The 47,337-nt window shown below is 68.6% G+C and carries 33 protein-coding genes and 1 pseudogene; 13 read left to right on the plus strand and 21 right to left on the minus strand.

Features of this window, described 5'->3' with window-relative positions:
* From msrA to D7V88_RS06005, 4 genes are all read left to right on the plus strand, one after another.
* The coding region (msrA, locus tag D7V88_RS05990) for a peptide-methionine (S)-S-oxide reductase MsrA (RefSeq protein WP_158625012.1) at nt 1-596 on the plus strand (596 nt) is incomplete at its 5' end.
* Between the two features lie 112 nt (nt 597-708).
* The gene (locus D7V88_RS05995; protein WP_120539638.1) at nt 709-3,024 is read left to right on the plus strand and encodes a M20/M25/M40 family metallo-hydrolase; all 2,316 of its coding nucleotides are present in this window, start codon (nt 709-711) and stop codon (nt 3,022-3,024) included.
* Nucleotides 3,025-3,377: 353 nt separating this feature from the next.
* The gene (locus D7V88_RS06000; RefSeq protein WP_120539639.1) at nt 3,378-5,882 is read left to right on the plus strand and encodes an AAA family ATPase; all 2,505 of its coding nucleotides are present in this window, start codon (nt 3,378-3,380) and stop codon (nt 5,880-5,882) included.
* Between the two features lie 109 nt (nt 5,883-5,991).
* A complete protein-coding gene (locus D7V88_RS06005; RefSeq protein ID WP_120539640.1) occupies nt 5,992-6,312 on the plus strand; it encodes a hypothetical protein in 321 nt (106 codons plus the stop codon).
* Nucleotides 6,313-6,693: 381 nt separating this feature from the next.
* Here D7V88_RS06005 and D7V88_RS06015 read toward each other — a convergent pair whose 3' ends face one another.
* Nucleotides 6,694-7,068 (minus strand): Mpo1-like protein, encoded by a 375-nt coding sequence (locus tag D7V88_RS06015; RefSeq protein WP_120539641.1) that lies wholly within the window; start codon nt 7,066-7,068, stop codon nt 6,694-6,696.
* Nucleotides 7,069-7,315: 247 nt separating this feature from the next.
* Between D7V88_RS06015 and D7V88_RS06020 the strand changes: the two genes are divergently transcribed.
* Nucleotides 7,316-8,506: a hypothetical protein gene (locus D7V88_RS06020; protein WP_208726137.1), complete on the plus strand. Its 1,191-nt coding sequence runs from the start codon at nt 7,316-7,318 to the stop codon at nt 8,504-8,506.
* Between the two features lie 19 nt (nt 8,507-8,525).
* Here D7V88_RS06020 and D7V88_RS06025 read toward each other — a convergent pair whose 3' ends face one another.
* The gene (locus tag D7V88_RS06025; protein WP_147448633.1) at nt 8,526-9,047 is read right to left on the minus strand and encodes a hypothetical protein; all 522 of its coding nucleotides are present in this window, start codon (nt 9,045-9,047) and stop codon (nt 8,526-8,528) included.
* Nucleotides 9,048-9,136: 89 nt separating this feature from the next.
* Here D7V88_RS06025 and D7V88_RS06030 point away from each other — a divergent pair, with 89 nt between their 5' ends.
* On the plus strand, nt 9,137-10,279 hold the full coding sequence (locus tag D7V88_RS06030; RefSeq protein WP_120539643.1) for a hypothetical protein: 1,143 nt from the start codon (nt 9,137-9,139) through the stop codon (nt 10,277-10,279).
* Nucleotides 10,280-10,337: 58 nt separating this feature from the next.
* On the plus strand, nt 10,338-10,616 hold the full coding sequence (locus tag D7V88_RS06035; protein ID WP_147448634.1) for a hypothetical protein: 279 nt from the start codon (nt 10,338-10,340) through the stop codon (nt 10,614-10,616).
* On the opposite strand, the gene D7V88_RS06040 is transcribed toward D7V88_RS06035, so the two are convergent.
* Nucleotides 10,597-11,367, minus strand: a complete 771-nt coding sequence (locus D7V88_RS06040; RefSeq protein WP_120539645.1) for a class I SAM-dependent methyltransferase — start codon at nt 11,365-11,367, stop codon at nt 10,597-10,599. The genes D7V88_RS06035 and D7V88_RS06040 overlap by 20 nt on opposite strands.
* 229 nt (nt 11,368-11,596) lie before the next feature.
* On the opposite strand from D7V88_RS06040, the gene ptsP reads away from it, so the two are divergent.
* Genes ptsP through D7V88_RS06060 form a run of 3 tightly spaced genes read left to right on the plus strand, consistent with a single transcriptional unit; the run spans nt 11,597 to nt 17,231 of the window.
* A complete protein-coding gene (ptsP, locus tag D7V88_RS06045; protein ID WP_120539646.1) occupies nt 11,597-14,098 on the plus strand; it encodes a phosphoenolpyruvate--protein phosphotransferase in 2,502 nt (833 codons plus the stop codon).
* Nucleotides 14,095-15,051, plus strand: coding sequence for a 1-phosphofructokinase (gene pfkB, locus D7V88_RS06050; protein ID WP_120539647.1), 957 nt, complete (start codon nt 14,095-14,097; stop codon nt 15,049-15,051). The genes ptsP and pfkB overlap by 4 nt, the downstream gene beginning before the upstream one ends.
* Nucleotides 15,052-15,080: 29 nt before the next feature.
* Nucleotides 15,081-17,231, plus strand: a complete 2,151-nt coding sequence (locus D7V88_RS06060; RefSeq protein ID WP_208726139.1) for a PTS fructose-like transporter subunit IIB — start codon at nt 15,081-15,083, stop codon at nt 17,229-17,231.
* A gap of 9 nt (nt 17,232-17,240) precedes the next feature.
* On the opposite strand, the gene D7V88_RS06065 is transcribed toward D7V88_RS06060, so the two are convergent.
* Complete coding sequence (locus D7V88_RS06065; protein WP_120539666.1) at nt 17,241-18,458, minus strand: GAF domain-containing sensor histidine kinase; 1,218 nt, start codon at nt 18,456-18,458, stop codon at nt 17,241-17,243.
* Nucleotides 18,459-18,551: 93 nt separating this feature from the next.
* A complete protein-coding gene (locus D7V88_RS06070) occupies nt 18,552-19,013 on the minus strand; it encodes an acyl-CoA thioesterase (protein ID WP_120539648.1) in 462 nt (153 codons plus the stop codon).
* Nucleotides 19,014-19,179: 166 nt separating this feature from the next.
* Between D7V88_RS06070 and D7V88_RS06075 the strand changes: the two genes are divergently transcribed.
* Nucleotides 19,180-21,009: a metallophosphoesterase gene (locus tag D7V88_RS06075; protein ID WP_208726141.1), complete on the plus strand. Its 1,830-nt coding sequence runs from the start codon at nt 19,180-19,182 to the stop codon at nt 21,007-21,009.
* Between the two features lie 33 nt (nt 21,010-21,042).
* Here D7V88_RS06075 and D7V88_RS06080 read toward each other — a convergent pair whose 3' ends face one another.
* The 3 genes from D7V88_RS06080 to D7V88_RS06090 all read right to left on the minus strand — a co-directional run bounded on the left by D7V88_RS06080 (nt 21,043) and on the right by D7V88_RS06090 (nt 24,992).
* Complete coding sequence (locus D7V88_RS06080) at nt 21,043-21,882, minus strand: hypothetical protein (protein WP_120539649.1); 840 nt, start codon at nt 21,880-21,882, stop codon at nt 21,043-21,045.
* 159 nt (nt 21,883-22,041) lie between these two features.
* Nucleotides 22,042-23,469, minus strand: a complete 1,428-nt coding sequence (locus D7V88_RS06085; protein WP_167509811.1) for a di-heme oxidoreductase family protein — start codon at nt 23,467-23,469, stop codon at nt 22,042-22,044.
* Nucleotides 23,470-23,651: 182 nt separating this feature from the next.
* The gene (locus tag D7V88_RS06090; RefSeq protein ID WP_244238009.1) at nt 23,652-24,992 is read right to left on the minus strand and encodes a DUF4032 domain-containing protein; all 1,341 of its coding nucleotides are present in this window, start codon (nt 24,990-24,992) and stop codon (nt 23,652-23,654) included.
* Between the two features lie 90 nt (nt 24,993-25,082).
* On the opposite strand from D7V88_RS06090, the gene D7V88_RS06095 reads away from it, so the two are divergent.
* Nucleotides 25,083-26,750, plus strand: coding sequence for an alpha-amylase family glycosyl hydrolase (locus D7V88_RS06095; protein WP_120539651.1), 1,668 nt, complete (start codon nt 25,083-25,085; stop codon nt 26,748-26,750).
* A gap of 9 nt (nt 26,751-26,759) precedes the next feature.
* Here D7V88_RS06095 and D7V88_RS06100 read toward each other — a convergent pair whose 3' ends face one another.
* The 10 genes from D7V88_RS06100 to D7V88_RS06145 all read right to left on the minus strand — a co-directional run bounded on the left by D7V88_RS06100 (nt 26,760) and on the right by D7V88_RS06145 (nt 41,179).
* Nucleotides 26,760-28,016, minus strand: coding sequence for an imm11 family protein (locus D7V88_RS06100; protein WP_244238010.1), 1,257 nt, complete (start codon nt 28,014-28,016; stop codon nt 26,760-26,762).
* A gap of 9 nt (nt 28,017-28,025) precedes the next feature.
* Nucleotides 28,026-29,393 carry an AHH domain-containing protein gene (locus D7V88_RS06105; RefSeq protein ID WP_120539653.1) on the minus strand — a complete coding sequence of 456 codons (1,368 nt, stop codon included), beginning with the start codon at nt 29,391-29,393 and terminating at the stop codon, nt 28,026-28,028.
* 263 nt (nt 29,394-29,656) lie between these two features.
* Nucleotides 29,657-30,727 (minus strand): glucodextranase DOMON-like domain-containing protein, encoded by a 1,071-nt coding sequence (locus tag D7V88_RS06110; RefSeq protein WP_158625013.1) that lies wholly within the window; start codon nt 30,725-30,727, stop codon nt 29,657-29,659.
* Between the two features lie 150 nt (nt 30,728-30,877).
* Nucleotides 30,878-33,073, minus strand: a complete 2,196-nt coding sequence (locus D7V88_RS06115; protein ID WP_147448635.1) for a TonB-dependent receptor — start codon at nt 33,071-33,073, stop codon at nt 30,878-30,880.
* 138 nt (nt 33,074-33,211) lie between these two features.
* Nucleotides 33,212-34,198, minus strand: a complete 987-nt coding sequence (locus D7V88_RS06120) for a glucodextranase DOMON-like domain-containing protein (RefSeq protein ID WP_167509812.1) — start codon at nt 34,196-34,198, stop codon at nt 33,212-33,214.
* Nucleotides 34,199-34,249: 51 nt separating this feature from the next.
* Nucleotides 34,250-35,137 (minus strand): sugar ABC transporter permease, encoded by an 888-nt coding sequence (locus D7V88_RS06125; RefSeq protein WP_120539656.1) that lies wholly within the window; start codon nt 35,135-35,137, stop codon nt 34,250-34,252.
* Nucleotides 35,138-35,141: 4 nt separating this feature from the next.
* Nucleotides 35,142-37,181: a carbohydrate ABC transporter permease gene (locus D7V88_RS06130; protein WP_120539657.1), complete on the minus strand. Its 2,040-nt coding sequence runs from the start codon at nt 37,179-37,181 to the stop codon at nt 35,142-35,144.
* Between the two features lie 17 nt (nt 37,182-37,198).
* Complete coding sequence (locus tag D7V88_RS06135; protein ID WP_120539658.1) at nt 37,199-38,425, minus strand: extracellular solute-binding protein; 1,227 nt, start codon at nt 38,423-38,425, stop codon at nt 37,199-37,201.
* A 17-nt stretch (nt 38,426-38,442) separates the two neighbouring features.
* Entirely contained in the window at nt 38,443-39,537 is a 1,095-nt protein-coding gene (locus D7V88_RS06140; RefSeq protein WP_120539669.1) for an ABC transporter ATP-binding protein, read from the minus strand.
* Between the two features lie 82 nt (nt 39,538-39,619).
* On the minus strand, nt 39,620-41,179 hold the full coding sequence (locus D7V88_RS06145; protein WP_120539659.1) for an alpha-amylase family glycosyl hydrolase: 1,560 nt from the start codon (nt 41,177-41,179) through the stop codon (nt 39,620-39,622).
* Nucleotides 41,180-41,615: 436 nt separating this feature from the next.
* On the opposite strand from D7V88_RS06145, the gene pulA reads away from it, so the two are divergent.
* On the plus strand, nt 41,616-45,005 hold the full coding sequence (gene pulA / locus D7V88_RS06150; RefSeq protein WP_167509813.1) for a pullulanase-type alpha-1,6-glucosidase: 3,390 nt from the start codon (nt 41,616-41,618) through the stop codon (nt 45,003-45,005).
* A gap of 170 nt (nt 45,006-45,175) precedes the next feature.
* On the opposite strand, the gene D7V88_RS06155 is transcribed toward pulA, so the two are convergent.
* From D7V88_RS06155 to map, 3 genes and pseudogenes are all read right to left on the minus strand, one after another.
* On the minus strand, nt 45,176-45,547 hold the full coding sequence (locus tag D7V88_RS06155; RefSeq protein WP_120539660.1) for a DUSAM domain-containing protein: 372 nt from the start codon (nt 45,545-45,547) through the stop codon (nt 45,176-45,178).
* Between the two features lie 471 nt (nt 45,548-46,018).
* Nucleotides 46,019-46,174, minus strand: a pseudogene (locus D7V88_RS44265) (IS66 family transposase); the annotation flags it as partial.
* A 182-nt stretch (nt 46,175-46,356) separates the two neighbouring features.
* Nucleotides 46,357-47,319, minus strand: coding sequence for a type I methionyl aminopeptidase (map, locus tag D7V88_RS06165; RefSeq protein ID WP_120539662.1), 963 nt, complete (start codon nt 47,317-47,319; stop codon nt 46,357-46,359).
* Nucleotides 47,320-47,337: the final 18 nt, after the last annotated feature.

Raw genomic sequence — 47,337 nt, forward strand, 5'->3', positions numbered from 1 at the left:
GTCCGCAGGAGATGCAGGTTCCCCCGAAGCACACCGTGCTGGGCACCCCGTTGAAGGGGCCGGTGCCGGAAGGCTTCGAAGAGGCCGTCTTCGGCATGGGCTGCTTCTGGGGGGTGGAGCGCAAGTTCTGGCAGGTGCCGGGGGTGTACTCCACGGCGGTGGGCTACGCGGGCGGGCTGACGCCGAACCCCACGTACGAGGAGGTCTGCTCGGGCCTCACCGGCCACAACGAGGTGGTGCGCGTGGTGTACGACCCGAAGAAGGTCTCCTACGCGCAGCTCCTGAAGGTGTTCTGGGAGAACCACGACCCGACGCAGGGCATGCGCCAGGGCAATGACGCGGGCACCCAGTACCGCTCCGGCATCTACTACGCGAACGACGCCCAGAAGCGCGCTGCGGAGGAGACGCAGCGCACGTTCCAGGCGGCGCTGCACGCGAAGGGTTTGGGCGACATCACGACGGAGCTCCTGCCGGCGCCGGCCTTCTATTACGCCGAGGACTACCACCAGCAGTACCTGCAGAAGAACCCGGACGGCTACTGCGGCGTCGGGGGCACGGGCGTCAGTTGCCCCATTGGCGTCGGCGTCAGCGCCTGACGTGAAGCACGCACCGTGAAGCAGGGCAGCGGCGCGGATCCACCGTCACGGGTCCGCGCCCTCCCGCCACGCCGCGAGCAGCAAGGAAACCCGGTGATAGGGTCGCGTTCTCGTGAACACGCGCCTCGCCAGTCTGTCGGCAGTGGTCCTCGTCGGGCTCACCCTCGCGTTCGCCCTGCGCTTCGCCTCGGCACCCACGGCCCTGCCGGCCTCGGCGCCCGTGGAGGTGTTCTCCGCCGGGCGGGCCCGCGCGCACCTGGAGCACATCGCGGCGGTCCCGCACCCCGTCGGCTCGCGCGCACACCGCGAGGTGCGCGAGTACCTGCTGCGCGCCCTGCGCGAAGCGGGGGTGACGCCGGAAGTCCAGACGACCTCCGCCATCAACCCGAACCTGGGCACGGGCCGCTCCCTCCCGGGCGCCACGGTCCACAACGTGCTCGCCCACCTCAAAGGCGTGGAGGGAGGCAAGGCCGTCGCCATCGTCGCCCACTACGACTCCGTCCCCACCTCGCCCGGGGCCTCGGATGACGGGGCGGGCGTGGCGGCGATGCTCGAAACGCTGCGCGCGCTGCGCACCGGCCCCCCGCTTCGCAACGACATCCTCTTCGTCTTCACGGACGCGGAGGAGACGGGGCTCGTGGGCGCCAGGGCCTTCGCGCTCCAGCACCCGCTGGCGAAGCAGGTCGCCGTCGTCCTCAACTTCGAGGCTCGCGGTTCGCGCGGCCCGTCGCTGATGTTCCAGACGAGTCCCGACAACCGCTGGCTCATCGAACATCTGGCGCGCTCCGGGGCCCCCGTCCAGGCCAGCTCGCTCTTCGAAGAGACCTACCGGCAACTGCCCAACGACACGGACCTCAGCATCTTCCTGAGGGAGGGCACGCCGGGCCTCAACTTCGGCTTCATCGACGGGCTCATGCGCTACCACTCGAGCCTGGACGACCTGGCCCACCTGGACCCCGACAGCCTCCAGAATCACGGCGAGGTGATGCTCGCGCTCGCGCGACACCTGGGCCAGGACCCGCTGGAGCCCACCTCCACGGGGAGCGCCATCTACTTCAACGTCGGGCCCTTCCTCGTCCACCACGCGGCGTCCTGGGCGGTGCCCCTCGCGCTGCTGGCGCTCCTCGCCTGTGGGGCCGCCATCGCCGTGGGCCTGCGGCGGGGAGCGTTGCGCGCGCTCGGCGTCCTGAAGGGCCTGGGCGCGCTGCTCGCGACGACGGCGGGGAGCGCGGCGGTGATCCACGCCGCGTGGTGGCTCGTGCAGCTCATCGATGGGGGCTTGAGGGCCCTGCCCCAACGCGACGCCTACCAGGGCCCGCTCTTCATCGCGGGACTGCTGGCGCTGACGCTCGCGACGGTGGCGGGTCTCCAGGCCCTCTTCCTGCGCAAGGTGCGGCGGGCGGAGCTCGCGGCGGGCGCGCTCATCGCGTGGACGGTGCTGGGACTCGTCACCGCGTTCGTGGCGAGCGGCGTCAGCTACCTGTTCATCTGGCCCGTCGTCTTCGGCGCGCTGGGCCTCGGGTGGCGGTGGCGCGAACCGGGGGAGACGCTGACCTCGCGCACCCGCCTGATGCTGGCCGCGAGCGCCATCCCCGGTCTGTTGTTGTGGGTGCCGCTGGTGCCCAATTTCTACGTCGCCCTGACGCTCTGGCTGGTGGCGGTGGTGACGGCGGTGGTCGCGCCGTGGCTGGCATTGCTCCTGGCCCAGACGGTCGCGGAGCCCGTGCGCCTGGGCCGGACGGTGGCGCCGCTGTCCCTGGCGCTGGCCGGGGTGCTGCTGGGTGTGGGCGTGGTGCAGGAGCGCTTCGACGCGGATACTCCGCGCCCCAGCAGCGTCGCCTACGTCGCCGACGTCACGAGCGGCAAGGCGTACTGGCTCTCCAGCGACTCCGAGCCGGACGCCTGGGTCTCCCGCGTCCTCGGCGGCGAAGCCACGACACGCCGCATGGGCACCTACCTGCCCCTGTTGCCGAGGGACGTCCACGTGGCCCCCGCCCCGCTGCGGCCCCTCCTCGCGCCGGAGGTGCGGGTGGAGGACGACGAGACGCGGGACGGATTGCGCCGGCTCACGCTGCGGGTGACGTCGCGGCGGCAGGCGCCACAGCTCCAGCTCCAGCTTGGAGACGGCACGCCCCTGCGAGGCCTGTCCATCGCCGGCCACCGGCTGGAGCCCGAGGCCGTCACCCGCGTGCGCGAACGTGAGACGGCCACGGTCATTCAGTTCTGGGACCCACCGCCCGAAGGCCTCGTGTTGGAGGTCTCCGTCCCCGAGGGCACCCGCGTGCGGCTGCGCGCGTCGGACCTGCGCTTCGACCTCTCCGAAGCCCCCGGCGCGCCCGGCGACCAGCGCCCGGCCAACACCATTCCTGTGCCGTTCTACTTCGGCGTCACGGACGAGACCCTGGTGGGCGGCGTCGGCGAATACTGAAGCGGGACGCGGTCAGATGACGTTGCGCCCGTGACCCGTGCGGCGGCGCTGGATCAGCCTCTGACACCAGGGAGCACCGCGCTTGTTCATGGTGAAGGAACCGCAGCTTTCAGCTGCGGGCATCTCTTCCCATGGAAGACAGGAATAGCGCCCGGAAGGCGCAGGCAAAAGCTGCCCCTATAGGTTGCGCGCCTTCGGTTCACCATCCCCACCAAGAGGTATGGCCCTTACGGCGGCCCTGGGTAACCTCTGGCATCGCAGAGAAGAGTGCGGACAGACGTCGTCCGCGAAGCCGGGCATCTCGCTCACTCGCAAGAACGCTCAGTCACTCCGCGATTCAAAGGAACGACCTCATGAGGCTGGACCGGGTGGTCATCAGGAACTTCAAGTCCATCAAATCGATCGACCTCCAGGTTCCCCAGAAGGACGAGCACCGTCAGGGCTCCGCCGACTTCCTCTCGATCGTGGGGGAAAACAACGCAGGGAAGTCGTCCATCATGGAGGCCATACGCCTCGCTTGTACGGCCGCCTCGAAAGCAGGTCTGGATCAGTTTCCAGGCATCGACCCGGGAAACGGGCCCATCGAGATGGAGCTGGCGTTCGACCAACTCAACGAAAACGACCGGAACTCACCTGCCGTCGCGGGAAACACCTTCACGGAAGACGGACGGGAAAAGTACCGACTCAAGCGGATCTGGAAGACGCCTGGAGCCGCCTCTGAGAACTCGTCATACAATCCCAACCGCCCACCGACGGTTCATCTAACGGGCTGGACTGGCAAAAAAACCCTCAAAACGCTTCTTGAAGCGGACGAACGCTGGAAGCCCATCCTCGAGCTCGTCACCAAGGAGAACTCCGGCCCCAGACCGCCCATTGACATGCTCATCCAGGCGGCGAAGAAGCTCGACTCGCCACTGCTGGAGACCCATCCGCAAGAACCGTGGGCGCCCTATCAGGGAAGCAGCGCGTCCCATCTTGAAGCCATCCTGCCCAGCGTCATCTACGTTCCAGCGCTTCGTGAAACCAGCGAAGAAGCAGACGTAGGCATGAAACAATCTTCGATTCGAAAAATCGTGAACTCCCTCTTTGAACAGCAACTCGCAGGCCACGAGAGGGTCATCCGGTTCAGGTCCGCGGCAATCGAACTCCAGGATCTTTTCGCCACAGATGGCAAACATCGGATCGTGACTTCCATTGAGGAGCAGATCACGGCGAAGTTCAAGGAACTCATCAACATTGGTGCTGAGCTCAAGTTCAGCGCTCCGGATGTGATGTCGGATCTCGCGAACAGCACCGAGTTCAGGGTCCTGGATGGGGGCTTGTCCACCACGCCGGACAATCAAGGCCATGGAGCACAGCGCTCCATCGTGCTGGCACTTCTCCAGATGTACGCAGAGCAGCTCCGGAAGAGCACTGCGCGTGAGCAGCATCCCATGTTGTTCCTGATCGAAGAACCGGAAATCTACCTGCACCCTGCCATGTGCCGAAGGATGCGCGACACGCTGCTGAAAATCTCCCGAAGCGGCGCCGGTCAGGTCATCTGCACAACGCACTCCCCCGTCTTCCTGGACCTCGCCGACCGTCACGACGGCATCGTCATCTTGAGGAAGAAGGCGGCGGCTCCGGTCGCCACACAACGAACCCGTGACGTGTTCGACCAGACCGAAGGCGACAAGGAGCAGCGCGCGCGGCTCCGGATGCTCTTGACCTTCGATCCCGCAGTCAACGAAGCATTCTTCTCGGAGCAGGTCTGCCTTGTCGAAGGAGACTGCGAGATCGCCGCCGTCGAAGCGGTCGCCAGAAGGCTCGAAAAAGAAGGAAGCATCAGCTGGTCCAAATACCTTCTGGCCAGGCGCATGGTCACCCTTATCAACTGCCGGGGGAAATGGACCATCCCTGCCTTCCAGAAGGTGCTCAGGGCTTTCGACATCAACTATCGCGTCATCTACGACCTGGACGTGGGAGCCCAGGCCAACCAGGCCAACTCCCAGATCAACAACCTCTTGTCGGGAAATGACCAGAGCCTGCCGCATGACCCGAACTTCGAGGAGTTCATTTTCGGCAAGCACTGGCGGAGCGACAAGCCCTGGCTCGCCACGAAGACCATCAATGAGGCTCCGCAACTCAATCCGCGACTCATCGCATTCTTCGAGTTCGCAATCGGGCAATCCATTTCGGACCTGAAGCCGGACGCAGTGCCGCCAGCCCCTGAGCACACAGACGCTCCGCAACTTCGAAGGCCCCACCGGCGAAACCTCCGGGGAAAGCTCAAGGAACTCAAGGTTCCGGCGCAGGTCATCCAGTCAGCGCGACGTGTGGAGCAACTGTTCCGAGTCGCCGCAGGGCCAAATTTCGCCACACGCCCAGACTCCGATTCACCCTTGCAGCAACTGGAAGGAACGAAGATCGATGCATTCGCCATCGTTACAGGCACATCCATGGCGGACACCCTGCATGACAACGACATCGTCGCGCTCAAGTTCCTCGACAAGGTCTTCCTGGAGCCAGTGCACTCGACCGACCTTCCCTTCAATGCTGCGATCCCAAGCCTCATTGAGAACGACGGCATCTACGTGTTGGCGGCGAACGATGACATCGATCAAAAATCGTACACCATGAAACGCGTCAGGATTTCCACCCGCACAGGCGGAGCATGGCTCGGAAATATCTCCGCGGACAACCCGGACACGAACTGGGGTGACCGCGGTCATTTCGAGATCCGCAAGACGGATCGCGTCCACTTCGCGGCGCAAGTCATCGGAGTCGTTCGAAGAGACGAACTGGAAGGGTTCTCCCCGGAGGCCCTGGGGTTGACCACCATCTCAATGGAGCAGGAGACCGCCTTCGAAGAAGATTGAACCGTCCCAACAAGACCGGCACAGCGCCCGGAAGGCACGGAGCTGCATCGCAGCGATAGCCGGAACAGGTCCATGCTTCTTGACCCACGAGCACCGACTGGAGGCGAGCATGCTTTACTTGGTTGTCCATCACCACCAAGACCGGAGTCAGCCCTGGATCAACAAATGGATCGACGATGACAGGGTCAAGACCATCACCACGACGCGGGAGATTGGTCGCCACTGCGAAAAGGCCGCCCAATCGGGTGAGCGGATTCGATTCCACCGGTGTGGCTACGGCACGTCTGGGCCGCTGATCTGTGCCGAAGCGAGAGTCGCCTCCGTCGAAGCCGTGGACAAGACGATGTACCTCGTGCACTTCGATGAGCACATCGTGCTGCAGGTAGCGTCACAGGCCATTCCCCAAGGAACCAGCTGGTATCGATTATGAAAATTTCCGAAAGGACAGGCATGGATTTCAAAAAGGCCTGACGCGGGCATCTACTGCCTCAGTGCCGCGCGCTACCTGAGCGGCGAGGAGCCCATTGAGAGGCAGGGCTTCAGCCAGAGCACGCCCGGAGAAGAAGGTCTCGCCGACGTGCTCATCATCGAAGCGCTCTACCACTCCTCGCGCGAGGGCAAGGCCGTGAAGCTGGAGGCACCGAAGAAGCTGGATGCCTTCCGGGGCCCTCCTCCGAAGGAAGAGGGCTGAAACCTCACGCGGCGCGCGTCACGGGCGCGGAGGGATTGAGTGCCCCGCCCATCGCCCGGGGTCGCATGCCGGTTCGGCATGCGACCCCATTCCACACGGCGCGAGCAGAAGGAGAACCGACTACCGGACCTCGGCCTGGGCCGAAGCCACCGGGACCGGAACCGGACGGCCTGCCCAGGCGCGCTCCAAGTGCGGAGCGAGCTGGCCGGCGGCCATCAGCGCCGCCATGCGGAGGTCGGAGACGAACGACCAGAGCGGGTACTTGAAGCTCGCCGGACGGTTGTTCTCGATCTTGAAGTGGCTGAACCACGCGAAGCCATAGGCGGCCACCAGCGCGGCGGGAATCAGCGCCCCGCGTCCGGTGACAGCGGCCGTCACGCCCAGACACACGCCCAGGCTGGTCCCGGTGAAGTGCAGCCAGCGTGTCGACGGCTGCGAGTGCTCGCGCAGGTAGAACGGCCAGAACTCGGCATAGGTCTGGATGCGATCGGACATGAGGTGAAGTTGTGTCCAGACCCAGGCCTCCCGTCAACCCACACCGGCATTCAGGATGCCCGCACCGACACCGGTCGGCCCTCGGGTCCCGGCAACCCGAGCGGACCCGTTGGCTGGAAGGCAGCCGGGCAGGCCTCGACGCAGCCCGTCGTTTTCGGCCGGCTCCAGAACAATCCGGTGTCGACAGTCCAGGGGCGGGCTCGGAGAAGCGCGGGGTGCGCGTGTCGTGAAAGACTCGGGTCCGCGCATGAACGACTGGACGCCCAAGCTGAACCCCACGGTGGACCTGCGGCGCCTTCCCCTGAACGCGGAGGAGGGCTTCGTGTTGTCGCGCCTGGACGGGCACACGCGGGCCCGGGACCTGCCCGCGCTCACCGGGCTGCCCCTGGAGCGACTCCAGGACATCCTCGCGCGGCTCGTGACGCAGGGCGCGCTGCTCCCAGGCGCGGAGGCGCCCGCGAACACCGTGCGCCAGGACACGGCGTCAGCGTCCGGCCCCCTGGGCAGCGCCACCACCGCGCCGCAGCCCCGCGCCGCATCCACACCGAGCGCATCCACCGCGACGCCTGCGCAGGCCGCATCGATCCAGGGCACGTCACACACGCCCGAGGGAGCACTGCCTCCGGAAGGACACGACGGGCCTTCGCTCGACGTCCGCGACACGGAGCCCCTGCCGGACGCGGAAGCCGCCGAAGCCAGTGACGAAGACGCCGCGCCCGAGGAGGAGATCCCCGAGGCCGTGCTGGGCAACTACCGCAAGCTCTTCGAGACGCGTCTGCACGCGCTGCCCGAGGACCAGCGGGTCGCGCTGGCGCACGGGGCGGAGGACCCGGAGCTGTCCGCGCTGTGTTTCGACCCGGTGCCCGCCGTCATCAAGGCCGCGCTGGAGAACCCGCGCGTGGGCCTCGCGCACGCGCGCCTCATCGCCCGGCACCACCGCAACCCCGTGGGCCTGGAAGCCCTGGTGGCCCGAGCCGCCTTCGCGGCGGACACCGGCGTGCGCCGCTTCCTCGTGCGCAACCCGCAGCTCCCGGCGGCCCTCTTCCGCCGCATGTGGGCGCTGCGCCGGCTGATGGAGCACCACAAGCTCACCGTGGACCGCGACGTGCCGGAGTCCACCCGCCGCACCGCGCGCGAACTCTTGCGCCAGCGCTTCGCCACCGGCCCGTCCGAGGAGAAGGTGGAGCTCATCCTCAACACCGAAGGCCGCGCGCTGGGAGCGCTCGTGGGCATGCCGGTGGATGGCAAGACAACGTCGTTGCTGTGCGGCCGCACGTACCGTTCACCGCTGCTCGTGCAGAACCTGGCGCGCTGGAGCGCCGCGCCGCCCATGCTCGTCGCGCACCTGCTCAAGCAGGAGCTGGTGCGCCGTCAGCCGCAGCTTCGCGCGATGCTCGCGCGCCATCCCAATGCCCCCGCGGACGTGAAGCGCGCCTGAGCCGCGGCACCGCGTCCCCTCACCCCGGCGAAGGTGCCCGCAGCGCCGTGAAGGCCCTTCGCAGCTCGCCCCACACACAGCGGGCGGCCACCAGAAGCATGGGCAGGGCCATGGCCAGCATGAGCAGGGAAAAGCCCCAGAGGTCCATGAACCCGGTCACGGGCCTCACGTCGTGCCGGTATCCCCTGTCGTGCACCCGCAGGGCCACCGGATCCCCCTCATCGATGCGCTTGGGGGACTTCAGCTCGAACAGCTTGCGCGTGTATATCTTTTCATTGAGTACGTAGCGCACCTCGGGCGTGTAGCAGTCGTACTTCCTGAGGCGGGTGACTCCCCCCGAGCGGCTCCGGGTTTCTTGCACGCAGTACCCCGGCACCGACGCACTGCAAATCGCGTCTACCTCGACGGCGTGCTTGATGAAGTAGGCCGTGTCCCGCAGTTGCACCACGGAAATCGAAAGGAGGAGGGACCCCATCCCGCCGCAGAAGAGGATCACGATCCACAGGAAGACCCTGCTTCCCCCATCCAGTGATTTCGCCATGGCGGCGAGTCTCTTCGAGTCGTCATCCCGGCGGCAAGCCATGCACCCGCTGGAGTCCCGGCGGTCCAGTGCTGTAGACCCGAGCCTGCATGGTCAGCCCCGAGGCCAAGGTCGTCCGCTCCCTGAAGCACCACCTGCTGGAGCACGGGCTGCGCGACTCGCGCGTCCTCCACCTGCTGGTGGACGCGGATCCGTCCTACGTCCACAGCCCGTTCGCCCATGAGCTGGAGCCCATGACCCGGCTCACGCTGGAGGGCACCCGTCCGGACATCCTCTGCAGCGTCGCGCAGCCGGAGGGCATCCTCGTCGCGGGCATCGAGGTGAAGGCGTCGGACAGGGATTGGGTCAAGGGCATGGGACAGGCCCATCGCTACCGCTCGGGCGTCCACCACGCGTACCTCGCGCTGCCCACGCCCGCTTCGGACATCCACCGCTCCGCGTTGACCATGGCGCGCGACAACGGCGTCGGCATCCTCGCGATGGACGCGAAGCGCTGGGTGGAGGTCTCTCCTCCCGCCGACCCGACCCCGCTGCCCCGCGTCGTCAGCCAGGCCTCCGCGCTGCTCGAAGGCACTCCGGTCGCGCGCAGGCTCCAGCTCAACCATCCGCTCAACTACCTGGCGGCGACCTTCCTCGCGGATCGCAAGCCGTCCTCGCAGTCACTCCTGGAAGCGCTCGCGGGCCACTGGTCGGACTTGTCGAGCGAAGGCGCGCGGCGCCACGCGGCGACCGGCGCCAGCACGCTCGGGTTGCTGGACCTGGACTGGGAACCCACCCTGGAAGGCAGGGCCGTGGCGGAGCTCCTCGCCGCGCTCCAGTTCGACCCCGCCACGGGCTACGAGAAGCGCAAGCAGCTCGCCCAAGCACATGCGCCCCTCGCGGCCGTCGCGCGCTTCGTCCTCGTGCGACAGCCCGCCGTGCGCCTCATCCATCGGACGCTCGCGGACCATGGTGGTGCCCTCACGCTGCCCAAGCTCGCGGTGGCCGCGGGCCAGGAAGACCTCGCACTGGCCACGGCCCTCTTCCTCGCGGACCCTTCCGCGGACCTCAAGCCAGGGCTGAAGGGAGCGGACTTCAATCCCTCCACGGTCTTCAAGCTGAAGCAGAACCTCTGGCACGCGGGGCTGCTCGACACCAAGGCGCATGGCTCCTCCGGCAAACAGGCCATCGCCTATCGCCCGGATGAAGACGTCTGGGCCCTCCCTCCGCGCAAGCCCCGCACGACGTCTTGACTACTGCTGTAGTCATGGCGTATCCCTCCGTGACTACAACTGTAGCCAAGAGGGTGCCATGAACAGCTCGCCGAGCGGACGGATGGAGCGTGACGGACAGCCGCACTCATTGCTGCGGGACGGGCTGGGGTGGCTGGTGGCGCTCCAGCTCCTGTTGGCGCTGATCTGGGTGGGGCCGCTGCATCCGACAAGGCTCCCGGTCTCGCTAGAAGCGCTGCGTATCCGCGCACGTCAGGCGCAGGTGCTCTTCAAGGCCGCCGCCACCGTGCGCCACCACGCCCTGCCCTTCATGCGCCTGGAGCTGGAGGCCTGGTGGCTCAAGGCTTTCGGGCGGTGATGAGCGGCTGGTAGAAGCCGCTCTCCTCCGGCGAGTACCAGCGCGGATCCACCAGCCCCGCCTGCGTGAGCGCGCGCTCCAATTCCAGGCGCTCCAGCAGCCGGTAGACGCCGGTGTGTTCGGTGGTGTGCCAGATGCCGGACTCCTGGCGCAGGATGAACTGCCGCACCGTGTACTGCCGGTCGTCCACCGCCCAATCCCAGACCTGAAAGAGGACGCGGCGGCCCAGCGGCGTGTCCAGCACCCGCTCCGCCGTGAAGCGTGGCCGCTTCTCCAGGAGCGCGGCGTTGTCGCGCAGGCTCGCCACCAGCAGGCCGCCGGGCACCAGCCGTGACGCCATCGAGTTCGCCGCGTCCTGCAGGTCCGAGTCCTCCAGCAGGTGCGCGAGCGCGTTGTCACACGCCATCACCACGTCGAACGTCTCCGGCACCTGCCAGTCCAACATGCGCATGTCGGCCACGCCCGTGGTGATGCTCACGTGCATGGCGCGCGCTTCCCGCTCCGCGCGGGCCACCGCTGAAGGACTCAGGTCCGTGGCGTGCACCCCGAAGCCCCGCGCCGCGAGCCCCAGCGCCTGCGTCCCGATGCCGCACGCGCAGTCCAGCACCCGGCGCGGAGGCGGCGCATCCGAACGGCGCAACAGCGCGTCCAGCACCGCGCCCTGCCGCTCCACCGACTGCTCCCAGTCCGCGAAGAGCAGGTGGTACTCCTCGGCCAGCCCTTCGTAGAAGTCCAGGACGCTGTCAGGCATGACGGCCTCCTCCTTAACACCCTCCCACGTCCCGTCACGCTCGCGGACGCGGAGCGTTGGCTGGCGGGCGGGCCCACGCTCGCGGTGCGGGCGGGCGCACCGACTTCCACGGGTTTTCCCAGCGACGGGCTGTTGCCGGGAAGACGGGACCTGGAGGGCTGGACCGGTGGAGGTGCTATCCCGGGGCAGGATGGACCGTCGTCCCGCGCCACGCCGCCAAGGAGCCCCGATGCTGACGTTGACGCCCTCGCAGGTCCGACTGGGACGCTCCGCCGCCAACAAGGCGGAGGCGATCCGCATGGTCGGACAGGTGATGGTGGAGTCCGGGTTCATCGCGCCCGGCTACATCGACAGCATGCTCAAGCGCGAACAGGTGTCCGCGACGTACCTGGGCCACGGCATCGCGATTCCCCACGGCCTGCCCGAAGCGCGCGACCACGTGCGCCAGACGGGCGTCGTCGTGGTGCAGTTCCCCGCCGGCGTCCCGTGGAGTCCGGACGGATCCGCGCGCATCGTGGTGGGCATCGCGGCGAAATCCGACGAACACCTCCAGGTGCTCGCCAACCTCACCGGCGTGCTGGGCGACGAGGCCCAATCCGAAGCACTGGCCCACACGGAGGATCCATCCGTCATCGTCCAGGCACTCAACGGCGCCGCCGCCGCGCCCGAACCCACGGCTGCCGTCACGACCTTCGAAGGGCCGCACCTCCAGGTCGCCTCGCCCTCACCGCACGGCCTGCACGCGCGCCCGGCCACCGTGCTGGTGGAGGTGATCCGCCGCTTCCACGCCGACGTCACCGTGCACCACGAAGGACGGCAGGCGAATGCCCGGAGCCTCCTGTCGCTCCTGCAACTGGGGGCGCGGGCCGGCACATCGCTGACGCTCACCGCGACGGGCGATGACGCGGACGCGGTGCTCGCAGCGCTCCGCGACGCATTCCAGTCCGGCCTGGGTGAGGGGGAAGCCGTCGCGCCCACCGCGAACGAGGCCCCGACGGCCATCACCGTGACGCTCGACTACGAAGGCACGCTGGTGGCGGGCCTGTCCGCGTCGCCGGGCATCGCCGCCGGACCGGTGTGGGCCTTCCAGCGGGAGCGACTGGAGGTGGAGGAGCGCGCCCCCGACAGCGCATACGAGCACCGCCGGCTGGAGGAGTCCCTGGCGGGCGCCGCAGCGGAACTGCGTCAACTGTACGAAGGCTTCCTCCAGAAGGCCGGAGTGCAGCGGGCCGCCATCTTCAAGGCGCATCTGGAGCTGCTGGACGACCCCGGGATGCTGTCGGAGACGCACGGCCACATCGACACCGGAATGAGCGCGGGCGCGTCCTGGCGCCGCGTGTTCGAAAGCCGCGCCGACATGCTGGCGAAGCTGGAGGAACCGACGCTGGCCGCGCGGGCCGCCGACCTGCGCGACGTGGGACGGCGTGTGCTGCGACCGCTGGCGAAGGTGGTGGAGGGCGAGGCCACCTTCCCGGACCACCCGGTGGTGCTGCTGGCGGAGGACCTGGCCCCGTCGGACACCGCGAAGCTGGACCCCGCGATGGTGCTGGGCCTGTGCACGGTGGGCGGCGGCACCACGTCGCACACGGCCATCATCGCGCGCTCGCTCGACCTGCCGGCGGTGGTGGCGGTGGGGCCTTCGCTGCTGGACCTGCGCAATGGACAGCACTGCATCCTGGACGGCGACGCGGGTGTGCTCGTCGTGGGCCCGTCGGAGCGGGACCGCGCGAAGGCCGCGAACCAGCGCGAGCGCACCCAGGCCCGGCGCGAGGAGGAGAAGCTGGAGCGCTACCGGCCCGCCATCACGCTGGACGGCAAACGCGTGGAGGTGGCCGCGAACATCAGCGAGGCCGCGGAAGCGCAGAAGGCCGTGGACGCGGGCGGCGAGGGCGTGGGCCTGATGCGCACGGAGTTCCTCTTCCTCAAGCGCGACAATCCGCCCGACGAGGAGGAGCAGTTCCACGCGTACCGCACCATGGTGCGCGCGCTCAACGGCCTGCCGCTCATCCTGCGCACGCTGGACATCGGCGGTGACAAGCACGTGCCCTACCTGTCGCTGCCCGCGGAGGAGAACCCGTTCCTGGGCGTGCGCGGCATCCGGCTGTGCTTCGAACGCGAGGACCTGTTCCGCACGCAGTTGCGCGCCATCCTGCGAGCGTCGAAGGAGGGCCCGGTCCGCATCATGTATCCGATGGTCGCGATGCCCGAGGAGCTGACGAAGGCCCGCGCCATCACGGAGTCCGTGCGCCTGGAGGTCGGCGCGGATCCGGTGGAGGTGGGCATCATGATCGAAGTGCCCTCGGCGGTGATGATGGCGGACCGCCTGGCCAGGGACGTGTCGTTCTTCTCCATCGGCACGAACGACCTGACGCAGTACGTGCTGGCGATGGACCGGGAGCACCCGGTGCTGGCGCCGCAGGCGGACGGCCTGCATCCCGCGGTGCTGCGCATGGTGGACCTCACGGTGCGAGCGGCCCGGAAGGCAGGCATCTGGGTGGGGGCGTGCGGCGGCATCGCCGGGGACCCGTCGGGCGCGGTGGTGTTGTCCGGCCTGGGCATCACCGAGCTGAGCGTGGCCATTCCCAGCATCCCGTCGGTGAAGGCGCTCCTGCGAGGCCTGTCGATGGCGGACGCGGAGGCGGTGGCGCGCGAAGCCCTGGACAGTGGCAACGCGGCGGAGGTGCGGGCGTTGGTGCGCGACCTCCTGGCGAAGAAGGGAGCGAAGGCATGAGGGCGACGAAGCCGGGTGTGGTGACCGTCACGTTGAACGCGGCCATCGACCAGACCCTGGAGTGTCCGGGCTTCACGGCGGGCGCCGTCAACCGCGTGGTGGCGGAGACGCGTACGCCCGGGGGCAAGGGCATCAACGTGGCTGCGTTCCTCGCCGGAGGTTCCAGGCCGGTGACGGCGGCGGGCTTCCTGGGCGAGGACAACGTGGCGCTGTTCGAAGCGCTGTTCCGCGACCGCGACATCCAGGACCGCTGCCTGCGCCTGCCGGGCTCCAGCCGCGTGAACATCAAGGTCGTGGACCGCACGAGCGGCGCGGTGACGGACCTGAACCTGCCCGGGCTCCGCGTTCCAGAGGAGGCCCTGGAGGCACTGGGGGCCACGCTGGACGCGCTGACGGAGGACCACGGCTGCTTCGTCCTGTCGGGCAGCGTGCCGGCCGGAGTGCCCGCGACCATCTACGCCACGCTCACGGAGCGCCTGCGCGCGAAGGGCGCGGTGGTGGCGGTGGATACGAGCGGTGAGCCCCTGCGCCACGCCGTGGCCGCGCAGCCGGACTTCGTGAAGCCGAACGTGCACGAGTTGGGAGAGCTGCTCGGGCGTCCGTTGAAGACCCCGGGAGACGTGGGGCGGGCCGCGCGCGACCTGCACGCGAGCGGCATCGGGATGGTGGTGGTGTCACTGGGGGCGGAGGGCGCGCTGTTCGTGTCGCACGACGGCGCGTGGCGGGCACTGCCGCCTCCAGTGGAGGTGGCGAGCACGGTGGGCGCGGGCGATGCGCTGGTGGCGGGCGTGCTGGCGGCGCGGCTGGATGGGAGCGACCTGGAGACCTGCGCGCGGCGGGGCACGGCGTTCGCGGCGGGGAAGCTGGCGCGGGTGGGGCCGGTGCCTCCGACACCGGAGCGGGTGGCGGCATTGGTGGGCGCGGTGCGGATGCATCCATTGGGAAACGCCTGAGACGACGGCACGACAAGGACACGACGACGATGGCGAAACTGGTGGCGGTCACCGCGTGTCCCACGGGCATCGCGCACACCTTCATGGCGGCCGAGGCCCTGCGCCGGGTGGCGGATCTCAAGGGGCACGACCTCGCGGTGGAGACGCGCGGCGCGGAGGGCGTGCGAACGCCGCTCGACGAGGCGGCGGTGGCGCAGGCGGACGCGGTCATCCTCGCCACGGACATCACCGTGGACGAGTCGCGCTTCGTGGGCAAGCCGCTGGTCCGCACCTCCACGGCGGTGGCCATCCGGGACACCGAGCGAATCATCGACGAGGCCGTGGCCCGCGCCACGCTGCAACGCACGGCCACCGCGGAGGCCGCCGCGCACGGAGCCCCTTCCGCGGACCTGGGCCGAGCAGGCACCGAGGCCGCATCGCAAGGACAGGACGCCCCACTGCCCCTCGCGGGAGCACCGCGTCCGACCGAACAGGCTCCGGGCGCTTCGATACGCGCCTCGCAGCTCCCCACGGGAACGCCGAATCAGACTGAACAGGCTGCACGTGCCGCGCAGCCGCACATGGGAACGCTTCGCCAGACCGAACAGACCTCGGGTGCATCGACACGCACCGCCCAGCCCCACGGAGGAGCGCCACGCCCGACCGAGCCGTCCTCGGGAGTCTCCTTCCCGCGCCCCCACGGCCTGCTCACGTCCACGCCCTTGTCGCCGTCGGATGTGACGCTGCCCCTCGATGGAGCGTCGCGCCGTGTAGACCCCACGGGCCCACCGACGCGCACGCCTCCGTCCGGCACGCTCGCCGGCACGCTGGTCGCGGTGACGGCCTGTCCCACGGGCATCGCGCACACCTTCATGGCGGCGGAGGCCCTCACGCGCGCGGCCCGGGCGAAGGGCTATGCCATCCGGGTGGAGACCCAGGGCTCCGTGGGCGCGAAGAACACGCTGACGCCGGAGGAGATCGCGCAGGCGGACGCGGTCATCATCGGCGCGGACACGCACGTCTCCACGGAGCGCTTCGTCGGCAAGCGCCTGCTCCAGACCTCCGTGGGTGAAGCACTGAAGCAGGCGGACCGCGTGGTGGAGCAGGCGCTCGCGCTGCCCGAACCGATGAGCGCGACCCGCCCCGTGGCGGCGCCACCGCTCGGCGCGCCCGTGAAGGCCGAACCCGCGGGTGCGTACAAGCACCTGCTCACGGGCGTGTCCTTCATGCTGCCCTTCGTCGTCGCGGGGGGCCTGCTGCTGGCGCTGTCGTTCGTGTTCGGCATCGACGCGTACAAACAGCCCGGCACGCTGCCCGCGGCGCTGAAAGGCATTGGCGACGCGGCGTTCGCACTGATGGTGCCGGCGCTCGCGGGCTACCTCGCGTACTCCATCGCGGACCGTCCAGGGCTCGCGCCGGGGTTCATCGGGGGAATGCTGGCCAACCAGCTCAACGCGGGGTTCCTCGGAGGCATCGCGGCGGGGTTCCTCGCGGGATACGTGGCACGCACGCTGAAAGACCGCATCCGCCTGCCCGCGAACCTGGAGGGGCTCAAGCCGGTGCTGGTCATCCCGCTGCTCTCCGCGCTCATCGTGGGCCTGCTGATGACCTATGTGATTGGCGCCCCCGTGGCCGCGCTGATGGGGGCGCTCACGCGCTTCCTCACGGGCATGTCCGGGACGAACGCGGTGCTGCTGGGCCTGCTGTTGGGAGCCATGGTGGCCTTCGACACCGGAGGCCCGGTCAACAAGGCGGCCTATGCCTTCGCGGTGGGCCTGCTGGGCTCCAGCACCTTCACGCCGATGGCGGCGGTGATGGTCGCGGGCATGACGCCGCCCCTGGGGCTGGCGCTGGCCACGGTGGTGGCGAAGAGCCGCTTCACCTCCCAGGAGCGCGAAGCGGGCAAGGCCGCGGCGGTGCTGGGGCTCGCGTTCATCACGGAGGGCGCCATCCCCTACGCGGCGCGAGATCCGCTGCGCGTCATCCCGTCCATCGTCTTCGGCTCCGCCATCGCGGGAGCGGTGTCCATGGGCTTCGGCTGCGCGCTCCGGGCGCCCCATGGAGGCATCTTCGTGCTCGCCATTCCCAACGCCGTGCAGCCGCTGGGGTACTACGTGCTGGCACTCGTCGCGGGCACACTGGCCACCACGCTCGCGCTCATCGTGCTCAAGCGGCCCCTGACCGACACGCTGACACGGTGAACGTCAAGTTCAGCCCCCGCGCGGCAGGCGCACCCGGAAGGTGGTGCCCGCCTCCGCCGTGGACACCACGTCCACGTGCCCCCCGTGCGCGCGAGCAATCTGGTTCACGATGAACAGGCCCAGGCCCACGCTGCGGCGCTCGGTGCCCTCCGTGGTGCCCCGGGTCATCGGTTCGAAGAGCACGGGCAGCAGCTCCTTCGGGATGGGTGTGCCCGCGTTGGTCACGCTCAGGACCACCGCCTCCGCCTCACCCCGCGTCTCCACGAAGATGCGCGCGGAGGGGGCGCTGTACTGCACCGCATTGGTGAGCAGGTTCGTCAACACCTGCGCGATGCGATCCGGATCCCACATCCCCCGCGCATCCCCCTCACACACCACGTCCAGCGTGCGCCCAGGGGAGGTGAGCTGCACCTCATCCACCACCTGCTGGGTGATTTCATGCAGGTCCACGGCCTTGCGCTTCACCGTGAGCGCCAGGCCCGTGCGCACGTGGGTGAAGTCCAGCAGGTCCAGGATGAGCCGGTTCGCCCGGTCCGACGAGTCCAGGATGCGCCGCAACCCCCTGCGGGCCCGGTCGTCCAGGTCCGTGCGCCGCATCAACGTCGTCGCCGCCAGAGAGATGGCATTGAGCGGATTGCGCAGGTCGTGGCTGACGATGCCCATCAACTGCTCGCGCAGGAGCGCGGCCTCATGGGCGCTCAGCAACTGCGTGTCGCGCTCGTTCAGCGCCTCTTCCTGCTCCAACTGGTGGCCCACCAGATCCCCCAGGTGGCGGAAGACCTCCAGCTTGTCCTCGGTGAGGTCCGCGGGCTTCGCGTCCAGCGCGCACATCACGCCGAAGAAGTCCCCGTTGCGCCGATACAGCGGCACCGCGATGTAGCTCTCGATGCCGTACATCTTCGGCGCGGGATGGTCCTTGAAGCGCGGGTCCCGACTCGCGTGGTTGACGAGCAGCGGCGTCCCCAGGCCGCGCACCGTGTTGCAGAACGTCGTGGAGATGACCAGCGTGTCCCCGGTCTGCAACCCGAAGTTCATCTCGTCCAGCACCGCGCAACACGTCCACGACTCCGGCGTCACCCGCGCCACCACGGCGAGGCGCAGCCCCGTCGTCTGGGTCAGCACCCGCAACACTGTCTTCACAGCGTCGATGCGGCTTACGGCCTCCACGTCCGCCGACTGGGTCTTTACCGCCAGGATGTTGGGATTGGAGGGAGGGGAAGGGCTCATGATTTCCTCGGCGGCGAACACTACAAACGCGCCGGGAGCCACGCCCCACGGATTCAAGCGACGCGGCGCCCCACGCCTGCCCGGACGCTGCTCCTAGCCGCCAGCCGTGCGGCCTTCCAACGTCTCGATGGCCACACGAACCTCCGGGGGCACCGGGACCTTCTCGTTCGTCGCATAGCGCAGCGTCACGACGATGGACCCACCGCGCGTGTACACGACGCCGTCGTCCGCGCCCGCCACCACGTGCTCGAAGGTGATGGAGGAATTGCCCACGCGCGTGACGCGCGCCCCCGCCACCAGGTTCACCGGGAACACCACCGGCCGCACGTAGTCCGCGTGCGTGTTCGCCAGGATGGGGCCAATCCCGCCCACCGTCGTGTCCTTGCCCGCCGCGGACGGCCCCACCAGCCCCACCCGGGCCATGTAGGCGATGCGCGCGGATTCGAACCACGTGAACGTGCGGGCGTTGTTCACGTGCCCATACGCGTCCATCTCACTCCAGTGCACGGGGAAGGGTACGACGACGGGGAAGTCCTTCAGGGGCGCATCCGACATGCCCCCATGCTCGCAAAGGACCGTCCCACCAGGGAACGGAAACCATGCCCGCCTGCCCTCCAGGCATCCCGGGCAGACATGCTAAGCCAGGGGTGCATGGCTCTCCGGTCCGCCCTGGCGCCGCCCTTTATTCCGCAGTCCTCCTCCGCTCTCCCGGGTCCCCACCATGGCGGGTGAGCCCACGCGGCCCGGAGGGGCCCGCCGCGACGACACGCCCGCGCCCTGGGAGGACCCGGGGCCCCTGCCCTCGCCGCCGCACCTCGTGCGCGAGCGCGGCAGCGCCACCGCCACCAAGCCCCAGAAGCACGCGGACATGGTGCGCTGGCTGCATCCCACCCAGGTGCTGCGCACGGGCCTGGACGCGGTGGTGGCCACGGTGTTCGGCGCACGCGCGGACCACCGGCTCATCGAAGCGGTGGTGCGGCCCCAGGCGCCCTACTTCGACTATTCGGAGGAGGCCGGCGCGGACGGCGATCTGTGGCTCGACTACGTCTCCGACATCGGGGACGGCTGGGACTCCACCTACGCGGTGGCGCGCCTGCTGGCCCTGCCGGAATTGAAGCTCCCGGAGGAGGACGGCAAGACGGTGCACACCACGCCGCGCGGCCGGGTGCTGGTGTTCGGCGGCGACGAGGTCTACCCGGGCGCCAGCCGCGAAACCTACGAGGAGCGCACGGTGCAGCCCTACGAGGCCGCCATGCGCCGCTCCCAGGCACCCCACCCGGACCTGTTCGTCATCCCGGGCAACCACGACTGGTACGACGGGCTGTCCGCCTTCATGCGGCTGTTCTGCGCGCAGCGGTGGGTGGCGGGTCGCCGCACGCGCCAGAGCCGCAGCTACTTCGCGCTGAAGCTGCCGCACGACTGGTGGCTCATCGGCACGGACGTCCAGCTCAACAGCGACATCGACGTGCCCCAGGTGGAGTACTTCCGCAACGTGGCCGAGCAGATGGGCCCCAAGGACCGCGTCATCCTCTGCAACGCGGAGCCCGCATGGATTCTCGCGGCGGCCTCGCGGCGCAACAAGGGCAGCTACCTGGAGAACAACCTGGAGTACCTGGAGGAGAAGGTGCTCGGGCGGCGCATCTGCGTGTTCCTCGCGGGCGACCTGCACCACTACCGCCGGCACGAGGACGACACCGGCCAGCACCGCATCACCGCGGGCGGCGGCGGCGCGTTCATGCACCCCACGCACGCCCCCGCGGCCCCCGTGCTGCGCGACGGCTCCACGCTGCGCAAGAGCTTCCCGGACGAAGCCACCTCCCGGAAGCTCGCGCTCAAGAACCTGTGGCTCATCCGCTACAGCCCGCTGTTCGGCCTCATCACCGGCCTGTGGTACCTGCTGCTCGCGCTGGCGGCCTACGCGGAGGTGGGAGGCCTGGGCCTGTCCCAACTGCCGGAGGTGCTGACGGCGGTGGGCAACAGCATGGTCAACCGCCCGTGGACGCTCATCCTCGGGCTGGTGACGGTGGGCGGACTGACGGGGCTCGCGGACGCGGCGCTCGGCCGGTGGCGCGCGCTCTTGGGAGTCCTGCACGGCGCCGCGCACATCACGGCGGCGTTCTTCGTCGCGTGGGCAGGCACCTACCTCACCGTGAGCAAGCTGGGCATCTGTCCCACGCTGATGCCAGACGGCGCGCACTGCGTGGACGGGTGGACACACCTGGCCGGCAAGTTCCTCTTCTCCTGCGGCCTCACGTTCGTGGGCGGCTTCCTCGTGGGCCCGTTCATCACTGGCCTCTACCTCTGGGTGTGCGTGAACTTCTTCGGCGCGCACTCCAACGAGGCCTTCGGTTCGCTCGCGCTGCCGGACTGGAAGAACTTCCTGCGCATGCGCATCGGGAAGGACGGAGCGCTGACCATCTACCCGGTGGGCCTGGAGCGCGTGCCCCGGAAGTGGAAGCCCACGGGCGCCGGGCCCATGGCGCCCGCGTTCGACCCGGATGATCCGAAGGCCACCGAGCCGTTCCTCATCGAGCCGCCCATCCGCATCTGAGGCGCGGAGGGGCGGCCCGACCTGCGACGGTGACTACTTCGTGTTGCCGTTCGCCTGCACATCCGTGAGCGTCGTGACCTTCGCCGTGCTCTGGACGAGGATGCGGTCGAAGTTCACGTACGGGTAGCTGCCGCTCGGGTCGATCTCCTCGGTCAGCTCCACCATGTCACCCTCGACGACCTGCGCGGCGGCGCCCATCTGCGCCAGCTCGAAGGTCGCCCGCTGCACCTGCATGCTCCAGACACAGGCGCCGTTGAGCTCCAGGCGGTGGAAGGTGCGACGGCACGGGATGCTGCAGTAGTTGCAGTTGGGGTAACCCGCCGAGAGACACGACTGACGGCAGGCGTTGTAGGACTGGTTCGTGCATTCGGGCGTGTAGCCGTAGATGGGCCGGTTGGACACCTGCGTGACGCCCACGTCGCCGTAGCGCACGCCACTCACGGAGGCCACGCGCTGACCCTGCGAATACACCGTCGCCGTGTACGTGGACGCATCCGGCGTCGCCGCCGTGAAGGTGGCCGCGTAGGACGTCCGGCCGCCCTCGGTCCGGATGGTGGCGGTGCTGGCCGCCGCACCTTCGGACTCACCCGTCAGCACCGTCTGCTCCACACCCCGGCCCGAGGGCTCGCTGCGGAAGCCCGCGCTCCAGACCGTGGAGCCCTCCGTGAAGATGGCCACGCCGTCCTCGGCGGCCCCGTACGGAGACACGACCTGCAGCTCCTTCCCGTTCAGCTTCAACTGCGCCTTGCCCATCCCACAGTGATTGATGCCATTGAAGCTCACACACTCCTCGGCCTGGGCCTGGGCGAACGGGAGGGCGACGACGAACAGCGCGGCCAGGCTGGACTGGGCAAGACGGCGGAACAGACGCATGGGGGACTCCGGAGGCGCTCTCCACGGGAAATCCATGGGAGGGCGCACCCGGTGTCTCTTCATGTGCCGTGCCATCAATCCGCTTTCCAGGCCCTCCGAGGGAAGTGAGTCAAAACGGTGCAAGGCTTTGTAGCGCGTTCGGATACACAGCCCCGCGCGTCAGAGCGAGCGAAGGAAGGTCACGAGCGCCTCACGCTCCGCGCGCTCCAGCCGGGTGAAGCGCTCCTTCGCGCCCGCGGCCTCGCCGCCATGCCAGAGGATGGCCTCCTCGAAGGTGCGCGCGCGGCCGTCGTGGAGCATGCGCACCTGGCGGTTGACGGCCTCCAGCAGGCCCAGGCCCCACAGGGGCGGCGTGCGCCACTCGGAGCCGCTGGCCTCGGCGTCGGGCCGTCCGTCCGCGAGCCCCTCGCCCATGTCATGCAGCAGCAGGTCCGTGAACGGCTGGAGGTCCTGCCGCGACAGCTCCGGGAGGTCGGGCACGTCGCCGGTGCGCAGGCTCGGACGGTGGCACGTGGCGCAGCCCACCTGCTGGAACAGCGCCTGCCCGCGCAGCACCGTGGGGTCGGCCACGTCGCGGCGCGCGGGCACCGCCAGCACGCGCAGGTAGAGCGTCACGCTGTCCAGCGCCGCGTCGTCCAGCGAGGGCCCCTGGGGCGCCGCCTGCGCGCGGCAGCGGGCCTGCTTCGCGGTGCAGGTGCGCTCCGGGTACAGGGGGGATGTCAGCCCCAGGTCCTCCGAGAAGGCCCGGGCCGCCTGCTGCCGCACCGAGGGCTGGTTGGCCTTCCACCCGAAGCGGCCCAGGCGCGGCTCACCCGTGCGCGCGTCGACGACGCGGTTGGGTCGGCCGGAGACGCCATCTCCGTCGCGGTCGTCCGGATCCGCCAGCGCCAGGATGTCCTCTTCGGGAACGGCCTCCAGCAGGCCCAGGCCGAACACGGGCGACGAGATGCGCGCCGAGCGCTGCGTGTGCGCGGAGAGCTTGCCGTAGGCCAGCCGGGCCAGCCGCACGTCGGGCCGGCGCACGACATAGCCCGCGCCATCCGGGTACGTGCCGGGGACCTCCGCGTACGCCACCTCCAGCGCGCCCTCCGCGGGCACGCCCGGAATGGACCGGTCGTTGAACTGGCCGCCGTAGGTCGGCTCGGGGACGCCCCCCTGGACGCGGCGCGACGGCACGCTCAGGCGCACGAGCAGCGGCGCCTCCGTGCCCAGCTCCGCCAGCGGCCGTCCCCGGCCGTCCTTGAAATGACAGCCATTGCACCGGACCGCGTTCGACAGCGGGCCCGCGACCGCCTGGGGCCCCCGGCTCCAGTCCTTCATGAACAGCCGCTTGCCGTCGGCCATCGGCGTCCAGCGGCCCGGGTCCATGTTCGCCAGGGCCCGGCCAAAGGCGTTGTGCGAGGTGTCGTAGACCGTCGTCTCGCCTCCGGAGCGGGCAGCGGGCACCTTGCGGGGGTCCTCCACCGGGGGCGGAGCAGGAGCGGCCTCCGGGGCCTGGAGGTCCGGAGGAGGCGCCGCGGCCGACAGCAACAGGCCCAGGGCGGCTCCCAGCGACGTCATCCACCAGCGGTTTCGGGAAGAGGGCATGGTTCACGCGGTGGGCGAAAAGCCCCCTGCGGTGTCACTCTTCATGCCCCGTGCCAGGACCCCGTCAGCGGCTTCCCGGGCGCGATGCCTGTCATGGCGTCAGATGATGCGGTGCGTGTGACATTGAAAGCCACAGCCCTCACCTAAACGTGACTTCCATGGTTACATGGTCAAAGCGGACCTCAGACGTTCGACCCGGGGGGCAGCCGGGACTCCAGGGGGGCCCCCGAGGGGTCCTCCGCCTCTGTCTCCACGCTCGCGGCCCGCGACGCATCCTCCAGGAGGGGTGCGATGCCGGGTTGTTTGCGATTGAGCGTCACGTAGTCCTGGAGCGCCGCGTCCAGGCCCACGTCGCGCTTCGCGCGTTCGGACAGGAACCACTTGTGCTCCAGCACCTGGCAGTAGAGTTCCGCCGTGTCCGCCGCGCGGCCCAGGTCCTTCTGCAGGCGCGACAGCGAGGGGTGGTAGCGCTCGTCCAGCCAGCGGAACGCGGCCACGCTCAGGGGCACGCTGCGGTCCAGCTTGCGCGTGAGCGTGGCCTTCATCTCCTGCATCTCATTGAGCAGCAGGCTCGCCTGGCGCTCCTCCGCGACGATGCCGGTGAGCGTGTGGAGTTGGTGCCGGTGGTACTCGCGGTCCGTCACGATGGTGCGCATGCGCAACTGGCTGCCCTGCCCGTTCGCCAGCAGCTCCACCTCGCCCACGGAGAAGCCCAGGTCGTTGAGCGTGCGGATGCGCTCGTGGATGCGGTAACTCTCATGCGGCTGGACGATGAGCTCGCGGTTGATTTCGGCCCACAGTCGCTCGTAGCGCTGGCGGATGCTGGTGGCGGTCTCCTGCCAGTCCTCCAACTCCTCGGGCAGCGCCACGCGCGCGGCCAGGTCGGCGAGTCCGCCCGCGACGTTCTCCTCCATGATTTGCAGGTCCATCTCCCGCTGCCCGGAGGAGAGCTGTTCGTGCAGCTCGGACGTCTCCGCGTCCACCGCGTACGCCTGCAATTCGCCCGCGTCGCGACGGAAGAGCACGTTGGAGAGCGAGCAGTCCCCCCAGAAGAAGCCGCCCAGGTGCAGGCGCACCAGCAGGCCCGCCATCGCGTCCAGCAGCCGCGAGCGGTAGCGCTCCAGGCCCTGATGCATGAACAGCGCGCGGTACGGCAGCGACGAAGCCAGATACTGCGTGATGAGCACGCCGGGGCGATCATCCGGCGCGGAGGACACGCCATCCGCTTCCATCTGGACCGCCAGGCCGACGGGTACCACCGACGGCAGCCGGCGCTCCTCCAGGCCGCGCAAGAGGTCGTACTCGCGCTGGGCCACGCGCGCGGGGGTCTCCTTGAAGGCGTAGATGGTGGCGCCGTAGCTGACGAACACGACGACGTGCCGGGACAGACCGCGCGGCACCTCCACCACCCGGGGTGAACGCTCCGGCCATGCCTCCAGGGGCAGCTCCCACGGCAGGTCGAGGAAGTCCGGGTGTCCCTGTCGGATGTGCAGGGAATGGAGGCGGCGCACGGGGTGGGACATGGCGGCCACAAGCCTACTGTCCTGGGGAGCGCGCTTCACGCGGCGCGGGCGCTGGCCGGGGTGGAACGTTCGCTGTTAGAGCTAGGGGCCATGCGTCCCCTCCGCGGCCTCTCCCTGTTCAGCGCGGCCCTGCTGTCGGCTTGCGCGCGCTCCTCGACTCCGCCCACCGTCTCTCCACCCACGCCGGGCACCGTGACGCTCGCCGCGCCCGCGGGCGATGGGTGGTACCGGGGCGCGGTGTTCTATGAAGTCTTCGTCCGCAGCTTCCAGGACTCCAACGGGGACGGCGTGGGCGACCTGCCGGGGCTCATCTCGCGGCTGGACTACCTGAATGACGGCAATCCGGCGACGACGGACGACCTGGGCGTGGATGCGCTGTGGTTGATGCCGGTGTTCGCGTCGCCCAGCTACCACGGCTACGACGTCGTCGATTACGAGCGCATCCAGCCCGCGTACGGCACGCTGGAGGACATGCAGAAGCTGTGTGACGAAGCGCACCGCCGGGGTATGCGCGTCATCGTCGACTTCGTCATCAACCACAGCAGTTCGGCGCATCCGTGGTTCGTGGAGTCGGCGGCGTCGCCGCAGTCGGCGAAGCGTGACTGGTACCAGTGGCGGGCCAACAATCCGGCGTGGAAACAGCCGTGGGACCCGGCCTTCTCGCAGACGGACACATGGCACGAGCGCAACGGCGCCTGGTACTACGGCGTGTTCTGGAGCGGGATGCCGGACCTGAACATGCAGACGGTCGCGGTGCGCGAGGAGGTCAAGCGTCTGGCCACGCTGTGGCTTTCGCGCGGCGTGGACGGCTTCAGGCTGGACGCGGCCCGCTACCTCATCGAGACGGGCGGCGGCGTGGGACAGTCGGACACGGCGGAGACGCACGCGTTCTGGAAGGAGTTCGCCGCGCACGTGCGTTCGGTGAAGCCGGACGCGGTGCTGGTGGGGGAGAACTGGAGCGAGACGCCGTCGGTGGCGAAGTACTACGGCTCCACGGCGCTGGTGCCGGGCGGGGACGAGCTGCCCATCAACTTCAACTTCCCCCTGTCGGAGCGGGTGCTCGCGGGCATCAACGCAGGCAACGCCGGGGGCGTGGCATCGAAGTTCCTGGAGATGCGCAACAACTACCCTGCCGGGGTGGTGGACGCGCCCTTCCTCACGAACCACGACATGGTGCGGGTGGCGACGCAGTTCTCCGGTGACACGTCGAAGTTGGGGCTGGCGGCGGCGGTGGTGCTGACGCTGCCGGGCGCGCCGTTCCTCTACTACGGCGAGGAGGTGGGGCTGGGCAACGGAGGGGCCAACAACGACGAGTCCAAGCGCACGCCGATGCCATGGACGGCCGCAACGGGCGGAGGCTTCACCACGGGCACGCCGTGGTACGGCTTCTCCAGCGGGCGGGAGACCGCCAACGTGGAGACGCAGAAGGCGGCGCCGGGCTCGCTGCTGTCGCGTTACAAGGCGCTGCTGCACGCGAGGCAGGGTTCGGAGGCGCTGCGCACGGGAGACATGCGCCTCTTCACGCCGACGACGGGCCCGTCCGCCACGCTCGCGTTCGTGCGCACGGTGGACGACGAGCAGGTGCTGGTGGTGCACAACTTCTCCAACGCGCAGGTCACGGCGGGGCCGTTCGACGTGGAGGGCACGGCGGTGGAGCCGCTGTTCACCGACACCGGCGTGTCGACGCTCACGGGGGGTTCGGGGGCCTGGAAGACGACCGTGCCCGCCCGGGGCACCGGCATCTGGCGGGTGCAGTAGGCGCGTCCGTCAGACGACGGGCTGTCGCCAGGAGCGGGAGATGTAGCCATCTCCCGCTTCGGTGAATCGCCGCGCCAGCTCCGCGGCGCCGCCCCGGCCCTGCTGGAGCAGCCACTCCAGCTCCGAGGGAAGCAGGGCCTTCACCGTCACCAGTCGCACGTCGCCCCCGGGCACCGCGAAGCGCGCGGGCAGGGACTCCGTCGCCATGCCCAGCAGCACCGCCACGCGCCCCTCCGGGGTGAGCAGTGTTTCGGGCAGGTGCGCACCGGCCACCTCCATCGACAGGGTTCCGCGCTCCAGTGCGCCGCGCAGCTTCTCGTGGCCTGCGAGTTCGTTGCCGACGCGTTCGAGCAGTTGCACCAGCCAGCTCTTCTCCAGGTCCGGCAACGGCTCTGGCGTCTCCATGGCGAGCTCGAATCCAAAGCCCGCAGTGGGGCGGTCCAGGATGTCCGCGAAGGGGGCGGACAGGCCATCCGTCACCACAAGCGTGTTCCCTGAGGGACGGCGGATGACCCGCCATGCCTGACTTCCCGCAGGCCAGTCACCTCCGAGGACCATGGAGATGACGAAGTCGTCATCCAGCGTGCCCAGTCCCTTCCAGACAGACTCACGGGCAGCGCGAGCCTGGTCCGACAACTCTCCGCGCTTCTTCGTCTCCGCGCGCATCACGGGGTCAAAGGCGCTGGGGCCCGTGACCGATTCGAACTTCGCACCCGTGATTCCCGCGCGTTCCATCGCCTCCTTGATGTCCTCGGAAACGATGAGAGCAACATCCCATTCCGAGGGGCGGAACACCTTTGCGTCGCCCACCTTCGACGAGTCAATTCGCATTCCATAGAGCGAACTCAGAGTGCCAACCTTCTCGGGGAACCCGTCATCTTCCTTCCAATAATGCGCCTCCTCGGAAGCCTCGACATCGACGCACGAAATGGTGCGGATGGCATTGAGGATGAAATATGGACCGGGGTGGGAGTCGACCTCGACAGGAATCAGTTCCACGTCGTTGGGCGCCAGCGCCTTGAAGAGGTCTGCCAACCTCGCATGAACCACTGGAGTGGCGAACGCCGCATGGGAGAAATCACGCGTTTCACCTTCCAGACTCAAGGGAAGTTGGATCTGCCCTGTGAAGTGCGCTGGTTTTCCGACCGTGAATTGCCAGGGGTCATCAAGTTTTTGCCTGGAGGAGTCGAGGGGATGCCCCAAACACCAGAAGCCTTCGGCAACATTTTCGTAGAGGTCGAAGTATCGCACCGACATGGCAGGCATCCCTCATCGTTACTGGCCGGTGACCAACCGATTTAGCTTTGAATTGCTCTTGCGGATCTGCACGGCGAGGTCGTCAAGGGCTTTGGTCAACAGAGCCTTGCAGTTTTCCATGGTGCCGCACGTCTTCGTTCTTCGGGTGAGCGTACGGAGGACCTCCTCGTGATACGCCTGCGGGTGAGGCCCCTTGTGCCCCGGCACTCGCACCTTGTTCGCTGGGTCATCGAGTGACATCCCAGCCCGCTCGAAGATCTCCTGGAACTTCGGAGACCACGGTCCACCCCGGTTCGTGGCGCTCCACCACTTGTTCGAAGCGATGTGGTGCTCATGCCCCTCGCCATCCACGCCGCTCGCGACAGGCGGGGCCCCTCCTTCCCGCGCGGCCATCGCCATCGCGGTCGGCGCCAGGGCAAAGGTGATGACACCGTCCGAGGCCACCGCCACCGACTCCACCCGCGCCACCGCACCCAACCGCACGCCGGCCTGCTCCGCCACTACCACCGCGGCCTGCCCTGAGCCCGGAAGCAGCGGCACCTTCGAGGCCAGCGTCTGCGCCGTGCTCCCCACCGCCGCCGTAGCCAGCATCACGAAGGCCCGCGCTGCGTTCTCTCCCAGCACCTCCCCGTACTGCTCCCCCGCGTCGCGCACCTCATCGAAACTCCGGGCCACCTTCACCTGCTCCGACAGCACCCGCCACCCACGGATGAGGTCCAACACCGTGTCGATGCCCAGGTAGCCAATCAGCACCACCGTCATCGCCGCAGCGACGCCCTTCGACACCGGCTCCGGCAAAGCCCACAGGCACAGGTACACCGTCCCCGTCGCCACGATGGTCGCGAGCACCGCCTCACGGTTCGTCATCCCCACCAGCGCCTCCTCCGTCTCCTCCCACACCGAGTCCAACGCGATGGCGAAGGCCAGCGTGCGCCGCGCGTCCTCATCCAGCGTCGGCCCCAGTTCCAGCAACTGGAGACAGTCTCCCGGCGTCTGCTTGCGCTGGCACCACTGCCCGTAGGCCCTCGCCAGCTCCGCCTCCGCGCCGTCCTCCTCCACCAGCAGTCGCAAGCGTGGAGGCTCCTCCACGGACACCAATCCCAGACGCCCTCGCACCCGCGAGTACGCCTGCGAGGAGAAGGAGCCCGCGAACAGCCGATACGCCTCCTCCCTCGGACGCACGGACACCGGCGCATCCTCCGCCAGCGTCTTCACCGCCTCCGTGAACGCGTCCTTCTCCAACACCACCGGAGCGCTCTCCGTCCGTGGCGAATGGACGACAGGCGCACCCCGTCCCGTGTCCAGACGCACGACGCGCGCCGCGGAACACCCCGTGCCCAACAGCACCAGCACCACCGCGACGGCCCAGCTCCGACTCAAGGACACGAAATGCCTCCGGTGCACGCTCGCAAGGACGGGGGTGTCCCGCCCGGACGCGCAACCCTGCCTGGAGCAGCAACTCACCGCCAGTCATCCGCAACGTGTCCGGGCAACGGACCGCATTCGGAAAAGCCAGACGGGGCCCGCATCCTGCGTTCCCCAGGTCGCACATCAGGAAGCGTCAGGGCGGCGAAGCAGCACACCCTCTTCCGAGACCGCGTCCCATCACATCCAGCAATGCGAGGGCTCAGCAGCTCCGACCAGAAACGTCACGGCGTGGGACTGCCCGCGTCACCCGCCCCCGCGTCCTCCACCGCCGGAGCCACATCAGGCACGCCCGCATCCACGGTCCCCGCGTCCGGATCCGGAGCCACCGCCGCAGCGCGCCCCGAGGGCACCACCGTCGTCCACGCCGGCTTGGAAGCCCCCAGCACCGCCTCCTGCGTCTCCCCCGGAGGCACCAGCAGGTCCACCACCGGCGACTGCGAAGGGTCGCCCTTGCGGCCCCCGCCGAAGCGGTCGTTGACCGGCTCGCCCGGCGCGATGCCCATCGCCATCAGCCTCGGGTTGCCTTCCGTGACGCTGCCGAACATCCCGCCCAATGCCACCCGCCGGTCAATGGACGCGCCCGTCACAGCGACGCCGTAACCCCAGTCCGGCTGCGCATGCTTGCCGAAGAAGCGGTCCGGCACCTGGAACATCACCGTGCGTCCACTCACCTGGATGACGGTGGGAAAGAACACCTTCGCCTCCAGGTCCCGTTCGGCCGCCGCGTTCAGCTCCGCCTCCACCTTGCCGCCAATGGGGCCCGTCTTCTCCTGGTACTCGCGCAGCGCCACCTCGCGCCAGTGCTTGCGCAGCACCTCACGCGCCTCGTACGGACGCGGCGTCAGCACCACCGCCTTGTCCCACGCGGAGCCCGGCGCCAGCGTGAGCCCCCGCCCCGGCAGCGTGTCCGTGCGGCCGGAGCCCGGCACCCCGTCCGTGTCCACGTACAGATCCACGTTGAACGTGTAGAAGCCGTGCCGCGCCCGGTCCGCCACCGTGGAGCCGCCAATGTCCACCGCCTGCGCGCGCGACGGCTTCGCGATGGGGTGCGCGAACGTCACCTCGAAGCGCGTCGCCTCGCCGTCCGCGAACGCCGCCACCGACACCACGTCCAGGTCGCCCTTCCCCAGGTCCGTCCGGCGCGGATAGACGAGCTCCCCGTCGCCGACGTCATCCCCCACGGGGTCCTCCATGCGGAACAGCAGCGAGTCCTCGTGCGTCCGCGCCCCCGAACACGCGGCCAGGGTGGAGGCGAGCAGGAACGCGGACAGACCGCGGCGGCGCAGGAGCACGGGACACCTCGAGCACGAAGGGGAACGGCCCTCGGAGGTGTATCGCGCGGTGCCCCAAACGCAAGGAGCCCGGAGTGCCTGTCCTGAAGGCGCCCCGGGCTCCATCGCACCCCAACGAAGGCCGTCAGGGCCTCCGGGGAGCGAGCGCGACTAGAACTGCGCCTTCATGAACGCCTTGACGCGCATGTGGTCGAAGTTGCGCTCTTCCAGGCTGTTCCAACCGCCGTTGCGGCCGGTGAAGCCGCGCGAGCCCACCGCCACCTTGTGGTCCGCGGCGATGGTGTCGTCCGCGTACTGCACCACGTAGCCGTCGCCGAAGTCGGGGCGGAAGGTGCCGAACGCGTACTGCCCCTCCAGACCGAACTCCACGCCGGACAGGATGTAGCGCGCCTTCACCAGGATCTGGTTCTTGTTGTGCTTGCCGGACGCCATCTCGTGGTTGCCGTAGGCCTGGAACGCGGTGTTGCCGTCCAGGAGGTCCGCGAAGAACTTGGAGTAGCTGGCGGACAGGTACAGGTCGTCCGTGAACTGGTAGCCGGCGCCCGCCGTGAACGTCGTGTAGTCCAGCACCCGGTCGTCGTCCGCCAGGTTGTCGAACGGCTTGAACTGGTAGCCCGAGTCACCCTGGCTGTTGGTGATGACGTTCGGGTTGCCATACAGACCGGAGGTGCTGTTGCCCGCGCTGTACTCGTTGACGAGCGAGTTGTCGCACGCCGCAATGCCGCCGCCGCACGCACCCTGCTGGTACGGCAGGAAGCGCGGGTCGTTCATGCGCTTGTCGTTCTCATGGATGTACTTGAACTTGCCGAACACATCGATGCCCTTGAGCACGTCCACGACGTACTTGGCGCGCAGCGCGATGAGGTGCGTCTTCTTGTCCTGGAAGGGCTGGTAGGCCGTGCGGTAGTTGTGGCCCACGCCGGAGTCCAGCTCCGTGCCCGGGTACTGGCTGTCGCCCAGCGCCTTGTCCGCGCTGCCGTACGCCTGCCAGTTGGTGTTGTAGGTGATGAAGGAATACTCACCGCCGACCTCCAGCGCGCCGTTCGTGTAGACCGGGTTCGCCGTCGCACCCTTCCAACCGATCGCCGTCTCCGCGAAGGGCTCGTCGAAGTCCGTGAAGTCGTTGTCCACGTTGATGGTCGCCACCTGCTGCGACTCGCTGGACCAGCCGCCGTAGCCGATGCGCGTGGGGTTGCCGCTGTAGCTGCCGTAGGAGGCGTTGGACGGGCCGGGGAACGCGAAGCTGCCGTCGTGACCTTCCGTCAACAGCACGTCCGCCTCACGGCGGCTGGCCATCACCGCCACGTAGTCCGAACCGATGCTGAAGAGCTGGAAGTTCAGCGACAGGCCCACATCGAGCGGGTCGTTGAGCGACGCGTTCAGCATGTACGTCTGGTCCGTGTGGTGACCGGCCAGCACCGCGCTGTAGCCACCGACGCCAAAGCTCTTCGGCGTCAGGATGGGGTCCGCGTTCGAGTACGACGTGTACGCGGCCGCGCGCACGTCCAGCCAGGAGCCCATGTGCAGGCCGGCCTTCAGGCCGCCCACGCCGTTGCGGTAGCGCGGCGTCAGGTCACGCCCGTCATCCAGGTTCGTGTCCTCCGCGCGCACTTCCTGGTCGTTCGCGTACTGGAAGATGCCTCCGACGTCGAACATCTCCGTCGGGGTGTACTTCGCCTGGAAGCCGTACGCCGCGTCACGCGCGTGGAAGGCGCCCGTGCTGAAGCCCGGGCCGGCCCAGAGGCGGGGCAGCGAGATGCGCGCAGCGTCCCAGGTGATCTTCCGGTCCAGGTTCGAGCCCTGCACCATGATGGCCGCCGCGTTGTCGCGGTCGATGTAGCGCACCCGACCGATGACGAACGGGTCGAACTGGCCCAGGTCCGTCGCGCCGATGAGCGCCGAGTCGATGAGGTAGCCCGGACGCAGCGTCACCGACATGCCGCGCAGCTTGATGTACTGGTTGGAGCGCGGATCGAACTCGCCGCAGTCACCGGCGATGCAGGGCCCCGCCGCGTTGCCGCCGAAGCCGCCGAAGTTCGTCCAGAAGTTCTGGTTGAAGCGGCTGTGGATGCGGCCGTTGACCTCCACCTGCGGGGAGATCTTCGCGTTCAGGAGCAGCTCCAGCTCCGTGCCGATGCCGTTGTCGCCGTAGCCCTCACCGGGCACCGTGGAGAAGTTGTAGAGCGCGCCCTGGTCCCGCTGGTTGCCCCAGAGGTACTTGGTATAGGTCGTGCCACCAATGGTGAGCTTGGGGCCACTGTCCTGCGCCATGACCGACCCGGGAACCAGGCCGGCCGCCACGGAGAGCACACACGCTCCCCGCACCACATTCGTACGAATCTTCATGATGTTCGGAAAACCCTTCTCGAAAACGTGAGTCTGAGGGGGGTCATCCCCTCTCCCGGGGCGCCGCGGGTTCGCCGCGGCAGCCCTCCCCGTGTTGCATCAAACCTTGAAACAGACTGTTTTTGAACAGTCCGCCGATTACTTCGTCGGCGTAGCGGTCGTCGGGGCCGGAGCCACCGTCGTTCCAGCCGGAGCGGCCGGCGTGGGCGCGGGCGCCGGGGTGGGCGTCGCGGCCTCCGTCGGAGCCGGAGCCGGAGCCGGAGCAGGGGCCGGCGTCGCGGCGGCGGCGCCACCCGTGGCGGCGGGACGCTTCGGGCCGGACACCATCGTCAGCGTGGCCTTCTTGGTGGACGAACCATCCGAGCCGCACTCGTAGGCGAGCATGTCGTACTGCGCCTTCGCCTCGGAGCTGTCGCCCTTGGCCTCGCCGGCCAGCGTGTCAATCACGTGCGGATCGCAGTCGAAGTCGGTGCCGCCGCCGAAGCGGTGCTGGCCCTCGTACTCGTTCACGCGGCGCGTGAGCAGGTCGTTGCCGGCCGGGAAGCCTTCATTGGACTGCATGACGACCTGGAAGCCCCACGTCGTCGGGTCGCTGTCGGCCAGGTCGGAGTTCATCACCGTGGCGGTGATCTTGTTGCCGGAGGCGCGCACCTGCGCGGGCACCACCACGGCGCTCTTCATCGCGCCCGCCTTGTTGTTGGCCTCCGCGCGCACGCGCGACGAGCCCTGCGGCGAGATGACGACGACCTTGTCCCAGGCGTCCGCCGGGGCGAAGGCCACGTTGAGGCCCGGGGGGCTGTCCGTGAAGCCGCTGCCCGTCTTGTGGTCGGTGTCGATGAAGACGAACACCTCCTGCACGGAGAAGCCGTCCTTCATGTTCCAGGGGTTGGCCACCTTGGCCTTCAGCTCGATGGCGAACTCGGTCTTGTTGCTGCCCTTGTCCACCGTGACCTTGGTCAGGTCGAACGAGCCCGGCACATACACGGGGTCCGTCGGATAGGTGTACTTGCCCGGACCCTTGTCGTCGCCGGTCGGGTCCTTGAAGGACACCTTGTCGGCCAGCGCCGGGGACGCCACCAGGGAGGCGGCGAGCGTGAGGAATGCAATGCGGGGGTTGATGATCATGGGGATGATGGCTCCTTGCAACGACAGACGGGGAACTGCGGATGACCGCGACTAACCCTTCACGCCACCGGCGGTGAGCCCGGAGACGAGATACTTCTGGAGGAAGAGGAACAGGAACACGACGGGCACCGACACGATGATGGAGCCCGCGGCGAAGTAGCCCCACTGCTGGCTGAAGCCGCCCACGAAGAAGCGCAGGCCCACGGGCGCCGTGTACATCGTCTCCTGGTCCATGAACGTCGCGGCGAGGATGAACTCGTTCCACGCGGTCATGAAGCTGAAGAGCGCCGTCACCGCCACCGCGGGCTTGGCCAGGGGCAGGATGACGCTCCAGAAGATGCGCCCCACGGACGCCCCTTCAATCAGCGCCGCCTCCTCCAGGTCCCTGGGGATGGTGTCGAAGTAGCCCTTGAGCATCCACACGCTGAACGGGATGGACGTCGTGGCGTACACGATGATGAGGCCCAGCCGGCTGCTGCCCAGGCCCAGCCACTGCACCAGGATGATGTAGAGCGGAATCAGCATCAGCGTGCCCGGGAACATCTGGGACACGAGGAACGCCATCATGCCCGTGCGCTGGCCGGGGAACTTGAAGCGGCTGAAGGCATACGCCGCCGTGCACGCCAGGAACACGCCCACCACCGTGGTGCCAATGGAGATGATGGCGCTGTTGAGCATCCACTTGGCGAACGGCTGATCCGTCATCACCGACGCGAAGTTGGAGACGGAGAACTGCTCCGGCCACGGCGTCACCGCGCGCAGCCGGTCCCAGAAGGTGGGGTTCTCCGGCAGCGTGGCGATGGCCAGGCTCTGCTTGCCGGAGAACGCCAGGCTCACCACCCAGAGGATGGGGTAGATGGTGAAGAGCGTGAAGGCCACCAGCACGATGTGCAGGGGCACGTGGGAGATGCCTTCGCGACGTTCAGAGAAGAGCGCCATGGGTTTACGCGGCCTCCGTGGCGCGGCTCATGCGGTTCTGCACCATGCTGTAGATGAGCAGGATGCCGAAGATGACGGTGGAGTACGCCGCCGCGTAGCCGTGGCGGTAGCGCTCGAAGGCGAACTTGTACGCCTGCGTGACGAGGATTTCCGTGGAGCCGCCGGGGTCCCCGCCCGTCACCAGGAAGATGATGTTGAACATGTTGAAGGTCCACACCACCGACAGGATGATGGCCGGCACCAGCGCGGGCTTCAGCGCGGGCAGCGTGATGGCGGTGAACTGCTGCCAGCGATTGGCCCCGTCCACGCGCGCCGCCTCATACAGCTCCCCAGGGATGGACTGGAGCGCACCCAGCGACACCACCATCATGAACGGGAAGGACAGCCAGCCGTTGGTGGCCAGCGCCGTGAAGAAGGCCGTGAGGGGCGAGTCGAACCACGCGAGGCCTTCACCACCGAACATCCGGATGACGTGGTTCACCACGCCGAACTGCTGGTGGAACATGCCCTTCCAGATGAGCGCGGTGATGTAGTTGGGCATCGCCCACGGCAGGATGAGCAGCACCCGGTAGATGGGCCGCATGCGCAGATTGGGCACGTTGAGCGCCAGCGCCAGCAGCAGGCCCACCGTCACGCCGATGGTCACGTTCGTCACCGTCCAGAGGATGGTGAACAGGAGCGTGTAGTAGAAGTTCAGGTAGTTGAAGACCAGCGAGCCGTCCGCCGCCGTCTTCGCGAAGCTGAAGTCGCCCAGGATGTCCGTGTAGTTCTTCAGGCCAATCCACAGCTCCGACAGCGGCTGGCTGCTGTTGTAGAGGTTGGCGTCGGTGAACGACAGCGTGATGCCATAGGCGAAGGGGAAGAAGACGAGCAGCACCATCCCCACCATCGCCGGCGCCACGTAGGCGTACGCCTGCCGGAACTCCACCGCCGTCGCCACCGTGCGGTGCAGCGCGCCCATTCCGATGAAGAGCAGCACCGCCAGCCCCAGCACGCCCAGCGCACCCAGCGCCTTGCCCGCGTCGCCACGCACCCGAGCGCCGCGCTCCGCCAGCTTGCCCGCGTCCGGGACGCCCGCGTCCGACAACTGACCCAGCGGGCGGCGCATCGCGTCCGCGTCCCACACGCCGGGCTTCAGCAGCGGCTCCGCGTTGAGGCGATGGGTGGCCATCAGCTTCTCGGCCGTCTGGCCGCGCGTGCGCAGCTCCGCGCTCACGGCCTCTTCCGTCTCCCGCAGCTCCGCGTCCAGCGTGCGCAGCGAATAGACGGTGTAGCCACCCAGGCCCGCCACGAACAACGCCGCGGCCACCGCCACGCGCGCGCCCTGGCGCGACAGCGCGTAGACACCGGCCACGCATCCGGCGAGCGGCAGCAAGAAGGCCAGCAGGGCCGGCGTCCAGGAGATGGGCTCCGCCTCCGTGAGCACCGGCGTGAACCACTCCACCGACCCCACCACCTGCCCGTCCACCTCCACCGGCGCGGACAGCAGACGCCCACCGGAGGGCAGCGTCTCCGACTCCACCTCCGACTTGCGCGCGCCGCCTTCTTCGCGGTTCGTCTCCACCGCGGCGCGCAGGCGCTGACCGCGGTCGTACAGCGGCTTCTCCTCGCGCGACAGCCGGCGCGGGGCCGCCTTGTCTCCGGTGTCCTCCGGGAAGGTGGACGCCTCCAGCTTGATGCCGCTGAAGGCGATGACGCGCGCGGCGCCACCCTGCGGACGGGGCCAGCCCGCGACCACCGCGCCCACCGCATCTCCGGTGCCACCCGCGCGCTGCACCAGGTCCGTCAGGCCCAGCAGGGCCACGATGGACTTGCGCTGCGCCCGCTCCGCGCCGCGATCCGCCTGGGCACGGACGAGCAGTCCGTGCGCCAGGAGCAGGGCCAGACCCAGCGCGAGCGCGAGCCCCACCAGGACCCGCCCCCGTTTGCTTCCCCCGGAACGACCCGAAGGCCCCAGGTCGGACGGGGCGGTCGCGTCGTTGTTCGGAGAGGCGCGGACCGTACCGGCCGCGGAAGGCGACTGCTGGGGGGCGTTCTGGCTCACTTCAGGTCCTCACTCACTTACTTCTTGGTGCGCAGACCGGCGACGTCCTTGGCCACGCTCTTCTGGGCCACGTCCAGCGCCGCCTTCGGCGTGGCCGTGTTCTTGAGCACGGAGTTCATCGCGCTGGTCGCGGGGGTCCAGACCATCGACATCTCCGGCACGTTGGGCATGGGGATGGCCACGTCGACCTGGTCCTTCATCGCCTTGAGCAGCGGATCCGCGGTCACCTTCGGGTCCGCGTACACCGCGTTGTTCGCCGGGCTCTGACGGCCCTCCAGGGCCAGCGTCTTGCCCGCGCCCACGTCGGTGAGGAACTTCGCGAAGTCGTACGCCGCTTCCTTGTTCTTCGACGGGGCGGCCACGTACACGCCCTCCACCGTCATCCAGGGCTTCATCGGCGCGCCCTTGTTCTCATCCAGGGTGGGCAGCCGCGCGAAGCCGTAGTCCACGCCCTTCGCCACCTCGCCCACGAACCAGGGACCGGAGAACACCATCGCGGCCTTGCCCTCGTTGAAGAGCGAGGTGATGAGCGCGCTGGAGGGCTCCGCCGGCAGGATGCCGTCCTTCTTCCACTTGAGGACCTGCTCCACCGACTTCACGTTGGCGGGCGAGTTCATCGTGGGGGTCGTCTTCGCGTCGAACACGCCGCCGCCGAAGCCGTTCATCACCGCCGCGTGGTAGTAGAAGTCGCCGTACGCGTACGCGAGCCCGAAGCGGCCCGCCTTCGCGTCGGAGAGCTTCTTCGCCATCGTCACCATTTCACCGGACGTCTTGGGCGGCGTGGGGACCAGCTTCTTGTTGTAGATGAGCGTGATGACCTTGTAGTTCAGCGGCAGGCCGTAGGTCGTCCCGCGGTAGACCATCGCGTCCATCGTCGTCGGGATGAAGCGCTTCTTCGTCGCGTCATCCAGGAAGAAGTCGATGGGCTCCACCGTGTTGCCCGCTTCAATCCAGCCGCCCAGGCGGTCCTGCGCGAAGATGAAGAGGTCCGGGCCCTTGCCGCGCGGCACCGTCGCGGAGATTTTATCCGCGTACGCGTCGTACGGCACCGCCAGCGTGGTGACCTTGACGCCCTTGGCCTCGTTGGCCTTGTTGTACTCGGCGACCACCTTCTCCAGGGCGGCCTTCTCCTCCGCGCGGTAGGCGTGCCAGAGCACCAGCTCCGTGGCGGCGAAGGACGGGACGGGCAACAGGCCGACTGCGCACAGACAGAGGGCCGCGAGCAGCGTTCGCAGGTTCGTCATGAAATGCCTCCGGGATATCAAACGGACAGACGCAGTTCGGATTCAGCGTCGAAGAGGTGCAGGGACTCCAGCTCCACGGCCACGGGCACGACGGCGCCCGGCTCGGGGGTGGACTGGGGCGGCAGGCGGAAGACCAGCGGGTTGTCACCCAACCGGGCGTGCACGATGAGTTCGTTGCCCAGAGGCTCCACCAGCTCCACGCGCGCCTCCACCGGCGCCGTCTCACCGCGAGCCGCCGCGCCCGCGGGCAGGATGTTGTCCGGCCGCAGGCCCACCTTCACCTTGCGTCCGCCCTTGCCCGCCGTCGCCGCGCGCAGCCCCTGCGCCACCGGCAGTCGGAAGCCGTCGCCCACCAGCGCCGTGCCTTCCGCGTCCAGCGTGGCGGAGAGCATGTTGATGGGCGGCGTGCCGATGAACTGCGCCACGAAGACGTTGACCGGCTTCTCGTAGACCTCCAGCGGCGTGCCCAACTGCTGGAGCTTGCCGTCCTTCATCACCGCGATGCGGTGGCCCATCGTCATCGCTTCGATCTGGTCGTGCGTGACGTAGACGGACGTCACCTGGAGCCGGTGCTGGAGCTTCTTGATCTCCGAGCGCATCTGCACGCGCAGCTTCGCGTCCAGGTTGGACAGGGGCTCGTCGAAGAGGAACACCGCCGGCTTGCGCACGATGGCGCGCCCCAGGGCCACGCGCTGACGCTGGCCGCCGGACAGCGCCTTGGGCTTGCGGTCCAGCAGGTGCGTGATGCCCAGGATTTCCGCCGCCTCGTCCACCAGCTTGTCCATCTCCGGCTTGGGCGTCTTGCGGATCTTGAGGCCGAACTCCAGGTTCTGCCGCACCGTCATGTGCGGATAGAGCGCGTAGTTCTGGAACACCATGGAGACGTCCCGGTCCTTCGGCGGCAGCGCGTTCACCGCGCGCGGACCGATGGAGATGGTGCCTCCCGAAATCTCCTCCAGGCCGGCGATCATCCGGAGCGCCGTGGACTTGCCGCAACCCGACGGCCCCACGAGGACCATGAACTCATGGTCGCGGATATCGAGGTTGAGCCCCTCGATGACCGACACATCCCCGTACCGCTTCGCCACGTCCTTGAACGACACGCCGGCCATCAGGCCCTCCAACAAGAGCCCCGCTCGCGCCGACGACAACAGCAGCACGTCCGGGTCAGGTTCTGCGCGCCCAGCGAATGCCTCACGGCACCCGCCCGAGGATGCGCGCGGACAGCGGCTCCAACGCCAGCTCCAGCGTGGCGCCCGCCTTCGTCCGCCCTCCGTTCAGCAGGTCCTCCACCTCCGCGACGCCCGTCCAACCCTCCGGCCACTTCACCGAAGCCGTGCCCCGCGTCTTGCCGCGGTTGAGCGCCACCACCACCGTGTCGCCCGAAGCCGCGTCCCTGCGCTGGAAGACATACACATCGCCCTCCGTGGACAGCGCTTCGTGCGTGCCCCGCGACAGCGACGGGTGCGCACGGCGGATGGAAATCAGGCGCTTGTAATACTCGCGCAAAACCTCGTCGCGTTTCTTTCCCGCACCGGGCTTCACCGCCTGCTTGCCCCACGGCATGTCACCGCGGTTCTGCGGCCAGTCACCACCGGCGCGGCCCACTTCCTCGCCGTAGTAGATGACCGGGATGCCGGCGGTGGTGAGTTGCAGCGCGGCGGCCAGCCGGAAGAGCGACACGTCGCCCTTCAACTGGTGCAGCGCCCCGTCCACGTCGTGCGACGACAGGAAGTGCGCCAGGTGGTGCCCCGGCGTCACCTTCCCGCGCGACTGGAGGTAGCGGTCGAACGCCACCGTGCGGCCACGGCCCTGCAGGAAGCCCAGCGTGTTGCCCACGAAAGCGAAGTCGAACCCGGCGTCCATCTCATCCGGGGTGAAGTACGGCGCCAGCGACTCCACGTCGCCGCCCCAGAGTTCGCCCAGCAGGAAGAAGTCGGGGCTCACTTCCGCGCGCGTGCGGCGGCGGTGTTCCTTCCAGAAGTCGTGGGACACGTGCTTCACGGTGTCCAGCCGGAAGCCGTCCACGCCGGAGCGCTTGGCCCAGTCAATCTGCGCGTCCAGCAGGTACTTCGCCACCTCCGGCACTTCGGTCTTGAAGTCCGGTAGGCCCGCCACGCACGACGTCAGGTCATCCTGGCCGCAGGTGTTCTTGTCCTCGGAGCGAAGCCAGTCCGGCTTCTCCTGGAGGTAGCGCGAGTTGTAGCCCGGGTGGTTGTAGACGACATCCAGGAGCACGCGGATGCCGCGCGCGTGCGCCGCGTCCACCAGCGCCTTGAAGTCCGCCTCCGTGCCGAAGCGCTCATCCAGCGCGTGGAAGTCGTCCGCCCAGTAGCCGTGATAGCCCCAGTCCGGGAAGCCGGAGCCGGTGACGAACCCGGGGATCTGCTTGAGCAGCGGCGTCACCCACAGCGCCGTCACGCCCAGCGACGACAGCTCCTCCAGCTTTCCGGTGAGGCCCTTCAGGTCCCCGCCGTGGAACGTGCCGGGCGCCTTCGTGTCGCCCTTCTCGTTGTTCGTGGGGTCGCCATCCGCGAAGCGATCCACCACCACGAAGTACAGCACCTCGTCCGCCCAGGGCCGCGCGGGCTCTTTTGGAGCCGGGGGCGCGACCTCCGTCACGGGTGCGGTCGCCGCGGGCGCCGGGGCCGTCACGGCGGGCTGCGTTGGCGCAGCGTCCGTGGCGGGTCGGGTCGGTGTCTCCGGGGCCGTGGCGCACCCCGCCAGACACAGGGCCACAACACCCTGGAGCATCGGGAGCCACCGACCGCGGTGGGGGACAGCGTTCGATTGTGGGCGGGGGAGGCGCGGGGACATCTAGGCGCGGCACTGTAGCCAACAGTTTCTCAACCGGTGAAGGCCCCTTGGAACAATCGCCTGATGCCGCAATGCGGCATGTTCCAGGTGTTTTCCGCTGCACACCCGTGTGACGCGAGGCGTGGGCCACTCCGACGGAGCGCGTGATTTCTGCCGCACTGCGTCTCGTTTTCGGGTCCTCCGCACCCGACCTCCCAGGGCGGATTCGCGCCCCCGAACGTGGATCATCCTGACGTCCAGGCAAGTCGCGAAACCAGCCTACCGGCCGCGTGTGACAGGTCCGGCTGCTACCGTGCGCTGGAAATTTTCACCCCCCTGGAGGTCCCCCCTGAGAGTTCCATTCGCATTCCCCCGCGCGGCGCGCGCGCTCGCGTTGAGCGGGCTTGTCACCGCGCTCACCCCCTTGTCGGCCCTGGCGGCGCCGACGTCCGTGACCGTCATTGGCGACCTGCAGAGCGAGGCGGGCTGCGCCGCGGACAACGACCCCACCTGCGCGCAGACGGCGCTGACGTACGACGCGGCGGACGACGTCTGGCAGGGTTCGTTCACCGTGCCCGTGGGCACGTGGCACTTCAAGGTCGCGCTGGACGGGTCGCTGGCGCAGACGCACGGCGGTCCCGGCGGCGCGGACATCACGCTGAACCAGGCGACGGCCGGCGCGGTGAAGTTCTACTTCGACGCGAAGTCGTCGTACGTGGCGAGCAACCGCACCAGCACCATCGCGACGGTGGCGGGCTCGTTCCAGCCGCAAGTGGGCTGTCCTGGCGACTGGTCCCCGGACTGCCTGCGCTCGATGATGCAGGATCCGGACGGTGACGGCATCTACACCTTCACCACGAAGGCGCTGACCGCCGGCACCTACGAGTGCAAGGTCGCGCTCGACGAGCAGTGGACCACGGCCTATCCGAGCAGCAACGCCACGTTCAAGGTCGAGGAGGACAACCAGGAGATGATCTTCACGTGGGACTCCGGCGAGTCCAAGAAGGTGACCATCCGGGCCGCGGGCGCCCCGGTGGGCAACCTGCTGCTGGCGCGCGCGCACTGGGTGGCGAGCGACACGCTGGTGTGGAGCCCGGAGGTCGCGGTGCCGGAGGGCACGGTGTTCAAGCTGCACGCGGACCCCACGGGCGCGATGACGCTCACGGGCGCGGGCGTGCAGGGTGGAACCTCCGTGGCGCTGACGGTGGATGCCGCGGGGCTGACGCAGGCGCAGCGCGCACGCTTCCCGAACCTCGTGGGCCGGCCGGTGTTCAAGCTGGCATCCGCGGACGCGGCGAACGCGGCCACGTGGCTCAAGGGCCAGGTGGCGCTGTCCGCCACCAACACGGAAGGCAAGCCGCTGGACGCCACCAGCGCCCAGTTCGCGGGCGTGCTGGACGAGCTGTACACCTATGACGGCGCGCTCGGCCCCACGTTCGCGGACGGGGTTCCCACCCTGCGCGTCTGGGCCCCCACCGCGAAGCAGATGAACCTGCTGCTGTACACGGACTCCAGCGCCACGGCGACCTTCACCCGCGTGCCCATGGTGGCCGGGGACAAGGGCGTGTGGAGCGCGACGGGCGACGCGACGTGGAAGAACCGCTTCTACCTGTACGAGGCGGAGGTCTACGTGCGCAAGGAGGGCAAGGTCGTCACGAACCTCGTCACCGACCCGTACTCGGTGGCCCTGTCCATCAACAGCACGCGCAGCCAGTTGGTGGACCTGTCGGACGCGACGCTCGCGCCGCAGGGCTGGAGCACGCTCGCGAAGCCCGCGCTGGAGGCGCCCGAGGACATCGTCCTCTACGAGCTGCACGCGCGCGACTTCAGCATCAACGACCTGACCGTGCCGGAGAACGAGCGCGGCACGTTCAAGGCATTCACGCGCGACTCGGACGGCATGAAGCACCTGACGCGGCTGGCGAAGGCGGGCCTCACGCACGTGCACCTCTTGCCGGTGTTCGACATCGCGACCATCAACGAGAACCGCGCCGAACAGCAGCACCCCGCGGGCGACCTGGTGTCGCTGCGCCCTGACTCCGAGGAGCAGCAGGCCGCGGTGAGGGCCGTGGCGGACCTGGACGGCTTCAACTGGGGCTATGACCCGTACCACTACACCGTGCCGGAGGGCAGCTACTCCACCAACGCGGAGGGCCCCGTGCGCACGGTGGAGTTCCGGGAGATGGTGCAGTCGCTCAACCAGAAGGGCCTGCGCGTGGTGATGGACGTGGTCTACAACCACACCAACTCCTCCGGGCAGAACGCCCAGAGCGTGCTCGACCGCATCGTCCCCGGCTACTACCACCGCCTGAGCGACGACGGGAACGTGGAGACGAGCACCTGCTGCCAGAACACCGCGTCCGAGAACGCGATGATGGAGAAGCTGCTCATCGACTCGGTGGTGACGTGGTCCAAGGCCTACAAGGTGGACGGCTTCCGCTTCGACCTGATGGGCCACCACATGAAGTCCAACATGGTGAAGCTGCGCGCGACGCTGGACGCGCTCACCGTGGAGAAGGACGGCGTGGACGGCAAGGCCATCTACGTCTACGGCGAGGGCTGGGACTTCGGCGAGGTGCAGTACCAGGCGCGCGGCGTCAACGCCACGCAGGTCAACATGGCGGGCACGGGCATCGGCACGTTCAACGACCGCCTGCGCGACGCGGCCCGGGGCGGTGGCCCCTTCAGCGGCCTCCAGGACCAGGGCTTCATCAGCGGCCTGCTGTCCGCCCCCAACAGCACGAACCAGGGCACGGAGGCGGCGCAGAAGGAGAAGCTGCTCCTCTACGGCGATTGGATCCGCGTGGGCCTGACGGGCAACCTCAAGGACTACCTGCACAAGGTCCACACGGGTGAGGACCAGACGGGCGACAAGGTGGACTACAACGGGGCCCCCGCCGGCTACACGTTGGATCCGCAGGAGGTCATCACCTACGTCTCCGCGCACGACAACGAGACGCTGTTCGACGCGGTGCAGTTGAAGGCGCCGCGCGACCTGGCCATGGCCGAGCGCGTGCGGATGCACAACCTGGGCATGTCCATCGTGGCGCTGGGCCAGGGCATCCCCTTCTTCCACGCGGGTGACGAGCTGCTGCGCTCCAAGTCGCTGGACCGCAACAGCTACAACTCCGGTGACTGGTTCAACAAGGTGGACTGGACGTACCAGTCGAACAACTGGGGCGTGGGCCTGCCGCCGGCCCCGGAGAACACCGGCAACTGGCCACTCTTCGGGCCGATGCTCGCGGACCCGGCGCTGAAGCCGGCGTCGGCGGACATCGTGCGCGCGCGCGACCACTTCGAGGAGATGCTGGCCATCCGCAAGAGCTCGCGGCTGTTCCGCCTGCGCACGGGTGACGAGGTGAAGCAGTTGGTGCACTTCGAGAACACCGGCCTGGATCAGATCCCCGGTCTCATCGTGATGGCCATGCAGGACCACGGCACGAACGCGGAGGGCAAGCGCGCCATCGTGCTGTTCAACGGCACGGACGACGCGCAGACGTTCCAGGCGGACGCGTACAAGACGCTGAAGCTCAAGCTGCACCCGCTTCAGCAGGCGTCCACGGACCCCGTGGTGCGCACGTCCGCGTACGACGCGGCCACCGGCGGCTTCACGGTGCCGGCGCGCACCACGGCGGTGTTCGTCACCGACGACGCGACGGACCCCACGGATCCGGACGAGTCCGACGGCTGCGGCTGCCAGAGCACCGTCCCCGGTCCGCTGGGTGCCACGAGCCTGCTGCTGGCCGTGGGCCTGATGCTGAAGCTGCGCCGCCGTCGGGCGTAGCCTCCCGTCGCTGGAAACGAAGCGGGCCCCGGATGCGAGTGCGCGTCCGGGGCCCGTGGTGTTTCAAGATGCGTCATCACCCACTCACCAGGAAGAACCATGATGAACGACGCGAGCGAAGCCGCCAGCGGCCCCCAGGGGTAGAACAGCCAGGCGCGGCGCCCTGGCCATCACGGCCCGTCGGCCATGCCGTCAAGTTGTTCCAGCGCGAGCTCGCGGTAATAGGGGACGACTTCGACAGCCAGCACTTCGCGCATCTGCTGGCGTGCGCTGTCGAGGTCGCCCTGTCCCTGGAACTTCCACATCAGGTGCAGCGCGTCGGTCAGGCGGTTCGAGCCCTCCGCGATGCGACGCTCGGCCTCGCGCAGCAGAGCCATCGCTCCGGCAGGGGTGCTCAAGGCGGCCTCTGTATCGGTGATGGAGACCTCCTGGGCGGTGCGCAGGAGGAGTTCGCACTCGGCCTCGTCAAGCGTCAGTGGAGCACCCTCGCGAAGCACGCGACGCGCGAGGTTGCGGAACGAGTTCCAGTCGGGTGTGTTCATTCGGTCTTCACCGCTTCGGTTTGGCGGGGCGGCACATATCGAGGGGCCAGTCATGTTGTCCCTCACACTTGCGCAGGCAGTCGGTGCAGGGGCCGGTAAACTTCCTGGCTGCGCAGGCGTTCCAATTTCGTATGCACCTGTTCTTCCAGGCGGGCTGGCGCGGGTCGTCAACGTAAGCGTCCACATCCACTTCGGGGCCGTGCACGCCAGTGGCGCCAACGCCAGCGGCCATGATGGCGGCGGCTTCGGCGGTAGTGAGGCCGCACGCCTCGGGCAGGCCAGGGTGGCGCTGGATGCAGTCCGTTTCCGTATCCATGGCGATGGCGGCGGCGCAGCCCATACAGAGGGCCGCGAGGATAGCGACAAGGAGGTGCCACCGAGGGGTGGCCTTCGGGGTTGTCATGGTGCGCGGTTCCCATTGTCCGGCGCCGACACGTTCGCGAACCATGACGAGGGATTGCAACCCTGGCAAAGGCACTCCTCCAGTCGGAGGATTTCTCGCGCCATACCCGCCGTCGTTTTCTCCCCGCGCACCTCGGCCTGACGCAGCAGCCGACCCACCGTGCGCCGCACCTTCTCCATCCGCTGCTCGAAATCTTCTTGAGCCAGAGTCCCATCGCGCATCCGGGGACGCGCGATGCCGAGTGATGGGCTTGCGCGCGTCCGGGACCTGGCGAAGCAACGGGAGCGCGAGGCGACGGAGCGCGCTTCCCGTGGTGTTACTTCGGCGGTTTCGGGTAACACCACGGGAGGGGTTGGAACCCCGTGGTTTCAAGCGGTTGCGGAAGGTGATGAACCCAGAGGTAACACTACGGCAGCGTGAGGATCTCCGCGCCCGTGTCGGTGACGAGCAGGGTGTGCTCGAACTGGGCGCTGCGCAGGCCATCCGCGGTGACGACGGTCCACTCGTCGTTCCAGGTGCGGTGGTCCCAGTGGCCCTGGTTGATCATCGGCTCGACGGTGAAGATCATCCCGGGCTGCATGATCGTGTCGGCCTCCGGCTCGTAGTAGTGGGGCACCTGGAGCGCGGTGTGGAAGGTCTCGCCAATGCCGTGGCCGCAGTAGGCGCGCACGACGCTGGTGCCGTTCTTCACGGCGTGGGCCTCCACCGCGCGGCCAATGTCGCTGATGGGCCGGCCGGGCTTCACCGCGGCGATGCCGATGTCCAGGCACTCCCTGGCCACCTGCACCAGCTTCTGGTGCTGGGGCTCCACGTTGCCGACGAGGTAGGTGGCGGAGCAGTCGCCGTGGACGCCATTCAGGTAGATGGTGATGTCCAGGTTGACGATGTCGCCGTCCTCCAACGCGCGGCTGTCGGGGATGCCGTGGCAGATGACCTCGTTGACGGAGGTGCAGAGCGACTTGGGGAAGCGGTGGTAGTTGAGCGTGCTGGGGTAGCCGCCGCGCTTGAGGTAGGCCTCGTGGGCGATGGCGTCCAGCTCATCCGTGGTGATGCCCACGCGCACGTGCTGGGCCGTCTCCACCAGCACCTGGGCCGCGGCCTGACAGGCGCGGCGCATGCGGGCGATGACGTCCGGGGACTTCACGTCGGATTCATTCCGCGAGCGCGACGGACGGCCGGAGTCCGCGTATTCGGGCCGGCCGATGGTGATGGGCACCACCCGCTTGGGGCTGACGATGCCGGGGCGCACACCCTGGCGGGCGGCGTCGGGGCCCTTCTTGCGGGCCTCCACGGTGTCGGAGCCACGGTGGCACTTCTTGTACTTGGAGCCGCTGCCGCACCAGCAGGCGTCATTGGGCCCGGGCAGCACGGCGGGGGCGGTTCGGGG

The sequence above is a fragment of the Corallococcus terminator genome (assembly GCF_003611635.1).
GTDB lineage: Bacteria > Myxococcota > Myxococcia > Myxococcales > Myxococcaceae > Corallococcus > Corallococcus terminator.

Coding starts and splice junctions, on each gene's coding strand:
- D7V88_RS06000 (WP_120539639.1), top strand. CDS start 3,378: ATGAGGCTGGACCGGGTGGTCATCAGGAACTTCAAGTCCATCAAATCG.
- D7V88_RS06005 (WP_120539640.1), top strand. CDS start 5,992: ATGCTTTACTTGGTTGTCCATCACCACCAAGACCGGAGTCAGCCCTGG.
- D7V88_RS06015 (WP_120539641.1), bottom strand. CDS start 7,068: ATGTCCGATCGCATCCAGACCTATGCCGAGTTCTGGCCGTTCTACCTG.
- D7V88_RS06020 (WP_208726137.1), top strand. CDS start 7,316: ATGAACGACTGGACGCCCAAGCTGAACCCCACGGTGGACCTGCGGCGC.
- D7V88_RS06025 (WP_147448633.1), bottom strand. CDS start 9,047: ATGGCGAAATCACTGGATGGGGGAAGCAGGGTCTTCCTGTGGATCGTG.
- D7V88_RS06030 (WP_120539643.1), top strand. CDS start 9,137: ATGGTCAGCCCCGAGGCCAAGGTCGTCCGCTCCCTGAAGCACCACCTG.
- D7V88_RS06035 (WP_147448634.1), top strand. CDS start 10,338: ATGAACAGCTCGCCGAGCGGACGGATGGAGCGTGACGGACAGCCGCAC.
- D7V88_RS06040 (WP_120539645.1), bottom strand. CDS start 11,367: ATGCCTGACAGCGTCCTGGACTTCTACGAAGGGCTGGCCGAGGAGTAC.
- ptsP (WP_120539646.1), top strand. CDS start 11,597: ATGCTGACGTTGACGCCCTCGCAGGTCCGACTGGGACGCTCCGCCGCC.
- pfkB (WP_120539647.1), top strand. CDS start 14,095: ATGAGGGCGACGAAGCCGGGTGTGGTGACCGTCACGTTGAACGCGGCC.
- D7V88_RS06060 (WP_208726139.1), top strand. CDS start 15,081: ATGGCGAAACTGGTGGCGGTCACCGCGTGTCCCACGGGCATCGCGCAC.
- D7V88_RS06065 (WP_120539666.1), bottom strand. CDS start 18,458: ATGAGCCCTTCCCCTCCCTCCAATCCCAACATCCTGGCGGTAAAGACC.
- D7V88_RS06070 (WP_120539648.1), bottom strand. CDS start 19,013: ATGTCGGATGCGCCCCTGAAGGACTTCCCCGTCGTCGTACCCTTCCCC.
- D7V88_RS06075 (WP_208726141.1), top strand. CDS start 19,180: ATGGCGGGTGAGCCCACGCGGCCCGGAGGGGCCCGCCGCGACGACACG.
- D7V88_RS06080 (WP_120539649.1), bottom strand. CDS start 21,882: ATGCGTCTGTTCCGCCGTCTTGCCCAGTCCAGCCTGGCCGCGCTGTTC.
- D7V88_RS06085 (WP_167509811.1), bottom strand. CDS start 23,469: ATGCCCTCTTCCCGAAACCGCTGGTGGATGACGTCGCTGGGAGCCGCC.
- D7V88_RS06090 (WP_244238009.1), bottom strand. CDS start 24,992: ATGTCCCACCCCGTGCGCCGCCTCCATTCCCTGCACATCCGACAGGGA.
- D7V88_RS06095 (WP_120539651.1), top strand. CDS start 25,083: ATGCGTCCCCTCCGCGGCCTCTCCCTGTTCAGCGCGGCCCTGCTGTCG.
- D7V88_RS06100 (WP_244238010.1), bottom strand. CDS start 28,016: ATGCCTGCCATGTCGGTGCGATACTTCGACCTCTACGAAAATGTTGCC.
- D7V88_RS06115 (WP_147448635.1), bottom strand. CDS start 33,073: ATGAAGATTCGTACGAATGTGGTGCGGGGAGCGTGTGTGCTCTCCGTG.
- D7V88_RS06120 (WP_167509812.1), bottom strand. CDS start 34,198: ATGATCATCAACCCCCGCATTGCATTCCTCACGCTCGCCGCCTCCCTG.
- D7V88_RS06125 (WP_120539656.1), bottom strand. CDS start 35,137: ATGGCGCTCTTCTCTGAACGTCGCGAAGGCATCTCCCACGTGCCCCTG.
- D7V88_RS06135 (WP_120539658.1), bottom strand. CDS start 38,425: ATGACGAACCTGCGAACGCTGCTCGCGGCCCTCTGTCTGTGCGCAGTC.
- D7V88_RS06140 (WP_120539669.1), bottom strand. CDS start 39,537: ATGGCCGGCGTGTCGTTCAAGGACGTGGCGAAGCGGTACGGGGATGTG.
- D7V88_RS06145 (WP_120539659.1), bottom strand. CDS start 41,179: ATGCTCCAGGGTGTTGTGGCCCTGTGTCTGGCGGGGTGCGCCACGGCC.
- D7V88_RS06155 (WP_120539660.1), bottom strand. CDS start 45,547: ATGAACACACCCGACTGGAACTCGTTCCGCAACCTCGCGCGTCGCGTG.